This window comes from Pseudomonas sp. GW822-FHT02E03 (assembly GCF_058802325.1).
Genome location: NZ_JBXAOA010000023.1, coordinates 1 through 57,671 on the forward strand (window position 1 = coordinate 1; position 57,671 = coordinate 57,671).

52 protein-coding genes (1 of these 52 running past the window's edge) are annotated in these 57,671 nt (G+C 58.9%); 28 read left to right on the plus strand and 24 right to left on the minus strand.

Annotated elements, in window-relative coordinates; translation table 11 throughout:
• A partial coding sequence (locus AC1RQB_RS17845) for a hypothetical protein (protein WP_493094943.1) occupies positions 1-245 on the plus strand: 245 nt, incomplete at its 5' end.
• Here AC1RQB_RS17845 and tyrS read toward each other — a convergent pair.
• A complete protein-coding gene (tyrS, locus tag AC1RQB_RS17850) occupies positions 232-1,431 on the minus strand; it encodes a tyrosine--tRNA ligase (protein WP_063342380.1) in 1,200 nt (399 codons plus the stop codon). The two genes, AC1RQB_RS17845 and tyrS, sit on opposite strands and share 14 nt — an antisense overlap.
• 210 nt (positions 1,432-1,641) lie before the next feature.
• Here tyrS and AC1RQB_RS17855 point away from each other — a divergent pair, with 210 nt between their 5' ends.
• Together AC1RQB_RS17855 and AC1RQB_RS17860 are read left to right on the plus strand one after the other, a co-directional pair.
• The gene (locus AC1RQB_RS17855) at positions 1,642-3,069 is read left to right on the plus strand and encodes a peptidoglycan DD-metalloendopeptidase family protein (protein ID WP_063342379.1); all 1,428 of its coding nucleotides are present in this window, start codon (positions 1,642-1,644) and stop codon (positions 3,067-3,069) included.
• A gap of 3 nt (positions 3,070-3,072) precedes the next feature.
• Positions 3,073-4,164 (plus strand): anhydro-N-acetylmuramic acid kinase, encoded by a 1,092-nt coding sequence (locus tag AC1RQB_RS17860; RefSeq protein ID WP_063342378.1) that lies wholly within the window; start codon positions 3,073-3,075, stop codon positions 4,162-4,164.
• A gap of 74 nt (positions 4,165-4,238) precedes the next feature.
• Here the strand turns inward: AC1RQB_RS17860 and erpA are convergent, their stop codons facing one another.
• The gene (erpA, locus tag AC1RQB_RS17865; RefSeq protein WP_007906865.1) at positions 4,239-4,589 is read right to left on the minus strand and encodes an iron-sulfur cluster insertion protein ErpA; all 351 of its coding nucleotides are present in this window, start codon (positions 4,587-4,589) and stop codon (positions 4,239-4,241) included.
• 168 nt (positions 4,590-4,757) lie between these two features.
• Entirely contained in the window at positions 4,758-5,792 is a 1,035-nt protein-coding gene (gene argC / locus AC1RQB_RS17870) for an N-acetyl-gamma-glutamyl-phosphate reductase (protein WP_007941665.1), read from the minus strand.
• Between the two features lie 135 nt (positions 5,793-5,927).
• Here argC and hemJ point away from each other — a divergent pair, with 135 nt between their 5' ends.
• The 6 genes from hemJ (at position 5,928) to coq7 (ending at position 10,513) form a co-directional block, all read left to right on the plus strand.
• On the plus strand, positions 5,928-6,359 hold the full coding sequence (hemJ, locus tag AC1RQB_RS17875; RefSeq protein WP_007906869.1) for a protoporphyrinogen oxidase HemJ: 432 nt from the start codon (positions 5,928-5,930) through the stop codon (positions 6,357-6,359).
• Between the two features lie 33 nt (positions 6,360-6,392).
• Positions 6,393-7,361, plus strand: coding sequence for an NAD(P)H-dependent flavin oxidoreductase (locus tag AC1RQB_RS17880; protein WP_008067464.1), 969 nt, complete (start codon positions 6,393-6,395; stop codon positions 7,359-7,361).
• Positions 7,362-7,431: 70 nt separating this feature from the next.
• Positions 7,432-8,409, plus strand: coding sequence for a DUF805 domain-containing protein (locus AC1RQB_RS17885; RefSeq protein WP_063342377.1), 978 nt, complete (start codon positions 7,432-7,434; stop codon positions 8,407-8,409).
• Positions 8,410-8,471: 62 nt separating this feature from the next.
• Entirely contained in the window at positions 8,472-9,260 is a 789-nt protein-coding gene (locus tag AC1RQB_RS17890) for an SDR family NAD(P)-dependent oxidoreductase (protein WP_032830065.1), read from the plus strand.
• An 82-nt stretch (positions 9,261-9,342) separates the two neighbouring features.
• Positions 9,343-9,681: a histidine triad nucleotide-binding protein gene (locus tag AC1RQB_RS17895; RefSeq protein ID WP_007906873.1), complete on the plus strand. Its 339-nt coding sequence runs from the start codon at positions 9,343-9,345 to the stop codon at positions 9,679-9,681.
• A gap of 184 nt (positions 9,682-9,865) precedes the next feature.
• The gene (gene coq7 / locus AC1RQB_RS17900) at positions 9,866-10,513 is read left to right on the plus strand and encodes a 2-polyprenyl-3-methyl-6-methoxy-1,4-benzoquinone monooxygenase (protein WP_008008345.1); all 648 of its coding nucleotides are present in this window, start codon (positions 9,866-9,868) and stop codon (positions 10,511-10,513) included.
• Between the two features lie 173 nt (positions 10,514-10,686).
• On the opposite strand, the gene AC1RQB_RS17905 is transcribed toward coq7, so the two are convergent.
• Positions 10,687-11,109 carry an OsmC family protein gene (locus AC1RQB_RS17905; RefSeq protein ID WP_003176451.1) on the minus strand — a complete coding sequence of 141 codons (423 nt, stop codon included), beginning with the start codon at positions 11,107-11,109 and terminating at the stop codon, positions 10,687-10,689.
• A gap of 249 nt (positions 11,110-11,358) precedes the next feature.
• Here AC1RQB_RS17905 and crp point away from each other — a divergent pair, with 249 nt between their 5' ends.
• Positions 11,359-12,003, plus strand: a complete 645-nt coding sequence (gene crp / locus AC1RQB_RS17910; protein WP_007941656.1) for a cAMP-activated global transcriptional regulator CRP — start codon at positions 11,359-11,361, stop codon at positions 12,001-12,003.
• Positions 12,004-12,027: 24 nt separating this feature from the next.
• Here crp and AC1RQB_RS17915 read toward each other — a convergent pair whose 3' ends face one another.
• The 4 genes from AC1RQB_RS17915 to AC1RQB_RS17930 form a co-directional block, all read right to left on the minus strand.
• Positions 12,028-12,729 carry a lipoate--protein ligase family protein gene (locus AC1RQB_RS17915; protein ID WP_008067460.1) on the minus strand — a complete coding sequence of 234 codons (702 nt, stop codon included), beginning with the start codon at positions 12,727-12,729 and terminating at the stop codon, positions 12,028-12,030.
• A 148-nt stretch (positions 12,730-12,877) separates the two neighbouring features.
• A complete protein-coding gene (gene trpC, locus AC1RQB_RS17920; RefSeq protein ID WP_008067459.1) occupies positions 12,878-13,714 on the minus strand; it encodes an indole-3-glycerol phosphate synthase TrpC in 837 nt (278 codons plus the stop codon).
• On the minus strand, positions 13,711-14,760 hold the full coding sequence (trpD, locus tag AC1RQB_RS17925; protein WP_063342376.1) for an anthranilate phosphoribosyltransferase: 1,050 nt from the start codon (positions 14,758-14,760) through the stop codon (positions 13,711-13,713). Before trpD ends, trpC begins: the two co-directional genes overlap by 4 nt.
• Positions 14,761-14,769: 9 nt before the next feature.
• A complete protein-coding gene (locus AC1RQB_RS17930) occupies positions 14,770-15,363 on the minus strand; it encodes an aminodeoxychorismate/anthranilate synthase component II (RefSeq protein WP_008067458.1) in 594 nt (197 codons plus the stop codon).
• A 409-nt stretch (positions 15,364-15,772) separates the two neighbouring features.
• On the opposite strand from AC1RQB_RS17930, the gene estP reads away from it, so the two are divergent.
• Positions 15,773-17,680, plus strand: a complete 1,908-nt coding sequence (gene estP, locus AC1RQB_RS17935; protein ID WP_063342375.1) for an esterase EstP — start codon at positions 15,773-15,775, stop codon at positions 17,678-17,680.
• A 168-nt stretch (positions 17,681-17,848) separates the two neighbouring features.
• On the opposite strand, the gene trpE is transcribed toward estP, so the two are convergent.
• From trpE to AC1RQB_RS17985, 10 genes are all read right to left on the minus strand, one after another.
• Complete coding sequence (trpE, locus tag AC1RQB_RS17940; protein ID WP_008067450.1) at positions 17,849-19,330, minus strand: anthranilate synthase component I; 1,482 nt, start codon at positions 19,328-19,330, stop codon at positions 17,849-17,851.
• A gap of 70 nt (positions 19,331-19,400) precedes the next feature.
• On the minus strand, positions 19,401-20,219 hold the full coding sequence (locus AC1RQB_RS17945; protein ID WP_063342374.1) for a phosphoglycolate phosphatase: 819 nt from the start codon (positions 20,217-20,219) through the stop codon (positions 19,401-19,403).
• Positions 20,216-20,890 (minus strand): ribulose-phosphate 3-epimerase, encoded by a 675-nt coding sequence (gene rpe / locus AC1RQB_RS17950; protein WP_007906892.1) that lies wholly within the window; start codon positions 20,888-20,890, stop codon positions 20,216-20,218. Before rpe ends, AC1RQB_RS17945 begins: the two co-directional genes overlap by 4 nt.
• A gap of 86 nt (positions 20,891-20,976) precedes the next feature.
• Entirely contained in the window at positions 20,977-22,125 is a 1,149-nt protein-coding gene (locus AC1RQB_RS17955) for an iron-containing alcohol dehydrogenase (RefSeq protein ID WP_063342373.1), read from the minus strand.
• A gap of 216 nt (positions 22,126-22,341) precedes the next feature.
• Positions 22,342-23,166, minus strand: coding sequence for an ABC transporter permease (locus AC1RQB_RS17960; protein WP_008008331.1), 825 nt, complete (start codon positions 23,164-23,166; stop codon positions 22,342-22,344).
• A 12-nt stretch (positions 23,167-23,178) separates the two neighbouring features.
• Positions 23,179-24,426 (minus strand): ABC transporter permease, encoded by a 1,248-nt coding sequence (locus AC1RQB_RS17965; RefSeq protein ID WP_063342372.1) that lies wholly within the window; start codon positions 24,424-24,426, stop codon positions 23,179-23,181.
• 198 nt (positions 24,427-24,624) lie between these two features.
• Positions 24,625-25,668: an ABC transporter substrate-binding protein gene (locus tag AC1RQB_RS17970; RefSeq protein ID WP_008067442.1), complete on the minus strand. Its 1,044-nt coding sequence runs from the start codon at positions 25,666-25,668 to the stop codon at positions 24,625-24,627.
• Between the two features lie 49 nt (positions 25,669-25,717).
• Positions 25,718-26,842, minus strand: coding sequence for an ABC transporter ATP-binding protein (locus AC1RQB_RS17975; protein WP_063342371.1), 1,125 nt, complete (start codon positions 26,840-26,842; stop codon positions 25,718-25,720).
• Positions 26,843-27,169: 327 nt separating this feature from the next.
• Positions 27,170-27,799, minus strand: coding sequence for a response regulator (locus AC1RQB_RS17980; protein ID WP_008067439.1), 630 nt, complete (start codon positions 27,797-27,799; stop codon positions 27,170-27,172).
• Between the two features lie 155 nt (positions 27,800-27,954).
• The gene (locus AC1RQB_RS17985; protein ID WP_063342370.1) at positions 27,955-30,351 is read right to left on the minus strand and encodes a PAS domain-containing sensor histidine kinase; all 2,397 of its coding nucleotides are present in this window, start codon (positions 30,349-30,351) and stop codon (positions 27,955-27,957) included.
• Positions 30,352-30,424: 73 nt separating this feature from the next.
• On the opposite strand from AC1RQB_RS17985, the gene AC1RQB_RS17990 reads away from it, so the two are divergent.
• Positions 30,425-31,417, plus strand: coding sequence for an alpha/beta hydrolase family protein (locus AC1RQB_RS17990; RefSeq protein ID WP_063342369.1), 993 nt, complete (start codon positions 30,425-30,427; stop codon positions 31,415-31,417).
• Between the two features lie 139 nt (positions 31,418-31,556).
• Here AC1RQB_RS17990 and AC1RQB_RS17995 read toward each other — a convergent pair whose 3' ends face one another.
• From AC1RQB_RS17995 to AC1RQB_RS18005, 3 genes are read right to left on the minus strand one after another with little or no spacing between them, the layout of a single operon-like run.
• Positions 31,557-32,324, minus strand: coding sequence for a TerB family tellurite resistance protein (locus AC1RQB_RS17995; RefSeq protein ID WP_063342368.1), 768 nt, complete (start codon positions 32,322-32,324; stop codon positions 31,557-31,559).
• A gap of 1 nt (position 32,325) precedes the next feature.
• Positions 32,326-32,997: an N-acetylmuramate alpha-1-phosphate uridylyltransferase MurU gene (gene murU / locus AC1RQB_RS18000; protein WP_063342367.1), complete on the minus strand. Its 672-nt coding sequence runs from the start codon at positions 32,995-32,997 to the stop codon at positions 32,326-32,328.
• Positions 32,994-34,013: an aminoglycoside phosphotransferase family protein gene (locus tag AC1RQB_RS18005; protein WP_207267416.1), complete on the minus strand. Its 1,020-nt coding sequence runs from the start codon at positions 34,011-34,013 to the stop codon at positions 32,994-32,996. The genes murU and AC1RQB_RS18005 overlap by 4 nt, the downstream gene beginning before the upstream one ends.
• A 130-nt stretch (positions 34,014-34,143) precedes the next feature.
• Between AC1RQB_RS18005 and AC1RQB_RS18010 the strand changes: the two genes are divergently transcribed.
• The 11 genes from AC1RQB_RS18010 to AC1RQB_RS18060 all read left to right on the plus strand — a co-directional run bounded on the left by AC1RQB_RS18010 (position 34,144) and on the right by AC1RQB_RS18060 (position 48,343).
• Positions 34,144-36,957: an LPS-assembly protein LptD gene (locus AC1RQB_RS18010; RefSeq protein WP_063342366.1), complete on the plus strand. Its 2,814-nt coding sequence runs from the start codon at positions 34,144-34,146 to the stop codon at positions 36,955-36,957.
• Positions 36,938-38,254, plus strand: a complete 1,317-nt coding sequence (gene surA / locus AC1RQB_RS18015; protein WP_157893827.1) for a peptidylprolyl isomerase SurA — start codon at positions 36,938-36,940, stop codon at positions 38,252-38,254. The genes AC1RQB_RS18010 and surA overlap by 20 nt, the downstream gene beginning before the upstream one ends.
• Entirely contained in the window at positions 38,251-39,240 is a 990-nt protein-coding gene (gene pdxA / locus AC1RQB_RS18020; RefSeq protein ID WP_063342365.1) for a 4-hydroxythreonine-4-phosphate dehydrogenase PdxA, read from the plus strand. Before surA ends, pdxA begins: the two co-directional genes overlap by 4 nt.
• Positions 39,237-40,055: a 16S rRNA (adenine(1518)-N(6)/adenine(1519)-N(6))-dimethyltransferase RsmA gene (gene rsmA, locus AC1RQB_RS18025; protein WP_063342363.1), complete on the plus strand. Its 819-nt coding sequence runs from the start codon at positions 39,237-39,239 to the stop codon at positions 40,053-40,055. The genes pdxA and rsmA overlap by 4 nt, the downstream gene beginning before the upstream one ends.
• Positions 40,056-40,170: 115 nt before the next feature.
• Positions 40,171-40,551 carry a Co2+/Mg2+ efflux protein ApaG gene (gene apaG / locus AC1RQB_RS18030; RefSeq protein ID WP_063342361.1) on the plus strand — a complete coding sequence of 127 codons (381 nt, stop codon included), beginning with the start codon at positions 40,171-40,173 and terminating at the stop codon, positions 40,549-40,551.
• Complete coding sequence (locus AC1RQB_RS18035) at positions 40,551-41,432, plus strand: symmetrical bis(5'-nucleosyl)-tetraphosphatase (protein WP_063342359.1); 882 nt, start codon at positions 40,551-40,553, stop codon at positions 41,430-41,432. Before apaG ends, AC1RQB_RS18035 begins: the two co-directional genes overlap by 1 nt.
• A 33-nt stretch (positions 41,433-41,465) precedes the next feature.
• Positions 41,466-41,795 (plus strand): thiosulfate sulfurtransferase GlpE, encoded by a 330-nt coding sequence (gene glpE, locus AC1RQB_RS18040; RefSeq protein WP_007904261.1) that lies wholly within the window; start codon positions 41,466-41,468, stop codon positions 41,793-41,795.
• A 297-nt stretch (positions 41,796-42,092) separates the two neighbouring features.
• Positions 42,093-44,015, plus strand: coding sequence for a PrkA family serine protein kinase (locus AC1RQB_RS18045; protein WP_007904259.1), 1,923 nt, complete (start codon positions 42,093-42,095; stop codon positions 44,013-44,015).
• A gap of 202 nt (positions 44,016-44,217) precedes the next feature.
• On the plus strand, positions 44,218-45,489 hold the full coding sequence (locus AC1RQB_RS18050) for a YeaH/YhbH family protein (RefSeq protein ID WP_007904257.1): 1,272 nt from the start codon (positions 44,218-44,220) through the stop codon (positions 45,487-45,489).
• Positions 45,486-47,048, plus strand: coding sequence for a SpoVR family protein (locus AC1RQB_RS18055; protein WP_008067414.1), 1,563 nt, complete (start codon positions 45,486-45,488; stop codon positions 47,046-47,048). The genes AC1RQB_RS18050 and AC1RQB_RS18055 overlap by 4 nt, the downstream gene beginning before the upstream one ends.
• A 65-nt stretch (positions 47,049-47,113) precedes the next feature.
• Positions 47,114-48,343 carry a multifunctional CCA addition/repair protein gene (locus AC1RQB_RS18060; RefSeq protein WP_063342357.1) on the plus strand — a complete coding sequence of 410 codons (1,230 nt, stop codon included), beginning with the start codon at positions 47,114-47,116 and terminating at the stop codon, positions 48,341-48,343.
• 87 nt (positions 48,344-48,430) lie between these two features.
• Here AC1RQB_RS18060 and folK read toward each other — a convergent pair whose 3' ends face one another.
• The gene (gene folK, locus AC1RQB_RS18065) at positions 48,431-48,949 is read right to left on the minus strand and encodes a 2-amino-4-hydroxy-6-hydroxymethyldihydropteridine diphosphokinase (RefSeq protein ID WP_063342356.1); all 519 of its coding nucleotides are present in this window, start codon (positions 48,947-48,949) and stop codon (positions 48,431-48,433) included.
• Positions 48,940-49,296 (minus strand): dihydroneopterin aldolase, encoded by a 357-nt coding sequence (gene folB / locus AC1RQB_RS18070; RefSeq protein WP_007904249.1) that lies wholly within the window; start codon positions 49,294-49,296, stop codon positions 48,940-48,942. The genes folK and folB overlap by 10 nt, the downstream gene beginning before the upstream one ends.
• Before the next feature lie 74 nt (positions 49,297-49,370).
• On the opposite strand from folB, the gene plsY reads away from it, so the two are divergent.
• Entirely contained in the window at positions 49,371-49,940 is a 570-nt protein-coding gene (gene plsY, locus AC1RQB_RS18075) for a glycerol-3-phosphate 1-O-acyltransferase PlsY (protein ID WP_063342355.1), read from the plus strand.
• 23 nt (positions 49,941-49,963) lie between these two features.
• Here the strand turns inward: plsY and tsaD are convergent, their stop codons facing one another.
• Positions 49,964-50,989 (minus strand): tRNA (adenosine(37)-N6)-threonylcarbamoyltransferase complex transferase subunit TsaD, encoded by a 1,026-nt coding sequence (gene tsaD, locus AC1RQB_RS18080; RefSeq protein ID WP_063342354.1) that lies wholly within the window; start codon positions 50,987-50,989, stop codon positions 49,964-49,966.
• Positions 50,990-51,188: 199 nt separating this feature from the next.
• Here tsaD and rpsU point away from each other — a divergent pair, with 199 nt between their 5' ends.
• The 4 genes from rpsU to AC1RQB_RS18100 all read left to right on the plus strand — a co-directional run.
• On the plus strand, positions 51,189-51,404 hold the full coding sequence (rpsU, locus tag AC1RQB_RS18085) for a 30S ribosomal protein S21 (RefSeq protein WP_002551877.1): 216 nt from the start codon (positions 51,189-51,191) through the stop codon (positions 51,402-51,404).
• 481 nt (positions 51,405-51,885) lie between these two features.
• Positions 51,886-53,859 (plus strand): DNA primase, encoded by a 1,974-nt coding sequence (dnaG, locus tag AC1RQB_RS18090; RefSeq protein ID WP_063342353.1) that lies wholly within the window; start codon positions 51,886-51,888, stop codon positions 53,857-53,859.
• Positions 53,860-53,926: 67 nt separating this feature from the next.
• A complete protein-coding gene (gene rpoD, locus AC1RQB_RS18095) occupies positions 53,927-55,774 on the plus strand; it encodes an RNA polymerase sigma factor RpoD (RefSeq protein WP_007904230.1) in 1,848 nt (615 codons plus the stop codon).
• 122 nt (positions 55,775-55,896) lie between these two features.
• Positions 55,897-57,671: the 5' portion of a bifunctional diguanylate cyclase/phosphodiesterase gene (locus tag AC1RQB_RS18100; protein ID WP_063342352.1), read on the plus strand. Its footprint extends 1,972 nt past the window's final position; the window shows 1,775 of its 3,747 coding nt (coding positions 1-1,775); it begins with the start codon at positions 55,897-55,899; its stop codon lies off the right edge, out of view.

Genomic DNA, 57,671 nt, shown 5'->3' on the forward strand with positions numbered 1-57,671 from the left:
TCGCTGCTGTCAACACCTCTTTTTCTCCGCTTTCGACCGAGAGGATCGAACCGTCAATAAGGCGAAAACACACTGCCTTACCAACTCCTTCTGGCTTCGATGAACTGAAGCGTAACCGCTGCCGAAAACTGCTTAACTCTTTGTTTACCAAGGAGTTTTCCGTTTCGACTGCGCCGGAAGTGGGGCGAATTATAGACGCCCAGAATCTGCCGTCAACCCCTGATTGCAGCTTTATTCGGATTTGAGCGTAATACGCGCAAATGCCTTCTTCCCGGCCTGGCAAACATGGGTCGCGCCCAGTACGTATATAAAGGTGCGATCGACAACCTCACCATCTATACGCACACCACCAGAACCCAGAAGGTCGCGCGCCACTGCGGAGTTCTTCACCAACCCTGCTTTATTAAGGACCGCAGCGATCGGCATATCCTCGACGGCAGTCAATTCGATCTCTGGCAGATCATCCGGCAGCTCACCATCTTTCATACGGTTGCCCGCAGCACGATGAGCATTGGCCGCAGCCTCTTCACCATGGAAGCGCGCAACGATCTCTTCAGCCAGCTTGATCTTGATGTCACGCGGATTCGCACCCGCCTCGACGTCAGCCCGCAAAGCATTGATCTCTTCCATGGAGCGGAAGCTGAGCAACTCGAAGTAACGCCACATCAGTACATCCGGAATAGAGACCAGCTTGCCGTACATGACACCCGGCGCTTCCTGGATACCGACATAGTTGCCCAACGACTTGGACATCTTCTTCACGCCATCCAGACCTTCGAGCAGCGGCATGGTCAGAATGCATTGAGCCTCTTGACCATAACCACGCTGCAGCTCACGCCCCATCAGCAGATTGAACTTCTGATCGGTACCACCCAGCTCGACATCCGCGCGCAATGCGACCGAGTCATAACCCTGAACCAGCGGATAGAGGAACTCGTGAATAGCGATTGGCTGATTGGTCGTGTAGCGCTTGTCGAAATCGTCGCGCTCAAGCATGCGAGCCACGGTGTATTGCGAAGTCAGGCGAATGAAGTCGGCTGGCCCCATCTGATCCATCCAGGTGGAGTTGAACGCCACTTCGGTCTTGGCTGGATCAAGAATCTTGAAGACTTGAGTCTTGTAGGTCTCGGCATTCTCGAGAACCTGCTCACGGGTGAGCGGAGGACGTGTCGCACTCTTGCCGCTTGGATCACCGATCATCCCGGTGAAATCACCTATAAGGAAGATCACCTGGTGCCCCAGATCCTGGAACTGGCGCAACTTATTAATAAGCACGGTGTGACCCAGGTGCAAATCCGGCGCGGTCGGATCGAAGCCTGCCTTAATACGCAGCGGCTGGCCACGCTTGAGTTTCTCGATCAGCTCGGACTCGACCAACAGTTCTTCTGCACCACGTTTGATCAGCGCTAGCTGCTCTTCAACCGACTTCATAACAGACCCGCAAGGCTCAGATTCAAAGGGGAACAACCATACAAGATCGCGCACCAAATACAAGTTTTGCCCGGCGCGCGGACGCCAATCCACGGACAGAGCGCTCGCAGACTTGCTTAAGAGATCATTTGGTTATATTTTATACAGTTATTTCGTCTTCATCATGTCATTCATCTTTTCCAATTCATCTTTTCAAAGTCAAAACTACCTATGACCACAGAACCGTCTAAAGCGCCGCCGCTTTACCCGAAGACTCACTTGCTCGCAGCAAGTGGCATCGCCGCCCTTCTCAGCCTGGCGCTTCTGGTATTCCCTTCCAGTGATGTTGAAGCCAAAAAGACGACCCTGAGTCTTGAACTGGAAAGCCCCGCAGAACAACTGACACAAGACCAAGACGCCGCCGACACCGTCCAAGCCACAAATGAGCCGGCAGCCTCCCCCTTCGCGCAGATCGAAAACAGCGCCGAAGAGACTCAGGAAACCGCCCAGGCCGCCCCCACCCCTGCTCCCGCGCCAGTCGTCGAAGAGAAGAAGGCGCCAGGTCATAAGGAGGTGATTGTCAGCAAAGGCGACACTCTCTCGACTTTGTTCGAGAAAGTCGGTCTTCCGGCCACTTCGGTGCATGAAGTACTGGCCAGCGACAAGCAGGCCAAGCAGTTCAGCCAGCTCAAACATGGCCAGAAGCTTGAGTTCGAACTGAGCCCTGATGGCCAGCTGACCAATTTGCACAGCAAAATCAGCGACACGGAAAGCATCAGCCTGACCAAGAACGACAAGGGTTATGCGTTCAATCGCATTACCGCCAAGCCCACCGTTCGCTCCGCCTACGTTCATGGCGTGATCAACAGCTCGCTGTCGCAATCTGCCGCCCGGGCAGGCTTATCCCACAGCCTGACCATGGATATGGCCAGTGTGTTTGGCTATGACGTCGACTTCGCCCAGGATATTCGCCAGGGTGACGAGTTTGATGTGATTTACGAGCAGAAGGTCGTCAATGGCAAAGCTGTCGGCAACGGCCCGATCCTCTCCGCACGCTTCACCAACCGCGGCAAGACTTATACCGCGGTGCGCTACACCAACAAACAAGGCAACAGCAGCTACTACACGGCTGACGGCAACAGCATGCGCAAGGCGTTTATCCGTACTCCGGTAGACTTCGCCCGCATCAGCTCGAAATTCTCCATGGGCCGCAAGCACCCGATCCTGAACAAGATCCGCGCCCACAAAGGTGTCGATTACGCGGCACCACGCGGTACGCCGATCAAGGCTGCCGGTGACGGCAAAGTATTGTTGGCAGGTCGTCGCGGCGGTTACGGCAACACCGTGATCATCCAGCACGGCAATACCTACCGCACGCTATACGGCCATATGCAGGGCTTTGCCAAAGGCATCAAGACTGGCGGCAGCGTCAAGCAAGGTCAGGTGATCGGCTACATCGGCACCACCGGCCTCTCCACCGGCCCGCATTTGCACTACGAGTTCCAGGTCAATGGCGTGCACGTCGATCCGCTGGGTCAGAAGGTGGCGATGGCCGATCCGATCTCCAAAGCTGAACGCTCACGCTTCCTCGCGCAAAGCCAACCGCTGATGGCGCGCATGGATCAAGAGAAAACCACTCAGCTGGCTTCGAAACGCTAAGCCATGGCGCTCTATATAGGTGTGATGTCCGGGACCAGCCTTGATGGCCTGGACATTGCGTTGATCGAGCAAACCCCGACGATCAAGCTGAAAGCCACCCATTACATCCCTATGCCTGATTCCCTGCGCGCCGAGCTGCTTGGCTTGTGCGCCAGCGGCCCGGACGAGATTGCCCGCTCCGCCATTGCCCAGCAGAACTGGGTGAAACTGGCAGCACAGGGCATTCACACCCTCCTCGACCAACAAAACCTGAAGCCCGACGACATTCGCGCGATTGGCAGCCATGGCCAGACCATTCGCCACGAGCCGGCGCGCGGGTTCACGGTGCAAATCGGTAACCCTGCCTTACTCACCGAGCTGACCGGCATCACCGTGGTCAGCGATTTCCGCAGCCGCGATGTAGCCGCTGGCGGACAAGGTGCGCCACTGGTTCCAGCCTTTCACGAAGCCCTGTTTGAAGAACGGCCTGGCAACCGCGCGGTACTGAACGTCGGTGGGTTCAGCAACCTCAGCCTGATCGAACCCGGCAAGCCTGTTGCCGGGTTTGACTGCGGCCCGGGCAACGTTCTGCTGGATGCCTGGATTCACCAGCAACGCGGCGACAACTTTGATCGTGACGGCCAATGGGCCGCCAGCGGCAAGGTTCAACCGGTTCTGTTGAGCGAGCTGCTCAGTGATCCGTTCTTTGTGACTCAAGGCCCGAAGAGCACCGGCCGCGAAGTGTTCAATCTGCCGTGGCTGATGCAGCATCTGTCGCAGCTACCGACCTTCGCTGCCGAAGACGTACAGGCCACGCTGCTTGAGCTGACTGCGCTGACCATTATCGAGTCATTGCAAAGCGCCCAATCGGATACCCGGGAGCTGCTGGTTTGTGGTGGCGGCGCGCACAACGCCACGCTGATGAAGCGCTTGGCCAGTCTGTTGCCGAATGCGAAAGTCAGCAGCACTGCTGCGTATGGTGTAGACCCGGACTGGGTCGAAGCCATGGCCTTCGCCTGGCTGGCCCATTGCTGCCTGGAAGGTATCGCGGCCAACCGTCCGAGTGTCACCGGTGCCCGTGGCCTGCGCGTACTCGGCGCCATCTACCCCGCCTGAGCCTGAACCCCTGACAGCAAAACGCCGCAGGGTCCTGAGACCTTGCGGCGCTTGGTAATACGGTGAGGGTGCGATCAGATCGAGAACGAAGAGCCGCAGCCACACGTGGTGGTAGCGTTCGGGTTCTTGATCACGAAACGCGAACCTTCCAGACCTTCCTGGTAATCCACTTCGGCACCTGCCAGGTACTGGAAGCTCATCGGATCGACCACCAGGCTGACGCCTTCGCGCTCGACGATGGTGTCGTCATCGGCCACTTCTTCATCGAAGGTGAAGCCGTATTGAAACCCTGAACAACCGCCGCCCGTAACGAATACGCGCAGCTTCAAGCGATCATTCCCCTCTTCATCGACCAGGCTCTTCACCTTGTGCGCGGCACCGTGGGTGAATTGCAAAGCCGTGGGGGTGAAGGATTCGACGCTCATGCTGACTATCTCCCGGCGTTACGCCGCCATAATGCGTGATGACGCGCATTATCCGCTTCTCCCAGAAAATCGGTCAACTATTGTTACGGTATATCAATCAACCCAATTGTCAGACCAAAATGCAAAAAGGCCCGTTCGACGGGCCTTTTTGCTGAGCGGGGTAAAGCCTTACGGCAGCATGCCCGCATGGGACAGACCCAAGCGCTCATCCAGGCCGAACAGGATATTCAGGTTCTGCACCGCCTGACCCGACGCGCCTTTGACCAGATTGTCGATCACCGACAATACCACCACCAGATCACCATCCTGCGGGCGATGCACGGCGATACGGCAAACGTTGGCACCGCGCACGCTGCGGGTTTCCGGATGGCTGCCGGCAGGCATCACATCGACGAACGGTTCATTGGCATAGCGCTTTTCGAACAACGCTTGCAGATCCACCGAGCGATCCACAACAGTTGCGTAGAGCGTCGAGTGGATGCCGCGAATCATTGGCGTCAGGTGCGGAACGAAGGTCAGCCCCACGTCCTTGCCCGCTGCACGACGCAGGCCCTGGCGGATTTCCGGCAAGTGACGGTGCCCTTTGACGGCGTAAGCCTTCATGCTTTCCGACGTCTCGGAGTACAGCGAACCTACAGAAGCGCCACGACCGGCACCGCTGACGCCGGATTTGCAGTCTGCAATCAAACGAGTGGTATCGGCCAGACCGGCTTCAAGCAATGGCAGGAATCCCAATTGCGTGGCCGTCGGGTAGCAACCCGGCACAGCAATCAGGCGTGCTTGTTTGATTTGCTCGCGATTGACTTCCGGCAAGCCGTAAACCGCCTCCTCCAACAGTTCCGGCGCACCGTGCGGCTGGCCATACCATTTGGCCCACTCATCGGCGTCTTGCAGACGGAAGTCTGCCGACAGATCGATGACCTTGGTCCCGGCAGCCAGCAACTCACCCGCCAAGGCATGGGCGACACCGTGCGGCGTGGCGAAGAACACCACGTCGCAAGCCCCGAGGGTCTTGATGTCCGGAACGCTGAAAGCCAGGCCGTCGTAATGGCCTCGCAGGTTCGGGTACATGTCGGCCACGGCCAGGCCGGCCTCGGATCGGGAAGTGATCACTACCACTTCAGCTTGCGGATGCTGTGCCAACAGACGCAGCAGTTCGACACCGGTGTAACCCGTGCCGCCGACGATACCGACCTTGACCATAAACCTGCCCTCAACGAACCCACTGGAAAGCCGTCGATAATAGGGGCCGCGCGGCCCTGCGACAACCGTCAAGGTGACGTGCGGACGCTCTACCCCCTACTATCTTCGCTACCGTGAACCTGGGAATAACTAAAAATGCTTTATCTGTGGCTCAAAGCGCTTCATATCGTCAGCATGGTCTGCTGGTTTGCCGGCCTGTTTTATCTGCCGCGCCTGTTTGTCTATCACGCCCAAAGCGAAGACACCGTCAGCAAGGAACGCTTCAGTATCATGGAGCGCAAGCTGTACCGGGGCATCATGGGCCCGGCGATGATCGCCACCCTGGTGTTCGGCATCTGGCTGATCAGTCTCAACCCAAGCGCCTACTTCACCCAAGGTGCATGGATGCATGCCAAATTGACCCTGGTGGTGATCCTGATCGGCTACCACCACATGTGCGGCGCACAGGTAAAACGTTTTGCCCGTGGCGAAAACACCCGCAGCCATGTCTTTTATCGCTGGTTCAATGAAGTGCCGGTTCTGATATTGCTGGCTATCGTAATTCTGGTCGTCGTTCGGCCGTTTTAATCCAACAAGCATCATTCACCCGGGGTACTTCCAATGTCGCTGCCCGCTTTGCTCGAACAACGTTTGCGTCTGCCCGTTGTAGCAGCGCCGATGTTTCTTATTTCAAATCCTGAGCTGGTGCTCGCCTGCTGCCGCAATGGCGTAGTCGGCAGCTTTCCTGCGCTGAACCAGCGTGAGAGCAGCGGTTTCAAGACTTGGCTGGAAGAAATCGAAGCAGGACTGGCGAAACTGGAAAACCCCGCGCCTTATGCGGTGAACCTGATCGTCCACAACAGCAACCCGCGATTGCAGGCGGATCTGGCAATCTGCATCGAGCACAAAGTACCGATCGTGATCACCAGCCTCGGCGCCGTGAAGGAATTGGTCGACTCCGTACACAGCTATGGCGGCCTGGTGTTTCACGATGTGACGACGCGCCGCCACGCGGAAAAAGCTGCCGAAGCCGGTGTGGACGGCTTGATCGCCGTGGCTGCGGGCGCCGGTGGTCACGCCGGAACCTGGAGCCCGTTTTCACTGATCGCCGAGATTCGACAGTTTTTCGACAAGACCTTGTTGCTGGCCGGCTGCCTGAACCATGGCCATGAAATTCTTGCCGCGCAGTTGCTCGGTGCGGATTTGGCCTACTTCGGTACGCGATTTATCGGCACCACGGAAAGTCATGCGCCTGACGCGTATAAGGAGATGCTCCTGACTTCCAGAGCCGCAGACATCGTCCATACTCCAGCGGTGTCGGGAGTACCGGCGAGTTTCATGCGACGGAGCCTTGAGGCCGCCGGTTTCGACATGGCAGCCCTGCAAGGCAAGGGCGAGGTGGACTTCGGCTCCAAGCTCAAGCCATTGAACGATGAAGCCAAAGCCTGGAAAACCGTGTGGTCTGCAGGCCAGGGCGTCGGGGAAATCGAGGACCTGCCGAGTGTCGATCAACTGGTCGCACGTCTCGATGCCGAATACCGCAAGGCGCTGGAACTGGCGGCGGCGTTGCCCAAGCGCTGGCCGCGGTGACAGGCGGGCCTTACACTCCTTGGTTGTAACACCGACTATTACAAACTCTCGCGACAAGGATGCCTCGGCCATGAGCGAAAACCGTTTCAAGATCGTCTTCGATGGCGCTCTGCTGCCAGGTGTGGACGTCACCACCGCGAAGCTCAACCTCGCCGAGCTGTTCAAGAGCGACGTCGCGGCCATCGAACGCCTGTTCAGTGGCCGGCAGGTTGCGCTCAAACGCGACCTGTCCCACGCCGATGCGCAGACTTACCTTCAGGCGCTGACGAAAACCGGCATCGATGCCCGAATAGAAACAGAACCCTCGATCGAGCTGAACCTGTCCGACGTTCACGAACACGCTCCTGCCAGCAGCCAACCTGTCACGGCAGATCCCGATTCTCCCTATGCACCGCCCCGCGCCTCTGTCGGCGAAGCACTGCCGGAGTTTTCTGCACTCAAGGCCTTCAGTTTCGTTGGCCGCATCGGTCGCTTGCGCTTTCTGGCCTGGACGATGGCTCTTACGCTGGTGACGCTTGGCGTTGGCTCCGTGTTGGCTATTTTCGGCTTCGCGCTCATTAGCACAGACTCGACTGCCGGCTTGATTCTCGCTGGCCTGCTGGCCTTTATCCTGGTCGTGGTGCTCGCCTTCATCAGCATCCAGTTCAGTGTGCAGCGCCTGCACGATATCGGCTGGTCCGGCTGGCTTTGGCTGCTGAACCTCGTGCCGGTCGTGGGCAGCGTTTTTCCGTTTGTAATAATGATCGTGCCGGGTAACAACACGGCCAACCGATATGGCGCACCACCACCGCCCAATAGCAACGCGGTCAGGGTGCTGGCTTCGCTGTGGCTGGTGTTTATCGCAATCATGTTTGTGGGCGGGCTGACTGGAGGCCTCACCGCGATCCAGGATGAGTACGAAAGCGCCACCGAGAGCACCTATCAAAGCAGCTCGATGATCACCGATGAAGTTGAAGTCGAGCCGGCCGATGACGCCGAACCAGCGCCAAATTCATCCGATGATGCAGCCGAAGCAGCCGAGCCCCCTGTAGACTCTGCGAAAGAATGAACAGCGCTCCCCGCCCGTGACACCTGCGTCGCCGGCGCGGAGCTGTTGCGATGGAGAACTGCATGACCCGTTACGCTCTGATCACTGGCGCTTCCAGCGGCATCGGCCTGGCGATGGCCGAAGCGCTGGCCCGGCGCGGCCGCAACCTGATTCTGGTGGCCCGACAGCGTGATCAGCTGGAAAGCATTGCGATTGAACTGACTCAACGTTTTGGTGTGGAGGTGCTGTTTCGTGCCTGTGATCTGGGCGAGCCGCTGAGGCTGTCCGGTTTTTTGCTGGAGCTGGAGGAAGGCGACCGGCAAATCGATTTGCTGGTCAACTGTGCCGGCATCGGTACCTGCGGCCCATTCCTGGCCCAGGACTGGATGACCGAACAAGACTTGATCGAAGTGAACATCCTGGCCCTCACTCGCTTGTGCCATGCCATCGGCAACAGCATGGCCTTGCAGGGCGGTGGACAGATTCTGAACGTCGCCTCGGTCGCAGCGTTCCATCCCGGCCCCTGGATGAGCACTTACTACGCCAGCAAGGCTTACGTGCTGCATTTTTCCGAGGGTTTGCGCGTTGAACTGAAAAAGTGCGCGGTCAAGGTATCGGTGCTGTGCCCCGGCCCGACCCGCACGGCGTTTTTCCGCACCGCGCAACTGGACACCGACAAACTGGTCGCGAGCAATTTGCTGATGAGCCCAGAAGAAGTCGCGCTCTATACCGTGCGCGCGCTGGCGAAAAATCGCGCCATTATTATCCCCGGTCGCCTGAATCGCTGGTTCGCGTTCCTGCCGCGGCTCGGCTCACGCTGGCTGACCCGGACAATCGCGGGCATGGTCAACAAAGCCTATTGTCCGCGCTGATCAAATCCTCAAGGCAAAAGACTGGGCTCTGACATAACCCATGGTTACACTCAGGCCAGCCCAAACAACGGAGAAAACAGCTGTGGATACTCTGTTCACCAAGATTATCAACCGGGAAATCCCGGCGAAGATCATTTATGAGGACGACCAGGTACTGGCCTTCCACGACATCGCGCCACAGGCCCCCGTACACTTTCTGGTAGTCCCGAAGAAACCGGTGCGCACCCTTAACGACCTCACCGAGGACGATAAGGCTTTGGCCGGGCATATTCTGTTCACGGCCCAGCGTCTGGCTCTGGAATTGGGCTGTGAGGAAGGTTTCCGGGTGGTCATGAACTGCAATGAATTGGGCGGACAGACCGTCTATCACATTCATATGCACGTGCTGGGTCAGCGCCAGATGCACTGGCCGCCGGGCTGATTCATCAACCGCCCCTGTAGGAGCGAGGTTTGCCCGCGAAGCTTTTAGCGCACTTGAGGACGCCTTCGCGGGCAAGCCTCGCTCCTACAGGATTGGTGGTGACACCAACGGAAATGACCCAGCGCAAACCCTCCCTCGGCCGATTGAGTTAAACTGGCCGCCGAGATTCTTCCCGGAGGTCAGCATGACTACCCAACGTCACTACTCGCCAATTGACCGTCTTCTGCTGCAAGCCGATGCCGCGATGCGTACTTTGCTGCCCTTCAGTGGTCAGCCCTACCGTCCGTCGCCTGCCATCGTGCAGCCGGATGCGCAAATGAGCGACGAGGACACCCGACACGTCGCCGGCTTGATGCGCATCAACCATACCGGCGAAGTCTGTGCCCAGGCGCTGTATCAAGGCCAGGCCCTGACCGCCAAGCTGCCGAAAGTGCGCGCCGCCATGGAGCACGCCGCCGAAGAAGAAATCGACCATCTGGTGTGGTGCGAACAGCGCATTCATCAGTTGGGCAGCCACACCAGCATCCTCAATCCGCTGTTCTACGGCATGTCGTTCGGGATTGGCGCGGTCGCCGGATTGATCAGCGACAAAGTCAGCCTGGGGTTCGTTGCTGCCACCGAGCATCAGGTCTGCAAACACCTGAATGAACACCTTGAGCAACTGCCGGCCGAGGACGAAAAATCCCGGGCGATCCTGGAGCAGATGCGTATCGATGAAGAGCATCATGCTGAAAGTGCGCTGGATGCGGGTGGATTTCGTTTTCCGGCACCGGTGAAGTTCGGGATGAGTCTGTTGGCCAAGGTAATGACCAAGAGTACGTATCGGATCTAAGCATTGCAGCGCCCGCGACGTCCCCATCGCGGGCAAGCCCGCTCCCACAGGGACCGCGTTTCGGTAATAAAAAAGGCGACTACCCAATGTAGTCGCCTTTTTTGTACTCGGAACTCTTAGTTCAGCATGTTGCGCGCGTAGAAAATTTGCATCACCTGAGTCTGCACGTCGATTCAACCGAGCTCGATGATTTCGTAGTCGTGGGTAATCGCCACGCCGGCCGCGCCGAGCATGATCGAGGCCGAGCAATACTTCTCGGCCGACAGCTCGATGGCGCGCTTGACCTGGGCTTCTTTCAGCCCGCGGCCCTTGACCACGAAGTGCATGTGGATCTTGGTGAAAACCTTCGGATCTTCGGTCGCACGCTCGGCTTCGAGGAACGCTTCGCAGCTTTCGACGGCCTGACGGGACTTCTTGAGGATGCTGACCACATCAAAATTGCTGCAGCCGCCAACACCCAGCAGGAGCATTTCCATCGGCCGGACACCCAGGTTACGACCGCCGGCTTCGGGCGGTCCGTCCATGACCACGACATGACCGCTGCCGGATTCGCCGAGGAACATGGCTTCGCCAGCCCATTGGATGCGTGCCTTCATCGCCAAGACTCCACTGTCTAAAAAAGGGTCGCCAGCTTAGCACAGGGCCCTTGGTTGGCAGCGCTTCGCCTTCCTAGGACATAACCATCTGCGTCGTAGGCAAATTCTCGAATCCTGAAGGAATGCGTCTGTTAAGCTGACGCCAAATCAATGGCGTATCGCCAGCTTTGCAGCGAATAAAAGGACCGCAGGCTTCGCCAGCGCCTACAAAAAAACAAACATACCGTGCAGTCTTTTCGGGATACAACCATGGTTGCTATTACCCCCACACCCAAAATCAAGAACCTCGACAAACTGTTGATGCACTGCCAACGCCGTCGCTATGCCGCCAAGAGCAACATCATTTGTGCCGGTGACCGCTCGGACACGCTGTTTTTCATCATCAAAGGTTCGGTGACCATCCTGATTGAGGATGACGACGGCCGTGAAATGATCATTGCCTACCTCAACTCCGGGGACTTTTTCGGCGAGCTGGGTCTGTTTGAGCAAGCGGGGCTGGAACAGGAGCGCAGCGCCTGGGTGCGCGCCAAAGTCGAATGCGAAGTCGCGGAAATCAGCTACGCGAAATTCCGCGAGCTGTCCCAACAAGATCCAGACATTCTTTACGTACTCAGCGGACAAATCGCACAGCGCCTGCGCAATACCACGCGCAAGGTCGGCGACCTGGCGTTCTTCGACGTGACTGGTCGCGTTGCGCGCTGCCTGCTGGAGCTGTGTAAGCAACCAGACGCCATGACTCACCCGGACGGCATGCAGATCAAAGTGACCCGTCAGGAAATCGGCCGGATTGTCGGTTGTTCCCGCGAAATGGTCGGCCGCGTGCTCAAGGATCTGGAGGAGCGCAATCTGGTCGACGTCAAGGGCAAGACCATGGTGGTCTTCGGTACGCGCTAAGCTCGAAAACCAGGACCCGAGAATTTAAGCTCCGAGCATGTCTGCCAGCAACTGTCGGTACAGCGTATCGAGCCGTTCCAGTGCATCAGGAGCGGCAAACTTTTCATGCAGGGCGATGTGGCTTTCAGCGCGAACCCGCTGCTCCAGGCCACAGGCTTCGTTAAAACGATTGACCGCCGCCACCATCGACTCTCGCTCGTCATCGATCAACATCGCCCCATGCACCAGGCCGACCGGACGCTGACCGCCCTTGCTCTGGCGCCACCGCTGGGCGGTGCCGACCATCTTTCGACCATCAAGGTTGACGTTGAAACGGCCGTCGCAGAACGCGCCCTCAATTTCGCCCAACGACGAAGTGCCGCCCAGCTCATCGAGTAACTGACAGATCGGATCGCACAGACGCCGGTAGCCGGTTTCAATGCGGTTCAGATCGCTTTCACTGCGTGGCGGGGCATAAACCAGTGCAATGTTGATGGTCGAGGCCGATTGCGGCACTGGTTCACCGCCGGTTTCGCGCAGCAATACCGGCCAGCCGGCGGCAGCGGAGACTTCGCAGGCATCCTCGAACTGTGGCAGACGATTCAAGCGACGAGGCATGACCAATGCGCGGTCAGTGGGTTGCCAGAACAGCAGACCGAATTCCGACTCACCGGTGCACACATGGGCCAGCAGGTCCTGCTCGGCGAGCAGGCCGGCTTCGATGGTCAGGGGGATTGGTGAGGTCATAAGGTCTTCCATAGGACGGTCAGTCTGTGGTGCATCTTATGCCGCCTTCGCGAGCAAGCCCGCTCCCACAGTGGATTCGCGTTGTCTGGATGAACGCGGACTAATGTGGGAGCGGGCTTGCTCGCGAAGGGAGCGCCCCGATTTTCAATCAGTCGAGCGTAGAACCGCTCACTGGAATGCCACGCTCGGGAAAGAACAGGCGCTGCAGTTCGGTACCCGGGCTTTCGGCGCGCATGAACGCTTCGCCGACCAGGAACGCATACACGTCGCTGATTTCCATCAGCTCGACATCGGCCCGGTTAAGAATGCCACTCTCGGTAATTACCAGACGATCACGCGGGATACGCGGCAACAGGTCGAGGGTGGTTTCCAGATTGACTTCGAAAGTGTGCAGGTTGCGGTTGTTCACGCCCACCAGCGGCGTGTCGAGTGTCTTCAAAGCCCGCTCCAGCTCATCACCGTCGTGGACTTCCACCAGCACATCGAGACCGACGCTTTTGGCTACAGCCGCCAGCTCGGCCATTTTCACGTCATCCAGTGCGGAAACGATCAACAGCACGCAGTCAGCACCCAGCGCACGGGACTCGACGATCTGATACGGATCGATCATGAAATCCTTGCGGATCACCGGCAGCTTGCATGCCGCCCGAGCCTGTTGCAGATACGCATCGGCGCCCTGGAAGTAATCGATGTCGGTGAGCACCGACAGGCAAGTCGCCCCGCCCTTTTCGTAACTTTTGGCGATGTCGGCGGGAACGAAGTTCTCGCGAATCACGCCTTTGCTTGGCGAAGCCTTCTTGATTTCAGCAATGACCGCCGGCTGTTTCGTCTTGGCCTGATCGATCAATGCCTTGGCGAAACCACGGGGTGCATCGGCCGCCTTGGCCAGATTTTCCAGCTCCGCCAGGCTCACACGGGCGCTACGCTCGGCGACTTCCTGAACTTTGCGGGCCAGAATATTTTCTAGAACCGTCGGCACACTCATCCCTCATTCTCCACTTTGAATACCGCGGTAAATGCACCCAATTCCTCAAGTTTTTCCCGAGCGAGGCCTGTGTGCAGCGCATCGTGCGCCAGGGCAACGCCTTCTTTCAAACTGCTGGCAACATCAGCGGCGTACAGCGCGGCACCGGCATTAAGCACGATCATCTCGGCGGCTTTCTGACCGTTTTCGGTCTTGCGCTTGCCCAAGGCATCGCGGATCAGCTCAAGGGAGGCCGCCGGACTTTCCACTGCCAGACCGTGCAGGCTCTGGCTCTTCATCCCCAAGTCTTCGGGTTCGACCCAAAACTCGGTGATCTGGTCATTCTTCAATTCAGCCACAAAGGTCGGAGCCGCCAGACTGAACTCGTCCAGGCCATCCTTCGAATGCACCACCAGCACGTGTTTGCTACCCAGACGCTGCAAAACTTCCGCCAATGGCCGGCACAACGCCTGACTGAACACACCCACCACCTGATGTTTCACTCCGGCCGGATTCGTAAGCGGGCCGAGCATGTTGAACAAGGTGCGCAAGCCCAGCTCACGGCGCGGGCCGGCGGCGTGTTTCATGGCGCTATGGTGAGTCTGGGCAAACATGAAACCGATGCCGACGTTGTCGATGCAACGCGCCACCTGAACCGGCGTCAGGTTCAGGTAGATACCTGCGGCTTCCAGCAGGTCGGCGCTGCCGCTTTTGCCCGACACCGCACGGTTACCGTGCTTGGCCACGGTGCAACCGGCCGCGGCAACGACAAACGAAGAAGCGGTGGAAACGTTGAAAATGTTCGCACCGTCGCCGCCGGTGCCGACCACATCGACCACGCCGTCGAGGGTGTTGAGTTCAACCTTGTCCGCCAACTCGCGCATCGCCGTCACGGCGCCGACGATCTCATCGATACTTTCGCTCTTCATGCGCATGGCCATCATGAACGCACCGATCTGCGCATCCGTGCATTGCCCGGTCATGATTTCGCGCATGACATCGCGCATCTCATCGGTAGTGAGGTCGAGGTGGCCGACGATACGGCTCAGGGCTGTCTTGATATCCATGAAAAGTCCTTAGCGCGTGCCGCCGGTTTGTTTGAGGAAGTTGGCGAACAATTCGTGTCCCTGTTCGGTGAGGATAGACTCAGGGTGGAACTGCACACCTTCGATGTTCAGCGTTTTGTGGCGCAGGCCCATGATCTCGTCGACCGAGCCGTCTTCGAGCTGGGTCCAGGCGGTCAGCTCCAGGCAATCGGGCAGGGTTTCGCGCTTGACGATCAGCGAGTGGTAGCGGGTGACCGTCAGCGGGCGATTCAGGCCTTCGAACACGCCCTTGTCCTCGTGGAATACCGGGCTAGTCTTACCATGCATGACTTGACGGGCACGGACCACATCACCACCAAAGGCTTGCCCGATGGATTGGTGCCCCAGGCAAACACCGAGAATCGGCAACTTGCCGGCGAAGTGCTTGATCGCTTCGATGGAAATACCGGCTTCGGTCGGAGTGCAAGGACCGGGCGACACGACGATGCGCTCAGGGTTGAGAGCTTCGATTTCGGCAATGGTGAGTTCATCGTTGCGCACGACCTTGACCTCGGAGCCCAGCTCGCCAAGGTATTGCACAACGTTGTAAGTAAAAGAGTCGTAGTTATCGATCATCAGCAACATGGCGTTAAGAACCTCTTGAATTCACTGACTTTTAAGACGGCCTTCGAATGATTTACCCGCAGTGCGCTGCGCTTTGTCAGGTGCTGGAGTGGCGCCAGCAAAGCGGCATTTCATACAGGTAAAGAAGGCAAAGCGGTACAGGTCCGGCCAGGCCGGCAGAAAAGATTCAGGCGCGCCAACGCCAACGGGCGTGTGCCTTGATGACTTGATCCAGGAGTTTGCTGACGATCAACACGGGGAAGGTCTCATTCATACGTCTCGGCACAGTAACTTAGCTGGGCAGAGCGTGCAATATGGCCGGGGCGACAGCTCGCGAAACAATCAAAGGGTTCGCGACAGATGGCAAAGGGCCGGAAGTTTTTGGTACTGTCGTTTCGTTTACAACAACAATAAATAAACGGACTTGCTCATGATCAAACAGACGTTGTTTGTACCGCTCGCCGGATGCCTGCTCGCTGCTGCCTGTTCCCAGGCGATCGCCGCGCCCAACCCGTATTCGAATTTCGTCGTCTTTGGCGACAGCCTCAACGATGCCGGGCAGTTTACCGACACGGGCGGCCCTGCCGGTGCGACCCAGCGTTTTACCAACCGGACCGGGCCGGTCTACCTGGATGGCAGTGGTGAATTTCGCTCGCTGAATTCCACGCAATTGTTGGGCGGACGTCTCGGTTTCTCAGCAGATCAGACCGCCGCCTCGACGTCGGCTGTACGCGCCAATGAAGGGCTGGTGGATGGCAACAACTGGGCCGTGGGCGGTTACCGCACCGACGAGATTCTGGATTCGATCACTACCGAATCCGCCACGGGCGAACGCACCCGACCAGGCTATCTGCCGACGAACAATTTCCGCGCCGATCCGAATGCGCTGTATTACATCTCCGGGGGCGGCAACGACTTCCTCCAAGGCCGCGTACTCAATACCGCCCAGGCCAATACCGCGGCGAATCAACTGGCCGACAGCGTGCAGACCCTGCAAACCGCCGGCGCCAAATACATCGTGGTCTGGCTGCTGCCCGACCTTGGATTGACGCCCGCCGTCAATGGCACTCCATTACAAGCCTCGATCTCACAGCTGAGTACCGACTTTAATCAACAGTTGGTCACACGCCTGGCGGGGATCAATGCCGAAATTATCCCGCTGAACATTCCACTGCTGCTGCAGGAAACCTTCGCCGACCCGGCGCGTTTCGGTCTCGCCACCGGCCAGAACCTGACGGCCACCTGTTTTAGCGGCAGCGGTTGTACGGAGAACGCCGTGTATGGCATCAACAGTGCCACCCCGGACCCGAGCAAGCTGATTTATAACGACTCGGTTCACCCCACCGAAGCCGGACAAAAGCTGATAGCCGACTACGCCTATTCCTTGCTGTCGGCGCCTTGGGAACTGACGCTGCTGCCGGAAATGGCCCACGCCACCTTACGCGCCCATCAGGATGAACTGCGTAGCCAGTGGCAATCCGACTGGGAGAACTGGCAGGCCGTCGGCCAGTGGCGCGCGATTGTCGCCGGCGGTGGCCAGCATCTGGATGTCGATAGCCAAAGCAGCGGCGCCAGCGCCGATGGCAGCGGCTACAACCTGAATATCGGCGGCAGCTATCGCCTCAATGAAGCCTGGCGCGTGGGTGTGGCAGCAGGCTTCTATCGTCAGAACCTGGACGCCGGTAGTAACGATTCGGACTACAAACTCAATAGCTATCTGGCGACCGCCTTCGCCCAGTTTCAGCAGAATCGCTGGTGGGCCGATGCCGCATTGACCGGTGGCAAACTGGATTACGACAACCTCGAACGCAAATTCGACCTGGGCGTCAGCGAAGGTGGGGAAAAGGGTGATACCGATGGCCACCTCTGGGCCTTCAGCACTCGCCTAGGCTATGACATTGCGCAACCGGGCAGCGAATGGCATCTGTCACCGTTCATCAGCGCCGATTACGCCAAAGTGGAAGTCGACGGCTACTCGGAAAACAGCAACCGCTCCACGGCGCTGACCTTTGATGATCAGACCCGAGACTCGAAACGCCTGGGTGTCGGTTTGCAAGGAAAGTACAACTTCACCCGTCAGACCCAGGTATTTGGCGAATATGCCTACGAACGCGAATACGAAGATGACGTTCAGAAGGTAAACATCGCCCTCAACAGCCTGCCGGCGAACGACTTTACGCTGGAAGGTTATACGCCGCAGAGTCACTTGAACCGCGTGAGCCTGGGGGTCAGCCACAAGTTGACCGCCGACCTGGCGCTGCGTGGTGGTTACACGTTCCGCAAGGATGATGACTTTACCCAACAGGGCATCAGCGTTGGGGTGGCGCTGGATTTCTAAACCGCAGGCAATAAAAAACGCGGAGCCCTCACAGGCGCCGCGTTTTTTATGGTGGTGAGATCCATGTGGGAGCGAGCCTGCTCGCGACAGCGATGAACCAGGCAACATCAATGTCAGCAGTGCAGGCCCCATCGCGAGCAGGCTCGCTCCCACAGGTATTGCATGAACTCAGGTGTCCGGCGTCTGCTCGGCCAGGGCTACCGCACGGAACATGGCGCGGCGCTTGTTCAGGGTTTCTTCCCATTCCAGTGCCGGCACAGAGTCGGCGACGATGCCGCCACCGGCCTGCACGTGCAGTTCGCCGTTCTTGATCACTGCGGTACGGATCGCAATCGCGGTGTCCATGTTGCCGTTCCAGGCGAAGTAACCGACCGCGCCGCCATAGACGCCACGCTTGACCGGTTCCAGCTCGTCGATGATTTCCATCGCGCGAATCTTCGGCGCGCCAGACAAGGTGCCAGCAGGCAGGATCGCCCGCAGTGCGTCCATCGCCGTCAGCCCGGCCTTTAATTGGCCGGTAACGTTGGACACGATGTGCATCACGTTGGAATAACGCTCGATCACCATCTTCTCGGTGAGTTTCACCGAACCGATTTCCGAAACCCGACCAGTGTCGTTGCGGCCCAGATCGATCAGCATCAAGTGCTCGGCGATTTCCTTGTCGTCCGACAGCAGGTCTTTTTCCAGCGCCACGTCAGCCTCTTCGTTGGCACCTCGCGGACGAGTGCCGGCAATCGGGCGCACGGTGATCAGGTTGTCTTCGACCCGCACCAATACTTCCGGCGAACTGCCGACGACGTGGAAGTCGCCGAAGTTGAAGAAGTACATGTAAGGCGTCGGGTTGAAGCAGCGCAGCGCCCGATACAGATCGATAGGCGCAGCCTTGAAGTCGATCGACATACGCTGGGACGGCACGACCTGCATGCAGTCACCGGCCAGGATGTATTCCTTGATGGTGTCGACGGCTTTTTCGTAATCGTTCTGGGTGAAGCTCGAGCGGAACACCGGATCAGCAGACTGTTGCTTGCTGAAATCCAGGCCACGGCGCGGGGTAATCGGCTGACGGAGTTGTTCGAGCAGCGCTTGCAGACGCGCCTGACCTTGTTCGAAGGCGTCTTCCTGCGATGGATCGGCCAGGACAATCGCGTGCATTTTGCCGGCGAGGTTGTCGAACACCACCACCGCATCGGACACCATCAGCAGAATGTCCGGTACGCCCAGTGGGTCCGGGTTCGGGCATTTGCCCAGACGCTTCTCCACATAGCGCACGCAGTCATAACCGAAGTAGCCCACCAGACCACCATTGAAGCGCGGCAGACCGGCGATGGTCGGCACGTTGTAACGCGCCTTGAAGGCTTCGACGAAGGCCAATGGGTCTTCAACGTCGTGGCTTTCGATCTCGACGCCGTCGTGGGTCACGCTGACGTGGTGATCGTGAACCCGCAGCACGGTGCGGCACGGCAGGCCAATGATCGAATAACGGCCCCATTTCTCGCCGCCCTGCACCGACTCCAGCAGGTAGGAATTGGGCTCGTCGGCCAGTTTCAGGTAGATCGACAACGGCGTGTCGAAGTCGGCCAGGGTTTCGCAGGCAAGCGGGATGCGGTTGTAGCCGGCAGCGGCCAAACGCAGGAATTCTTCGCGGATCATGAGGTGCCTCGTGGCTTGAGGGTCTAACGGTCAGGTGTGCAAACGCGCCGGTACGCCGGCCAGGATCAAGTCAGGCGCGCCAACGCCAGCGGGCCAGGGCCTTGATGACTTTCATCCAGAGTTTGCGAGTGACCACCACGATGGCGTTTCCAGGAGGGGATTGAACAGCGTCGGGCAACGTTATCTCAGCGGCCGGATCCAGGCAACCGGGAATTAGTTTGCGCAGATCATCGATCACCAGCGCCGGCGATTCTTCGGCGATTGGCCGACCGTGGTTATAGCCGTAACTGAGGGCCACGCATTTGACCCCCGCCGCTTTCGCCGCCAGCACGTCGCTGCGCGAGTCGCCGACGAACAACGATTGGGACGCTGGAATGTTGGCCATTTTCATCACGAAAAACAGCGCGGCCGGGTCGGGTTTCTTATTCGGTAGAGTGTCGCCACCGATGATCCATTTGAAGTAACGGCCGATCTTCATCTGATCCAGCAGCGGCGCGACGAAGCGTTCCGGCTTATTGGTGATCAGCGCCATTTCGACGCCTTGTTTGTTCAGCCACTTGAGGGTGTCACGCACGCCGGGGTAAACCACCGTCAGTTCGTGACCGTCCTCATAAAAGCCGTTGAACAATTCCAGGGCATGCTCAGCCTCGACCTCATCGACACCCTCGGCGTCGATGTGGTTGGCCAAGGCCCGGCGCACCAGCACGTGCACGCCGTTGCCGACCCACTCCCGTACCGCTTCGATACCGGCAGGTTGGCGCCCGAGTTTGAGCAGCATGTTATCCACGGCCGCCGCGAGGTCGGGGACTGAATCGACCAGCGTGCCATCCAGATCGAACATCACCAGCCGCGGCAGACGCCCGGGGAACAGCTGCTCAAAACCGCTCATGGGCGAGCCAGCGCCAGTTCGGAGCGCATTTTTTCAATCACTTCCTGATAGTTCGGCGCATTAAAGATCGCCGAGCCGGCCACGAAGGTGTCGGCGCCCGCCGCAGCGATTTCGCGAATGTTGTTCACATTCACGCCACCGTCGATTTCCAGGCGGATATCACGACCGGAGGCATCGATCAGTGCCCGCGCTTCACGCAGCTTGTCGAGCGTGCCGGGAATGAACTTCTGCCCGCCGAAGCCCGGGTTGACACTCATCAGGAGGATCATGTCGACCTTGTCCATCACGTACTTGAGCACGTCCAGCGGGGTCGCCGGGTTGAACACCAGGCCCGCCTTGCAGCCGCCCTCGCGGATCAGTTGCAGGGAACGGTCGACGTGCTGCGTGGCTTCCGGGTGGAAAGTAATGTAGGTCGCACCGGCTTCGATGAAGTCTCCGACGATGCGGTCCACCGGGCTGACCATCAAGTGCGCATCGATCGGCGCGGTCACGCCGTACTTGCGCAGCGCGGCACACACCATCGGGCCGATGGTCAGGTTTGGCACGTAGTGGTTGTCCATGACATCGAAGTGCACGAAGTCGGCGCCGGCGGCCAGGACGTTGTCCACTTCCTCGCCCAGGCGGGCGAAGTCGGCGGAGAGAATCGACGGAGCAATGACGAAGGGCTGCATGACGCACCTTTTTTGAGCAGAATCACGATGGCGCGCATTGTATACCTCATGCTTTGACGCGCGCACCGTGCTGCGATGATTGGGTACTAATAGGCCGCTCGGTAGATCTTCTCGATATCGACGGTACTCAACTTGCGCGGATTGTTACGCATCAGGCGCTCAATCCCAGCGGCTTCCACGGCCATGGCCGGGATCGCATCCTCGGGCACTCCGAAACTGCGCAGGCCCAGCGGGATTTCTACCGCTGCACACAGCTCGGTCATCGCCTCCACGGCTTTGTCCGCCGCTTCGTTGGCGCTCAGATGAGCGGTCTTCACCCCCATGGCCTCGGCAATATCCTGCATGCGCTCCACGCAAGCCATCTTGTTCCAGGTCATGACATACGGCAGCAGCAAGGCATTGCTGACGCCATGGGCAATGTTGAAACGCCCGCCCAGTGGATACGCCAACGCATGCACCGCGCCGACCCCGGCATTGCCGAACGCCATGCCGGCCATCAGGCTGGCGGTGGCCATGTCTTCGCGGGCTTGCAGATGGGATGGATTGGCGTAGGCCTTGGGCAGTGCTTTGGTAATCAGTTTGATCGCGCCAATGGCCAGGGCATCGGTGATTGGCGAGGCATTGAGCGACAGGTAGGACTCGATGGCGTGCACCAGCGCATCGACGCCACTGGCAGCGGTGACACTGCGCGGGCAGGTCAGGGTCATTTGCGGGCTGATCAGTGCCACGTCCGGCAACAGGTAATCGCTGACAATACCTTTCTTCAGTTGCGCGATCTTGTCGGAGAGGATGGCCACGTTGGTCACTTCTGAACCGGTACCGGCAGTGGTCGGGATAGCAATCAGCGGCGGGCCTTTGCGCGGCACCTGATCGATGCCGAACAAGTCTTCCAGGGCGCCGTGGTAACCGGCATAGGCTGCAACACTCTTGGCGATGTCGATGGCACTGCCGCCACCGAGGCCGATCAGTCCGTCATGCCCGCCTTCACGGTAAACCCGCATGCAATCTTCGACGATGGCGATTTCCGGATCCGGCAGCACCCGGTCGAAAATCTCGTAACTGCGCTCGCCCAGCTGCGCCAGCGCCAGCTCTACCGTGCCGGACTTGACCAGTGCAGCATCGGTGACGATCAGCGGGTTATCGATGTCCAGACGTGTGAGCTCAGCCGCCAGTTGCTCGATGGCACCTGCGCCAGTGATCAGTTTGTGAGCGATTTTGAAAGAGGAAAGACTCATGTGCGCAGCCTCTTATAGATAGGGGAGCTGGGCACAATAGTAGCTGGGGATTGGGGTTTGTCTGCTATTCAGGTCATGAATAACCATGCCCGCAACCTACCGATCGTTCCCACGCTCCGCGTGGGAATGCCTCAACGGACGCTCCGCGTTCTCGATGGGACGCGGAGCGTCCCGGGCTGCATTCCCACGCGGAGCGTGGGAACGATCATCTGGCCGTCAGACCTGCGCGGTACGCAGTTTTTCGCTACGCCCACGCAGCCATTCCAGTGTCAGCAACAGGACCACCGAGAACGCAATCAGCAGCGTCGCGGCAGCGGCAATCGTCGGGCTGAGGTTTTCACGGATGCCGCTGAACATCTGCCGAGGCAAGGTCGCTTGTTCGGGACCTGCGAGGAACAGCGTCACCACCACTTCATCGAATGAGGTGGCGAAGGCAAACAGCGCACCGGAAATCACGCCCGGCGCAATCAACGGCAAGGTCACCCGCCGGAATGCGGTCAACGGCGAAGCCCCCAGGCTTGCAGCGGCCCGTACCAGGTTCTGGTTAAACCCCTGCAACGTCGCCGATACCGTGATGATCACAAACGGCACACCCAAGACGGCGTGCACGACGATCAGCGAGGTATAGCTGTTGCCAAACCCCAGTGGGGCAAAGGTCAGGTAACTGGCCACACCAATGATCACAACCGGCACCACCATCGGCGAAATCACCAGCGCCATCACCAGCGGTTTGCCCGGGAAATCGCCCCGGGTCAGGCCGATCGCTGCCAGCGTACCGAAGATCATCGCCAGCACGGTCGCCGCCGGAGCCACGATCATGCTGTTCTTCAAAGAACGCATCCATTCCGCCGAAGCAAAGAAGTCCTGGTACCAGTGCAGCGAGAAGCCTTGCAGCGGATAGACCAGAAAACTCCCCGAGTTGAACGACAGCGGAATGATCACCAGCACCGGCAGGATCAGGAACAACAAAATCAAGCCGCAGAGAATCCGCAAGCTGTAGAACCACACCCGTTCGATGGGCGACATGTAAGGACTCAGCATTTCATTCTCCCCTTAGCTCAGGCGCAGGCGACTGGCGCCCACCAGCCAGCTGTAAATCAGATAAAGCACCACCGTCGCCAGCAGCAACAGCCCACCGAGCGCGGTCGCCATGCCCCAGTTGATGCTGGTGTTGGTGTAGAAGGCGACGAAATAGCTGACCATCTGATCGTTCGGGCTGCCCAGCAACGCCGGGGTGATGTAGTAGCCGATGGCGAGGATGAACACCAACAGGCAACCGGCGCCGACACCGGCATAGGTCTGTGGGAAATACACCCGCCAGAAACTGGCGAACGGGTGGCAACCGAGGGAAATCGCCGCGCGCATGTAAGTCGGCGAGATGCCTTTCATTACGCTGTAGATCGGCAGAATCATGAATGGCAGCAGGATGTGCACCATCGAGATGTAAACCCCGGTGCGGTTGAACACCAGCTCCAGCGGCTTATCGATAATGCCCATGGCCATCAGCCCGCTGTTGATCAAACCGCCCGATTGCAGCAACACGATCCACGCGGCGACCCGCACCAGAATCGAGGTCCAGAACGGCAACAGCACCAGAATCATCAACAGGTTGCTTTGCCGCGACGGCAGGTTCGCCAGCAGGTAGGCCAGTGGATAGGCCAGCACCAGGCAGATCACGGTGATGATCAGGCCCATCCAGAAGGTCCGGGCAAAGATATCGAGGTAGATCGCCTGATCGGGGGTGGCCGGGGCCAGCTCACCGAGGTCGTCGATACGGTGATCGACAGCGGCCAGCAGGTAATAAGGCGTCACATTACTGGTATTGCGGCGCACGACCTGCCAATAGGCCGGATCGCCCCAACGCTCGTCCAGCGCTTCGAGCGCTTCCTTATAGGAAGTCGGCTCGGTGGCGAACGGCAAGGCGCGTGCGGTTTTGGTCAGCAGGCTGCGGTAGCCGGCCAACTCCATGTTCAAGCGCTTGGACAAGTCACCCAAGGTCTGATTCTTGCGGGCTTCGGCGAGGTCTTCGCTGGCGGCCTTATACACAGGCTCTGCCGGCAGGCCTCGGCCATCCCAGCTGGCGATGGCTGCCACGGTACGCGGCATGGCGCCAACCACTTCGGGGTTACCGACGCTTTTGTAGAGCAGCGCCACGATCGGTACCAGGAACACCAGCAACAGAAACAGCACCAACGGCGCGATCAAGGCTTGAGCTTTCCAGCGGTTGATCCGCTCGGCGTGCTTGAGCCGCTGCTTCAAGGTGGGGTCAGTGCCCGCGTTCACGGGAACGGCGATAGCCATGGCGTACTCCGGAAATCTTTGATCGTTACAGAGGCGAAAAACGCCGCCTCGAACTTTTGGTACTGATCGTTCCCACGCTCTGCGTGGGAACGCATCCAGTGACGCTCTGCGTCACAGGGACGCGGAGCGTCCCGGGCGGCATTCCCACGCAGAGCGTGGGAACGATCATCCGGTGAACCGTCGTCCCGTATAGCGTGGTTACTTCGCAGCCCAGGAATTGAAACGCTGCTCCAGTTGCTCGCCGTTGTCAGCCCAGAAGCTGACGTCGATCTGCACCTGGTTGGCGATGTTTTCCGGGGTGGTCGGCATGTCTTTCAGGACATCCTTGGACAGCAACGGCACGGCTTGGGTGTTGGCCGGGCCGTAGGCGATGTTTTCCGAGTAGGTCTTCTGCTGCTGCGGAGCTACCGAGAACGCGATGAATTTCTTCGCTGCTTCAGCACGGGTCTTGTCCAGACCTTTTGGAATCGCCCATGCGTCAAAGTCGTAGATACCGCCGTTCCACACCACTTTCAGGTTGCTTTCTTTCTGTACCGCCGCGATCCGGCCGTTGTAGGCCGAGCTCATGACCACGTCACCGGAGGCGAGGTATTGCGGCGGTTGAGCGCCGGCTTCCCACCACTGAATGCTTGGTTTGAGCTCATCGAGTTTCTTGAACGCACGATCCTGACCATCCTTGCCGGCCAGTACTTTGTAGACGTCTTTCGGCGCAACGCCGTCAGCCATCAGTGCGAATTCCAGGGTGTACTTGGCGCCTTTACGCAAGCCACGTTTGCCCGGGAATTTCTTGGTGTCCCAGAAATCCACCCAACTGGTCGGTGCGGAAGCCAGTTTGTCGGCGTTGTAGGCCAGCACGGTCGACCACACGAAGAAGCCCACGCCGCATGGCTGGATGGCGCCTTTGACGTAGTCTTCGGTCTTGCCGAACAACTTCGGATCAAGCTGCTCGAACATGTCCTCGTCGCAACCACGGGACAGTTCTGGCGATTCAACTTCTACCAGGTCCCAGGACACGCTCTTGGTGTCGACCATGGCTTTGACCTTGGCCATCTCGCCGTTGTACTCGCCCGCCACGATCTTGCCGTTGCCCGCCGCTTCCCACGGTGCGTAGAAGGCTTTGACCTGCGCCGCCTTGTTCGCCCCGCCAAAGGACACCACAGTCAGGTCCGGGCCCGCCGCCATTGCTTGTGCCGCACCGATCATGCCCATGACCAAAGCGGTGAATTTCAGGGATCTCAACATTTATTGTTCTCTCCACGTGCAGGGTTGGTGTTGGTGAAGCAGGGGGCGATCAATGCGCCTCTAAAAGTGGGTCGAGCGCGCGAACGTGTTCGACCTGCCAGCCAAGCGGTACCACGTCGCCGACAGCGAGCGCGGGATCGAGCTCGGCAATCGGTTGTTTCACGAAGAAGTCGGTCTTGCCGCAGACTTCCAGACGAACCCGGACGTGGTCGCCCAGATAGATGAATTCCGCCACCCGCCCCGAGAAGCGGTTGACGCAGGATTCGCTCGAACCATTGAGACTCACGCGCTCCGGGCGAATCGACAGCGTGACGGGTTCGCCGGTCTTGCCAACATTGACCGCCAGCGCTTCAACCTTTTCACCGCGACCGAGCTCGACTACGCAGCGGTCTCCGGTGTGGCTGTGCAAGCGACCATTGAGACGGTTGTTCTCGCCGATGAAGTTGGCGACGAAGGTGTTTTTCGGTTCTTCATAGAGGGAGCGCGGTGGTGCGATCTGCTGGATCTCGCCCTGGTGGAACACCGCCACACGGTCAGACATGGTCAGGGCTTCGCCCTGGTCGTGGGTCACGTAGACCACGGTCACACCGAGGCGCTGGTGCAGGTGTTTGATTTCCATCTGCATGTGTTCGCGCAGTTGTTTGTCCAGTGCGCCGAGAGGTTCATCCATCAGCACCAGTTGCGGTTCGAACACCAACGCACGGGCCAAGGCCACACGCTGTTGCTGGCCGCCGGACAGTTGCGCTGGATAACGCTGGGCGAAGGTGTCGAGCTGAACCATGCTCAAAACACGTTTGACCCGGTCACTGACATCATTCTTGTTCAAGCCGCGCACGGTCAGCGGGAACGCCAGGTTCTCGGCGACCGTCATGTGCGGGAACAACGCGTAGTTTTGGAACACCATACCGATGTCGCGTTTATGCGGCGGCACGTTGTTGATGGAACGCCCGGCCAGCTGAATTTCCCCGGCGGTCGGCGTTTCGAAACCGGCGAGCATCATCAGACTGGTGGTCTTGCCGGAGCCGGACGGCCCGAGCAAGGTGAGGAATTCGCCTTTGCGAATATCCAGGTTGAGGTCTTTGACGATCAGGTTCTCGCCGTCGTAGCTCTTTTGCACTCCACGAAAGCTGACCAGAATATCGCTGGCCCCTGCGCTTGAATCAACCTGGCTCATACCCACACCTTTGTTATTGATGACTGCTGTGGACTAAGCCTAGTGGACGCTGGGAGGGGCGCAAATCGGGGCGCAGGAGAGAATCGCCTCAGCCGGATGGAAGATTGGGGGTAGGGATTGCCCTACAAGGATGGCGGGGATGGATAGGAGCAGCGGCAAGCTTGAAGCTGCAAGCCGCAAGAACGGGTAAAAGCGGCTTTGTGAGCATGTCGCAAATGGACATGCCACAACAATCCCGTAGGAGCGAGGCTTGCCCGCGAAGGCGCCCTCACTGACGCTGAAAGCTTCGCGGGCAAGCCTCGCTCCTACGGGAGATCGTGTTCAGAATCAGAGGAGCTTGTGCTCCATTGCGTACTTCACCAGTTCGGCCAGGGAGGTGATGTTGAGTTTTTGCATCAGTCGCGCCTTGTGGGTGCTGATGGTTTTGCTGCTCAGGGCCAGTTGCTGGGCGATGTCGTTGACGTTGGCGCCTTGGGCCAGGCGTTCGAACACCGAGAACTCACGCTCCGACAGCAACGAGTGCAACGGCCGCGAATCCGTCAGGCCGACTTCGAAGACCATGCGGTCGGCCAGGTCCGGGTCGATGTATCGCCCGCCCGACGCGACTTTGCGGATTGCCGTCAGCAACAATGCCGGATCGCTGTCCTTGGTCGCATAGCCTGCGGCGCCAACCTTCAACGCCCGAGCGGCCATTTGCGCTTCGTCATGCATCGACAACACCAGAATCGCCGGGGGATTGTTCAAGGCGCGAATCCGCGGAATCGCTTCCAGGCCGTTGACCCCTGGCATGGAGATATCCAGCAACACCACTTCGCAGGGAACATGGCGCAAGGTCTCGAGCAACTGCTCGCCATTGCTCGCCTCCCCTACCACCAGCAAGTCCTTGGCCAGGCCGATCAATTGCTTGATGCCTTCGCGAACGATGGTGTGGTCTTCGGCTACCAGTACACGGATCACGTTCTTCTCCATTCTTCTTATGTCAGAGCCAGGATCTATCGCGGGCAAGCCCGCTCCCACAGTGATTTGGGGGTGTCAAAGATCTGTGCACTTACACAAACCCCTGTGGGAGCGGGCTTGCCCGCGAAGGCGCCAGCTCAAACAACACAAAACCATCAGGCTTCATCCAGCGGCACTCTTACCGTCAGGGTCGTACCCTCCCCCGGCTCACTCTCAAGTGATAACTGCCCGCCCATGATCAACACCCGCTCACGCATGCCGACCACTCCAAAGGATGTCGGCCTGCCAGTGACGGCGACAAATCCTACGCCATCATCGCTAACAGTCAGGCAAAGTTCATCGCCCTCAAGGGCCAGCGTCAGTTCAACAGTATGCGCCTGGGCGTGGCGCATGACATTGGTCAGCGCTTCCTGAAGGATCCGGAACAGCCCGATGGCCTTGGCATCGCTGAGCACCGGCAAGTTATCCGGCACCTGCACCAGACACGGGATCTGCGTGCGCGCCTCGAACCGCCGGGCCTGCCATTCAATGGCCGAGGCAATCCCGGCATCGAGAATCGGCGGCCGTAGCGCTGTGGCCACATCGCGCACCAGTTGAAACAGCTGCGCGATCAACCGCTTCATGCTGTTCAAGCGCTCATGCAGGCCCGGATCGAGCTGGGCGTAGGCCAATTCGCACATGGACGTTTCCAGCTTCAACACGGTCAGCATCTGACCCAATTCGTCGTGAACTTCCCGGGCGATGCGGGCCTTTTCCTCTTCCCGAACGCTCTCCAGGTGGGCGGACAACTCGCGCAATTGCTCACGGGAACTGGCCAGTTCCAGTTCGATGCGCTTGCTCTCGGTGATGTCCCAGACGATCCCGTCCCAGACATAGGCGCCGTCTTCGAGGCGGCGAGTGATGGCCTTGATCTCGGCCCAGCGCTGCTCGCCCTGACGGGTCAGAATCCGCCCCTGCCACGACCAGTCACTGTCGGTGTCCAGTGCATGGTCCTGAGTCTGGTGATAACTGGCTTTGTCATCCGGATGCACCAGGCTGCGCAAGCCTTTGTCGCGATGGGCCAGCGTGGCCGGCGAGTAGCCCACCAGGCTCTCGCTGCCTTCACTGATGTAGGCAAAGTCGATCTGCCCGGTCACCGGCGCGCGCTCCAGACGAAAGACCAGGCCGGGGACGTTGGCGGCGATCCCTTGCAGGCGCGCTTCGCTTTCCTGCAACGCGGCCAGGGCGCGACGACGCTCGGTGACGTCATTGAGGTAAACCACCAGGTATTCACCATCGCGAAAACGCAAGAAGCTCAACGAAACATCCGCCGGCAGAATACTGCCATCGGCTCGCACGCAATTGGTCTCGAAGCTTTGCGGCGCTTCGTCACTGGCCCGGGCGCGTTTCCACAGGCTCAGCCAGCGGTCCATGTGCAAGCCGGGTTCGAAGTCGATCAATGGCCGATCAATGATCCCGCCCACCGGGTAGCCGAGCATGGTTTCAGCCGCCCGGTTGGCATAGCGCACATGGCTGTCCCAGTTGACCCAAAGGATGCCGACGGTGCTCTGATCGATGGAAAACTGCGTGAGGCGCAAGGCCTCTTCGCTGGCCTCGCGCAGGGCAATGTCTTCGCGTGCCGCCAGCAATCGCTGCTCCAGACTGTGTTGCTGGCGACGTTGCCAGAACACAATGGCCATGCTGCTCAGCAGCAACACCACCAAGAGCAGGCAGAGGTTTTGCCAGAAACCCGGCGACTCGGACAGCCGCGGATACTTGGGTTGCACCCATTGATTGTGCAGTTGCTCCAGATCCTTGGCCGGGATCGCCCGCAGCGCGCTTTCGACGATGCCGGCCAACTCCGGCCAATCCCGGCGCGTGGCCACTCGCAGCAGTTGCGGGAAACCGATATCGCCCACCACCGCCAGCCCGGAGAACTCGGGCTCGGCAGACAGACGCCCGAACTGCGCTTCATCGACCACGGCGTAACCGGCCTGCTGACTCAACAACAGTTGTAGCGCCTGGCGCTCCAGAGGCACGCCCTGCAAGTTCAGATGGGGATAATTGCTGCGCAGATAATCGGCGGTGACGCTGGGCATGCGCACGGCAACGCGGGTCTGGCTGTCGAGTTTTTCCAGTTCTACCGCCCCGGTGCTTTTCTGGTCGCTGACCACCAGTTGCGACACCCGCATGTAAGGGTCGGAAAATTGCCAGAGCCGCAAACCCACGGGGGTTTGCGTCAGACCTGGCGCGATATCGATGTCGCCTTCACGGGCCGCGGCTTCCAGTTGCGCAAGATCGGGATAATTACGCCAGCTCAGTTCGATCTTGAGCGCCTTGGCCAGCCACTTCATCAGCTCGATATTAACCCCGGACAGGCGCTGCAAACGGCGATCGTATTGGGCATAAGGCGTTTGCAACACCACGCCGACCCGCAACTCGCCATGCTGCGCCAGCCATTGCTGTTGCGCTGGCAACAGCTGCACGACGTGCGCCGGTGGCGCGGGCGCCGCCCAGCCCATCAAGGGAAACCATAAACAGCCGATAACCCACAGGCAGCGAAAATGCATCATCGAAGTCTCACACACTGACAAATACTGACCAACCCATTAGGCTGCCGGAATAACTTCTGGCCTGGAATATCCGATGCCCCCTGTCTACCGCCTGGCACTGCCAGCATTGTGCCTGTCGTTGATCCTGCCTTGCGCGTTTTCCGTCGAAGCGGCCGACCCGGCACCTGCCGCTGCGGAAAAACCCGCAGAAGAAAAACCGGTTGAACGCCAGCGGCTGCTTGAGCGTAGTCAGGAAGAAGCGGCAGCACTTGAGCGAAAAATCCCTGCGCAGGAACAGCAACAACTGCAAGCCGGCACCGACAGCTTTCTCGCCTTGTGGAAACCGGCCAATACCGCCGAACCCAAAGGCGCGGTGATTATCATCCCGGGCGCCGGAGAAACCGTTGACTGGCCGCAAGCGATCAGCCCATTGCGCCACAAATTGCCGGACGCCGAGTGGAGCAGCTTGAGTATCACCTTGCCGGACCTGCAAAGCGACGCCATTGCGCCACGTATCGTCGAAGTGGCGCCAGCGCCCAAAGCGCCTGATGCCGGCAGCAAAGACGCGACGACTGCGGCGCCCATCGAACAGGCGGCCGGCGGCGAAGCGGAGGTGACTGACAAGGCCATCGTCGAAACCAACGAAGAACAAGCCAAAGCCGACGCCGAGCGAATCTTCGCCCGTATCGATGCAGCCATCGCCTACGCCGAACAGCAAAGTGCTCGCAGTATTGTCGTGCTGGGCCATGGCACCGGCGCTTACTGGGCCGCGCGCTATCTGAGCGAGAAGCAGCCATCGCAAGTCGAGAAGTTGGTGATGGTCGCAGCCCAGACGCCTGTTACAGCAAAACCGGGACTGGCTGAGCTCACCCCCACCTTGAAGCTGCCTACCGCAGACATTTTCTATATGGATAAGCCGGTGGATCGTAACGCGGCGCTGGAACGTTTGCAGGCCAGCAAACGCTTGAAAACTTCGGGGTTCAGTCAGGTGTCGCTCAAGGCTTTGCCGGGGAATGCCAAGGCCGAGCAAGAGCAGTTGGTGCGTCGGGTGCGCGGGTGGTTGAATCCGCAGAATGCGGCGGACTGATAGACCGAGTCGTCCTCATCGCGGGCAAGCCTCGCTCCCACAGGTTTTATGTCGATAGCAAAAAATTGCGTACGACTCAAATCCTGTGGGAGCGAGGCTTGCCCGCGATGGCGGCATCACTGGTGACACAAACCTTTGGCTAACGAAAATCCCGCCGCTCACGAATCAACGTATAAGCGGTATGCAATTCACGGGTCCTGTCCGTTGCCTCACGAACCTGCAACGCCGTCGCACCGCTGCCGGCAATCTTGTCCGGATGATGGCGACTGAGCAGGCGTCGATAGGCGTGCTTGATCTGTGCCGGCTCACTTGTGGCAGACACGCCCAACAGTCGCAAGGCATCCTGATACGTGATCGCGCTGGTGACCAACGGTCGCTTCTGCGGCTCGTAATCGCTGGCCAGCGCCTGCACCTGATGCGACGTCCAGCCGAGCCATTTGCCCCACTGGGCTATCAGCTCGCGCTCATTGCTACCGGCGCGACCATCAGCCCAGACCATCCGCCAACAGGCACGCAACACACCTTCCGCCGCAAAGGGCTGAGTACTCAGGCGTCGCAGATAACCACGCAACTGGTCATGTCCCGACTTGCCACGGTTGAACGCCGCAATCGCTCGACGTTGCGCCGGTTCGCTCATCTCCAGCGAACGCATTTCCTGCCGCGCCTGCTGGATGTGCCCATCCACTACCCGCCCATCGCTCTTGGCCAATCGGCCTAGCAACACGAACAGCAGCTCATCGTTGCGCAGCACCGAGCGCCCACCGAATTTTTCCCATAAATGCGCCCAGCTTTGCAGGTGCAAACGCCGGTCCAGCGCCTGCCCCAATAAAGCACCGAGCATGGCCCCCGGAATGCTGGCTATTGCAAAGCCCGCTCCGGCTCCAATCAGAGTCCCTGGCCACAACATGTCAGCGTCTCGCTTCTATCAGAGTGTCTACTTCAGCCAGGCGCTCGTGGGTGCCGACATCCACCCAATGCCCATTCAGGCGTTCGCCGGTCACTTGCCCGTCAGCCATGGCTTTGCGCAGCAGCGGCGCAAGTTTGAAGGCACCGGCCGGGCACCCGTCAAACAGCTGCGGGTGCAGCACAGCGATGCCGCTGTAGGTCAAGGTTGATGTACCCGGCTGACCGTCCTGCACATGGCCATCGACCAAAGTGAAATCCCCACTCGGGTGATGCGCCGGGTTGTTTGCCAATACCAGATGAGCGAGCCCGGCGATGGGCTGATGCAACACGCTGAAGTCGTAGTCGGTCCAGATGTCACCGTTGACCACCACAAAGGCCTCGTCACCCAACAACGGCAACGCACGGAAAATACCGCCACCGGTCTCCAGCGGCTCACCTTCCGCCGAATACTGGATGCTCACGCCGTACCGCGAACCATCGCCCAGATAATCTTCGATCTGCTGACCGAGCCAGGCATGGTTGATCACGATCTCGCTAAACCCTGCAGCCGCCAGGGCGTGCAGGTGATATTCGATCAGGGGCACTCCGCCGGCGCGAACCAGCGGTTTTGGCGTGGTCAGGGTCAACGGACGCATGCGCTCGCCTTTACCCGCGGCCAGAATCATTGCCTTCATGCCGTCGCTCCAGCACGCAGACTGGCCAGCAACTCACCCAACTCCGCCAGTTCAGGGCGACGGGCGATGACCGCGTCTATATAAGCAAAGAAGCGCGGCACGTCGCCGAGGTAGCGCGGCTTGCCGTCGCGATGGCAGATACGGGCAAAGATGCCGATGACTTTCAGGTGGCGTTGCACGCCCATCAGGTCGCTGGCGCGCAGGAAATCTTCAAAGTCTGGCTGCACCGGGATGTCGAGTGCGCCGGCTTGCTGCCAGTAACCCTCCAGCCAGCCACGCACGCGCTCTTCAGGCCAGCTGAGGAAGGCGTCCTTGAACAGGCAAGTCACGTCGTAGGTCACAGGACCGTAAACCGCGTCCTGAAAATCCAGCACGCCGGGATTCGGTTCGCTGAGCATCAGGTTGCGCGGCATGTAGTCGCGATGCACCAGGACTTTGGGCTGGGCCAGAGCGCTGTCGATCAGCAGGTCGCTGACCTGCTGCCAAAGTGTTTGCTGCGCCGAGTCGAACTCGATGCCCAGCTCACGTTTCACATACCACTCGGGGAACAGTTCCAGCTCGCGACGCAGCAGCGCCACGTCATAACTCGGCAGCGGCGCCACCATCGGCAACTGCTGGAAAGCCAGCAGTGCTTGCAGGGCATCCTTGAACAAATCGTCGGCGTTTTCGCTGTCGATCACGTCCAGGTAAGTCTTGTTGCCCAGGTCATTGAGCAAAAGAAAACCACGTTCAAGGTCTTCGGCATAAATTTTCGGCACGTTTATTCCGGATTTCGCCAACAGAAAAGCGATATCCACGAAGGGTTTGCAGTTTTCCTGGGGCGGCGGCGCGTCCATCACGACGAAACTTCGGCCTGCGCCTTCCCAGCGAAAATAGCGCCGAAAACTCGCGTCGCTACTGGCCGCAGTCAACGTGGCCGGGGGCACGGTGCCCCAACCTTGTTCTGCAAAGAGGATAGCCAACTGTTCATCGAGCCAAACTTTCAGGTGTTGCAAACGTACATCTTGGTCAGGCATTGCAAGGGTCTCCGACGGCGCTAGCCGTCAAGCGGGTCATGCTTTATTATCCAGCATCTTTTTCAGACCATCGAGAGGCGTGCGGCCCACACCGCGGGCAGATGGCACGCAGGAAGCCCGGACTAATAAGATGGCATTGAAATCCCCCGCGTTTCGTAAAAAATTTCCGTTGTTGGTTACCGGCAGTCTGCTGGCCCTGCAACCTCTAGCCACTTCGTTCGTGGTCGCCGCGGAACAGTATGACTGCTCAGTCTCTGCTTCGGGTGCCTGGGACTGTGCGCCAAAGGCACCGGCTGCTGCATTGCCGCCACGCCCCGTCCATGACGGCAGCGCAGTTTCCGCCACTGGCGAAGCTGCGACAGACACCGGCTCCAGCGCAGACACCGGCGCCAAGCCTGTCCTGGTTACCGAGTCCAAGGGCCGTGGCCTGAAGTCGCGTAGTGAAGACTACAGTCACCTCGACTGGGTTCCGCGCGAGAAGCTCACCGCAGCGCAATTGGCCGAAACCGGTCCTTACTGCTCTGGTTCCTATATCGAACCGATTCGTCCTGGCATGAATGACAAGACGGATAAAAGTGACGCTCCAACCTTTATCGGCGCCAAGGCCTCCCGCTATAAGCAGGAAGAGCAGATCGCTACCCTGGCCGGTGACGTGGTCATGCGTCAGGGCAGCATGCAGGCCGAAGCCGACGAAGCGAACCTGTACCAGGCCGAAAGCCGTGGCGAACTGAGTGGCAACGTGCGCATTCGCGACAACGGCGCACTGATCGTGGGCGACCACGCCGACGTGCAGCTCGACACCGGTGAAGCCAAGGTCGACAACGCTGAATACGTGATGCACAAATCGCGTATCCGCGGTAACGCGCTGTACGCCAAGCGTGCAGAGAACGCAATCATCCGTCTCAAGGATGGTACGTACACCACGTGCGAACCGGACAGCAACGCCTGGCAGCTCAAGGGCAACAACATCACCTTGAACCCGGCGACCGGTTTCGGTACTGCGACCAACGTGACGCTGCGGGTCAAGGACATTCCGGTTCTGTACACGCCGTACATCTACTTCCCGATCGACGACCGTCGCCAGTCCGGCTTCCTGCCGCCGACTGTGGGCACCGGCAGCGATACCGGCTTCCTGCTCGTTACCCCGTATTACTTCAACCTGGCCCCGAACTACGATGCCACGTTGTACCCACGCTACATGAGTAAGCGTGGCCTGTTGATGGAAGGCGAGTTCCGCTACCTGACCGAATCCAGCGAAGGTCAGTTCGGCGCCGCGTATCTCAACGACGAGAACGACGATCGCAAGCTGCAGAGTGACTACGAAAAAACCCGCTACATGTACAACTGGCAGCACAAGGGTGGTCTGGACTCACGCGTAATGACTCAGGTCGATTACACCAAGATCAGCGATCCGTATTACTTCCAGGATCTGCAGACTGATCAGATTGGTGTGAAAAGTGCCGATTTCGTGAATCAGCAAGGTTCTGTCACCTATCGTGGCGACAGCTACACCGCTCGTTTGAATGCCCAGGCTTATCAGCTGGCGACTGTTTCGAACATCACGCCTTATGATCGTTTGCCGCAAATCACCTTCAATGGCCAGCTGCCGTATCATCCGGAAGGTCTGGATTTCGATTACGAGACTGAAATCGTCCGATTCGACCGTGACTTGGAAAGTGGCAACTTCGTAAATGAAGATGGCACCGTCGAACCGCGACTTGATAACAACGTGACCGGCCTGGCTCGCGCTAACGGCGACCGTTTGAATCTCAAGCCGGGTGTCAGCCTGCCCTTGAACTGGACCTATGGTTTCCTGAAGCCATCGCTCAAGTATCAGTACACCCAGTACCAACTGGATCTGGACGGCACCGGCAAAAATCAAATCGTTGCTCAACAAAACGCAGCAGCGGCCGCTGGTACCGATTACATCGGTGGTGAATTCGGCAGCAACCAAAATCGCGGTGTACCGATCGCGAGCATAGACAGCGGCCTGTACTTCGATCGCAATACCCAATGGTTCGGCAAAAATTATCGCCAAACCCTGGAACCTCGCCTGTTCTACCTCTATGTACCTGAGGAAGACCAGGAAGACATTCCGGTATTCGATACAGGCGAATACACCTTCAACTACGCCTCGCTGTTCCGCGACAACCGCTTCTCCGGCTCCGACCGTGTCGGCGACGAGAACAAGCTGTCGCTGGGCGTGACCAACCGCTGGATTGAAGATAACGGCTTCGAACGTCAACGCATCAGCGTCGGCCAGGCCTTGTACTTCAAGGACCGCGAAGTACAGTTGCCAGGTATCGATGCGAAAACCCGCGATGATGCAAAATCCAGTGTTTCGCCTTATGCGCTGGAATACGAATACCGCTGGAACCGCGATTGGCGCACCACCGCCGATTACAACTGGGACCCGGACAGCCGCAGCCCTCGCTCGGGCAGCGCGATGTTCCACTACCAGCCTGAAGACAACCCGAACAAGGTCATCAACGCCGGTTATCGCTATCGCAATGACCAGGTCCGTTATGACCAGAACACCGGTAAATGGTCGGTAGGCGGCGGTGACTACGGTACTCCGGGCACTCCTGGCTATGTGAAGGACTACTACAAGATCAAGCAGCACGACTTCTCGGTGATCTGGCCGATCGTGCCGCAGTGGAACGCCATCAGCCGCTGGCAGTATGACTACAACCGCAACCGTACTCTGGAAGCCTTTGGTGGTTTCGAATACGACAACTGCTGCTGGAAATTGCGCCTGATCAACCGTTACTGGGTCAGCTATGACGAGTTCAGTCAGAACGCCCCGGAAAACGAAAAAGGCGACCACGGCGTCTTCCTCCAAATTGTTCTGAAGGGACTCGGCGGCCTCACTGGCGCCAAGGTAGAGAGCTTCCTCGACAAAGGCATCCAAGGTTATCGTGAACGTGAAGACCAAGCTTTCTGATTGTCTGCGCCCGCTGATGCTGGGCGCGCTGTTCCTGGGTACCGCGGCCAACGCCGCGGTACAGTCCATCGATAAAGTGGTGGCCATCGTCGACAACGACGTGGTCATGCAGAGCCAACTGGACCAGCGCGTTCACGAAGTTCAGCAAACCATCGCCAAACGCGGTGCTGCCGTACCGCCTGCCGGCGTGCTGGATCAGCAGGTGCTCGAACGTCTGATCGTCGAAAACCTGCAACTGCAGATCGGCGAGCGTTCCGGTATCCGCATTACCGATGAAGAACTGAACCAGGCCGTCGGCACCATTGCCCAGCGCAACAACATGTCGATTGAGCAATTCCGCTCCGCTTTGTCTCGCGACGGCCTGTCTTATGACGACGCTCGTGACCAGATTCGCCGCGAAATGATCATCAGCCGTGTACGTCAGCGCCGTGTGGCTGAACGCATCCAGGTGTCCGAGCAGGAAGTGAAGAACTTCCTGGCGTCCGACCTGGGCAAGATGCAGCTGTCCGAAGAGTTCCGTCTGGCCAACATCCTGATTCCTACGCCGGAAAGCGCCAACTCCGACGCGATTCAGAATGCAGCCAAACAAGCCGACGCGGTTTACCAGCAACTCAAGCAAGGCGCTGACTTCGGTCAGTTGGCAATCGCCAAATCCGCCAGCGAAACCGCACTGGAAGGCGGCGACATGGGCTGGCGTAAAGCCGCTCAACTGCCACCTCCGTTCGATCGCCTGCTGGGCTCCATGGCTGTTGGCGACATTACCCAGCCTATGCGTACCCCGGGCGGCTTCATCATTTTGAAGATCCTCGACAAGCGTGGCGGCGAAGCCCAGGTGCGTGACGAAGTGCATGTGCGTCACATCCTGGTCAAACCAAGCCCGATCCGCGACGAAGCAAAAACCAAGGCTCTGGCTGATTCGCTCTATTCCCGCATCGAAGCGGGCGAAGATTTCGGCGAGCTGGCGAAAAGCTTCTCGGAAGATCCGGGCTCCGCCCTCAACGGTGGCGACCTGAACTGGATCGACCCGAATGCACTGGTGCCTGAGTTCCGCGAAGTGATGGCCAAGACCCCACAAGGTCAGCTGTCCAAGCCGTTCCAGACTCAATATGGCTGGCACGTTCTCGAAGTCCTTGGCCGCCGCGCCACCGACAGCACCAGCCAGGCCCGCGAACAGCAAGCGATGACCGTACTGCGTAACCGCAAATACGATGAAGAGCTGCAAACCTGGCTGCGTCAGATCCGTGACGAAGCGTACGTAGAAATCAAGCTCCCTGGTGCAGACCAGGCAACGCAGTGAAACCCAAGCGTTTCGCGTTGACCCCCGGCGAACCGGCCGGCATAGGTCCCGACCTGTGCCTGCTGCTCGCCTCGCAAGCTCAGCCATACCCCCTGATTGCCATTACCAGCCGCGACCTGCTCATCGAGCGGGCCGCGCAGTTGGGCGTGGTTGTCGATCTGCTGCCGGTAACACCGGACAGCTGGCCGGACGTTCCTGCACCCGCCAACAGCCTGTATGTGTGGGATACACCGCTTAACGCCAAGGTCATCGCCGGGCAACTGGACAAGGCCAATGCTGCTTTCGTTCTGGAAACCCTGACGCGTGCTGGCCAAGGCTGCCTGGACGGGGATTTCGCCGGCATGATTACCGCGCCTGTACACAAGGGCGTGATCAATGAATCCGGAATCGCCTTTTCCGGGCACACGGAATTTCTCGCGGACCTGACTCATACCACGCAAGTGGTGATGATGCTCGCCACCCGCGGCTTGCGCGTAGCGCTGGTTACTACTCACCTGCCCCTTCGCGAGATTGCCGATGCAATCACACCGGAGCGTCTGGAACGGGTCACGCGGATCCTGTACGCCGACCTGCAAGAAAAATTCGGCATCGCCCAGCCACGCATCCTGGTTTGCGGGCTTAACCCGCACGCCGGTGAAGGCGGTCATCTGGGCCATGAAGAAATCGACATCATCGAACCTACATTAGAGCGCCTGCGCGGCGAGGGCATGGACCTTCGCGGTCCCCTGCCCGCCGACACTCTGTTTACCCCCAAATATCTGGAGCACTGCGACGCGGTGCTGGCGATGTACCACGACCAGGGCCTGCCCGTGCTGAAATACAAAGGCTTCGGCGCGGCAGTCAACGTGACCCTTGGCTTGCCGATCATCCGTACTTCGGTCGACCATGGCACCGCCCTGGATCTGGCCGGCAGCGGCAAAATTGATACCGGCAGCCTGCAAGTCGCCCTGGAAACCGCCTACCAGATGGCCGAGACCCGTTTATGACCGAGCATTACCAACACCGGGCGCGCAAGCGCTTCGGCCAGAACTTCCTGCACGATGCCGGTGTTATCGACCGCATCCTGCGTTCCATTCACGCCAAACCCGAAGACCGCCTGCTGGAAATCGGCCCGGGCCAGGGCGCATTGACCGAAGGCCTGCTCAACAGCGGCGCCCAGCTGGACGTAGTAGAGCTGGACAAGGACCTGATCCCGATCCTCAATCAGCAGTTCGCCAGCAAGAGCAATTTCCACCTGCATCAGGGTGACGCGCTGAAGTTCGACTTCAACAGCCTGAACGCCGCGCCGAACAGCCTGCGAGTGGTCGGCAACCTGCCGTACAACATCTCTACGCCGCTGATTTTTCATCTGCTGCACAACGCAAGCCTGATTCGTGACATGCACTTCATGCTGCAAAAAGAAGTGGTCGAGCGTCTGGCGGCGGGGCCTGGTGGCGGTGACTGGGGTCGCCTGTCGATCATGGTTCAGTACCATTGCCGGGTCGAACATCTATTCAACGTCGGCCCGGGCGCATTCAATCCGCCGCCGAAAGTCGACTCGGCCATCGTGCGCCTGGTGCCTCACGCGGTACTGCCGCATCCAGCCAAAGATCACAAACTGCTGGAGCGCGTCGTGCGCGAAGCCTTCAACCAGCGCCGTAAAACCCTGCGCAACACGCTGAAATTGTTGCTGAGCAACACTGAAATCGAAGCCGCCGGCGTCGATGGCAGCCTACGCCCCGAGCAGCTCGATCTGGCGGCCTTCGTTCGTCTGGCCGACAAGCTCAGCGAACAAGTCCTACACAAGCCTGCCACCGACTGAAAGGCGATGAGCGCTATCGGGTAGGACGCCACTCTGGTTTACTACCCGATACTTGGCCTAGACTGAGTTCTATCAGCTATGCCCCGCGTCCCGCTTCGTTTCTAAGGCCTTTTGCATGTCCGATCCTCGTTATCAGGTCGACGTCAGCGTCGTCACCCGCTATCTGGCAGAACAATCGCAACCCGAGCAAAATCGCTTTGCCTTCGCCTACACCATCACCGTGCAGAACAATGGCCTGGTGCCCGCCAAACTGCTTTCACGGCACTGGGTGATTACCGACGGTGACGGGCATGTCGAGGAGGTTCGTGGTGCAGGCGTCGTCGGCCAGCAGCCGTTGATCGACGTGGGCAAGAGCCACACTTACAGCAGCGGCACCGTCATGACCTCCAAGGTCGGCACGATGCAGGGCACTTATGAGATGGTCGCCGAGGACGGTAAACACTTCGACGCCGTCATCGCTCCGTTTCGCCTGGCCGTACCCGGAGCCCTGCACTGATGGCGACGTATGCCGTCGGCGATTTGCAAGGTTGCCTTGAGCCGCTGCAATGCCTGCTCAAGCAAGTCGCTTTCGACCCGGCAAAGGATCGCTTGTGGCTGGTGGGTGACCTCATCAACCGTGGCCCACAGTCGCTGGACACCTTGCGCTTCCTTTATAGCATCCGCGAATCGCTGGTGTGCGTACTCGGCAACCACGACCTGCACTTGCTGGCCGTCGGGCAAAACATCGAACGTCTGAAGAAGGCCGACACGCTTCGCGAGATTCTTGAAGCACCCGATTGCGCGGAGCTGCTGGAGTGGGTTCGGCAACAAAAGCTCATGCATTACGACGAGCAGCGCGATATCGCCCTGGTCCATGCCGGCATTCCGCCGCAATGGTCGCTGCGCAAAGCCTTGAAGTGCGCCGCCGAAGTCGAAGAAGCCCTGCACGACGACAACCGCTTCGCGCCTTACCTCGACGGTATGTACGGCAACGAGCCGGTGAAATGGGACAACGACCTCAAAGGCGCCGCGCGCTTGCGAGTCATCACCAACTATTTCACCCGGATGCGCTTTTGCACCAGCGACGGCAAACTCGATCTCAAGGGCAAGGAAGGCGTCGACACCGCACCGCCGGGCTATGCGCCGTGGTTCACCCACAAGGAGCGCAAGACCAAAGGCCTGAAGATCATCTTCGGCCATTGGGCGGCGCTCGAAGGCCAGTGCAACGAGCCAGGTCTGTTTGCGCTCGACACCGGTTGCGTCTGGGGTGGCGCCATGACCCTGATGAACGTCGACACCGGTGAGCGCCTGCAATGTAAATGCGACACCCATGGCCACACTCGGCCGGCTGTCGCCGCCCCTATTCCCGAACAAACGTCAGCCAGCGCCCCGCGCTAGACTGCGCTTTCAGCCGAGCCACAGGAGCCCGCCATGAGCGAATTCAAACGTATCCCCCCAGAACAGGCCCAGGCCCTGCGCGAACAAGGCGCGGTGGTGGTCGATGTCCGCGATCCGGCAACGTTTGCCGCGCTGCACATTGCCGGCTCCAAGCATCTGGACAACCATTCTCTGCATGCTTTCATTCAGGGCGCTGACCTGGACGCGCCGACGGTAGTGGTCTGCTATCACGGAAATTCCAGCCAAGGCGCGGCTGCCTATCTAGTCAGCCAAGGCTTCTCCGACGTCTATAGCATGGATGGCGGTTTCGAGTTGTGGCGTACGACCTATCCTTCGGAAACGGCGCAAGGCACTTCCGAATAATTTTTTTCATTACGCGCAAGCCCCGGTCCCCGCGGGCTAGCGCGGTGACAGACGAACGGTCTGCCACAACTTATTACGCATCTTGCATTTACCTTCCGAATTCCCAACTATCCTTAAGCGCAGGCCATCCAAAACAGGGGAGAGCCGGTACACCGGCGCGCGGGTCATCGGGAGTAGCTTTCGGAGTCGTCAGCTCCGGGAGAGTTCTGGGGGGTAAACAGCAACTGCCTGTTCGGTTGCTGCCAGCATCGACTGAGTGATCCGGCGTCGGCTCCACGTATCGAGCGAGGTGACGTCATGAGTATCTTTAGCCACTTCCAACAACGCTTCGAGTCCACGCGCCAGGAAGAACTCTCTCTGCAGGAGTACCTGGAGCTGTGCAAAAAGGACCGCAGCGCCTACGTTTCCGCCGCCGAGCGTCTCTTGCTGGCCATCGGAGAACCGGAGCTGCTCGACACCTCGACCAACTCGAGGCTGTCGCGAATCTTTTCCAACAAGGTGATCCGCCGCTATCCGGCCTTTGAAGACTTCCATGGGATGGAAGAATGCATCGACCAGATCGTGTCGTATTTCCGCCATGCGGCCCAGGGTCTGGAAGAGAAGAAACAGATCCTCTACCTGCTCGGCCCTGTCGGTGGCGGTAAGTCGTCCCTGGCCGAAAAGCTCAAACAACTGATCGAGAAAGTGCCCTTCTACGCAATCAAGGGCTCGCCGGTTTTCGAGTCGCCCCTGGGTCTGTTCAACGCCACCGAAGATGGCGCGATCCTCGAGGAAGACTTCGGCATTCCCCGGCGCTATCTCAATACCATCATGTCGCCATGGGCCACCAAGCGCCTGGCCGAATTCGGCGGCGACATCAGCCAGTTCCGCGTGGTGAAACTCTATCCATCGATCCTCAACCAGATTGCGGTCGCGAAAACCGAGCCGGGAGATGAAAACAACCAGGACATCTCGGCACTGGTGGGTAAGGTCGATATTCGCAAACTGGAAGAGTTCCCGCAGAACGACGCCGATGCCTATAGCTACTCGGGGGCGCTGTGCCGCGCCAACCAGGGCTTGATGGAGTTCGTCGAAATGTTCAAGGCACCGATCAAGGTGCTGCACCCATTGCTGACGGCCACCCAGGAAGGCAACTACAACAGCACCGAAGGTTTGGGGGCGATTCCGTTTACCGGGATCCTGCTGGCCCACTCCAACGAATCGGAATGGCACACCTTCCGCAACAACAAGAACAACGAAGCATTCATCGACCGGATCTATATCGTCAAAGTGCCGTACTGCCTGCGCGTCAGCGACGAGGTGAAGATCTACGACAAGCTTCTGTTCAACAGCTCGCTGGCCAAGGCCCATTGCGCGCCCGACACTCTGAAAATGCTCGCGCAGTTCACCGTACTCTCGCGCCTCAAGGAGCCGGAAAACTCCAACATCTATTCCAAGATGCGCGTATATGACGGCGAAAACCTCAAGGACACCGATCCGAAGGCCAAGTCGATCCAGGAATACCGCGACGCAGCGGGTGTCGACGAAGGCATGAACGGTCTGTCGACCCGCTTCGCCTTCAAGATTCTTTCGAAGGTCTTCAACTTCGATCCGCACGAAATCGCCGCCAACCCGGTACATCTGCTCTACGTACTGGAACAGCAGATCGAACAGGAACAGTTCCAGGCCGAGACCCGGGAACGCTATCTGCGCTTCCTGAAAGAGTACCTGGCGCCGCGTTATATCGAATTCATCGGCAAGGAGATCCAGACTGCCTACCTTGAGTCTTACAGCGAATACGGTCAGAACATCTTCGATCGCTACGTGCTGTACGCCGACTTCTGGATTCAGGATCAGGAATACCGCGACCCGGAAACCGGCGAGATCCTCAACCGCGTAGCCCTGAACGAGGAACTGGAGAAAATCGAAAAACCGGCCGGCATCAGCAATCCGAAGGATTTCCGCAACGAAATCGTCAACTTCGTACTGCGCGCCCGAGCCAACAACAACGGCAAGAACCCAACCTGGCTCAGCTACGAAAAACTGCGGGTGGTCATCGAGAAGAAAATGTTCTCCAACACCGAGGATTTGCTGCCGGTCATCAGCTTCAACGCCAAGGCCAGCAAAGAGGACCAGCAGAAGCACAACGACTTCGTCACACGGATGGTCGAGCGGGGCTACACCGACAAACAGGTACGACTGCTGTCCGAGTGGTACCTGCGGGTCAGAAAATCACAGTAACCCGCTGCCGGTCAGACCGGTTGTCGTTAGCCCGAGGCCTGTTTACGCTTTTTCTGTTACACAGGCCTCTGGAGGTGTCCGAAATGCGGTAGCGAGGTTCAGGCAGCATCAAAGCGCTTGGGGGAAGCGTGTACACCCTCCGGCACTGGCCTTATGCTGCGTTAACGCTCGCCCATTTCAGGACAGCTTCTAAGGAGCAGTCATGAGCTATGTGATCGACCGACGTCTCAATGGCAAGAACAAGAGCACGGTAAACCGCCAGCGGTTTCTGCGGCGCTACCGTGATCACATCAAAAAGGCTGTCGAAGAGGCGGTCAGCCGGCGCTCCATTACCGATATGGAACACGGCGAGCAGATCAGCATTCCCGGCCGCGACATCGACGAGCCGGTGCTTCACCATGGTCGTGGCGGCAAGCAAACCATCGTGCACCCCGGAAACAAGGAATTCACCAGCGGCGAGCACATTGCCCGCCCGCCAGGAGGTGGCGGCGGCAGAGGCCCCGGCAAGGCCGGTAACACGGGTGAAGGGATGGACGAGTTCGTCTTCCAGATTACCCAGGAGGAGTTCCTCGAATTCATGTTCGAGGACCTTGAACTGCCTAACCTGGTAAAACGCCACCTGACCGGCACCGACACCTTCAAGACCGTACGCGCCGGTATCAGCAACGAGGGCAACCCGTCACGGATCAACATTATCCGCACGCTGCGTTCGGCCCATGCCCGACGCATTGCCTTGTCCGGCAGCAGCCGGGCGAAATTGCGCGAAGTCAAAGAGGAACTGCTGCGACTTAAACGGGAAGAACCGGACAACTTCGGCGATATCCAGGAGCTCGAAGCAGAAATCGAGAAGCTCAGCGCGCGCATTCACCGAGTGCCGTTTCTCGACACCTTCGACCTCAAGTACAACCTGCTGATCAAGCAGCCGAACCCCAGCTCCAAAGCCGTAATGTTCTGCTTGATGGACGTGTCCGGCTCCATGACCCAGGCGACCAAGGACATCGCCAAACGCTTCTTCATCCTGCTGTACCTGTTTCTCAAGCGCAACTACGACAAAATCGACGTCGTGTTCATTCGCCACCACACCAGCGCCCGTGAAGTGGATGAGGAGGAGTTTTTCTATTCCCGGGAAACCGGCGGCACGATCGTCTCCAGCGCCCTGAAATTGATGCAAGAGATCATGGCCGAGCGTTATCCGAGCAACGAATGGAATATCTATGCCGCTCAGGCGTCCGACGGCGACAACTGGAACGACGATTCGCCGATCTGCCGCGACATCCTGATCAATCAGATCATGCCGTTCGTGCAGTACTACACTTATGTTGAGATTACCCCGCGCGAACACCAGGCCTTGTGGTTCGAGTACGAACGCATCGCCGAAGCCTTCTCTGACACTTTTGCCCAGCAGCAACTGGTCTCGGCCGGGGATATCTATCCGGTCTTTCGTGAACTCTTCCAGCGCAGGTTAGTGACATGACCGCCAAAGAGCAGAAGCGCCAACCCATTTCCACCGGCTCCGAATGGACATTCGAGCTGATCCAGGCCTACGACCGCGAAATCAGTCGTCTCGCGGCCCGCTACGCACTGGATACGTATCCCAACCAGATCGAAGTGATCACCGCCGAGCAGATGATGGACGCTTATGCCTCTGTCGGCATGCCCTTGGGTTATCACCATTGGTCCTATGGCAAACACTTCCTCAGCACCGAAAAATCCTACAGTCGCGGCCAGATGGGGCTGGCCTACGAGATTGTGATCAACTCGGACCCCTGCATCGCCTATCTGATGGAAGAAAACACCATCTGCATGCAGGCGCTGGTGGTGGCTCACGCCTGCTATGGCCATAACAGTTTCTTCAAAGGCAACTACCTGTTCCGCACCTGGACCGACGCCAGCTCGATCATCGATTACCTGGTGTTTGCCAAGCAGTACATCATGCAGTGCGAAGAACGCCACGGCATCGACGCGGTAGAGGACTTGCTCGACTCCTGCCATGCGCTGATGAATTACGGGGTCGACCGGTATAAACGCCCGTATCCGATTTCCGCCGAAGAAGAACGCCGTCGGCAGAAGGATCGGGAAGAGCATCTGCAGAAGCAGATCAACGATTTGTGGCGGACCATTCCAAAAGGCGCGGACAAGTACAGCGACAAGGACAACGCACGCTTCCCCGCCGAACCTCAGGAAAACATCCTGTATTTCATCGAAAAACATGCGCCGTTGCTGGAGCCCTGGCAGCGCGAAATCGTGCGGATCGTACGCAAGATCGCCCAGTATTTTTATCCACAGCGCCAGACCCAGGTGATGAACGAAGGCTGGGCCACGTTCTGGCACTACACCTTGATGAACGACTTGTATGACGAAGGCCTCGTCACCGATGGCTTCATGATGGAGTTTCTGACCTCCCATACCAGCGTGGTCTTCCAGCCCGGTTTCGACAGCCCCTATTACAGTGGAATCAACCCCTACACCCTGGGTTTTGCCATGTATCGCGATATCCGCCGGATATGCGAACACCCCACCGAAGAGGACTATCGCTGGTTTCCGGAAATCGCCGGCACCGACTGGCTGTCCAGCATCAAATTCGCCATGAGCAGCTTCAAGGACGAGAGTTTCATCCTGCAGTACCTGTCACCCAAAGTGATCCGCGACCTCAAGCTGTTCAGCATCCTCGATGACGATCAGAAGGACGATCTGCTGGTTCCGGCGATACACGACGAAGACGGCTATCGAACCATTCGTGAAACCCTTGCGGCGCAATACAACCTGGGCAATCGCGAACCCAACATACAGATCTACAGCATCGACCGACGTGGCGACCGCTCCCTGACCTTGCGCCACCAACAACACGACCGCAAACCGCTGGGCGACTCCACCGACGAAGTGCTCAAACACCTGCACCGCCTCTGGGGCTTCGACATTCACCTGGAAACCCTGCAAGGGGATCAGGTGATGAAAACCCACCATGTTCCGCCCAGAAGTGAACACGGCGATGGGGATTATGGCCGGCTGGACCTGGCAGTCATTCATCTTTGATCCTGTTTTTCTGCCTCCGGAAGTTCGACGCAAAGGTTATTCTGTCGGGCTAACGGAGGTTTTTTATGCAGATTTATAAAGTCGGCGGTGCGGTCCGCGATCGCCTGCTAGGCAAACCCGTCACCGATATCGACTGGGTCGTTGTAGGCGCCACCACCGAAGAAATGCTCGCCAAGGGCTTTCGTCCGGTGGGCGCGGACTTCCCGGTGTTTCTTCACCCCAAAAGCGGTGAGGAATACGCCCTCGCCCGCACCGAGCGCAAAAACGGGCGCGGGTACGGCGGCTTCATCTTTCACGCCAGCCCTGATGTCACCCTCGAAGAAGATCTGATTCGCCGCGACCTGACGATCAACGCCATGGCCGAGGACGATCAACAGAACCTGACCGACCCTTACCACGGTCAACGGGACCTCGAGGCTCGCTTGCTGCGTCACGTTTCCCCCGCGTTCGCCGAAGATCCGCTCCGTGTGTTGCGCGTTGCCCGCTTTGCCGCGCGTTATGCGGAACTGGGTTTCACCGTCGCCCCCGAGACATTGGAGCTGATGCGTCAACTCAGCGAATCAGGTGAATTGGAGGCGTTGACGCCCGAACGCAGTTGGAAAGAAATCGCCCGCGCGCTGATGGAAGACCAACCCCAAGTATTCATCGAGGTTCTGCGCGAATGCGGTGCTCTCAAGGTACTGATGCCGGAAGTCGACGCGCTGTTCGGTGTACCGCAACCCGCAGCCCATCACCCGGAAATCGACACGGGCGTGCATACCCTGAGCGTGCTGGAGCAAGCGGCGCAGCACAAACAACCGCTGACCGTACGCTGGGCCTGCTTGCTGCATGACTTGGGCAAAGGTTTGACGCCCGAGGAAGAATGGCCCCGCCACATAGCCCACGAGCACAAAGGCCTGAAGCTGATCAAAGCGGTCAACGAGCGCTTCAGGGCACCGAAAGACTGTCAGGAGCTGGCGCTGCTAGTGGGCAAGTATCACACCCATGGCCATCGTGCTCTGGAGCTGAAACCGTCGACCTTGCTGGAGTTGCTGCAGAGTTTCGACGTCTATCGCCGACCTCAGCGCTTCGAGGAATTTATCGCGGCGTGCGAGATGGACGCTCGAGGACGTAAAGGCCTGGAGCAGAGAAGTTATCCACAGGCGGATTATTTACGGGGCGCGGCAACTGCTGCGCGAAGTGTTGCCGTTCAGCCGTTGCTGGAGAAGGGATTCAAGGGACCGGAATTGGGCGAGGCGATCAAGGGCGAGCGCCTCAAGGCGTTGAAGGCTTACAAAGAGGCGGCGCCTGCTTGAAAAGCATCGCGGGCAAGTCTCGCTCCTACAGGTGATGAGCGACGTCACCTGTAGGAGCGAGGCTTGCCCGCGAAGGCGTCTTGCGCCTCACAACAGATTCAAAGGAGTCAACTGCTCGCCGCGCCACTCAAAAGCCACCGGCGCCAACACCTGATCGATCTGCGCCTCATCCCACAGGGTTGCAAAGCTCTTGCCTACGCCCGGATGCACTCTATCCGGCGCAATCAGCGACAACGGCCACAGCACGAAGGCATTTTTCAGAATTTCTGCCCGCGGCAAGATCAAACCATCGAAGTTGCCCACCAGGTCGCCGAACAGCAGCACGTCGATATCCAGCGGCAAGCCCTTGCGGTCCGGCGCATAACGGCCGTTATCCGCCTCGATGAATTTCAGCCGTCGATCCAGCTCCATCAGCGGCAGATCGGTGAAGGCCGAGACCACAAAGTTGAAAAACGGCCCGCTCTTGATCCCCACCGGCTGGCTTTCGAATACCGCCGAGCAGCGCATATCCACCAGGAAACCCGCCAGGGCGTCCAGGCCTGCCTGCAAATGGGCTTCGCGCTCGATGTTGCTACCGAGCCCGAGATACACCTGAGTCAGCGACATCCGCGCTCGATCTCCACGCCAACACCACCCGTGGCAGCCGGAATGGCACCCGGCTTGGTCAGCTTGAGGCGCATCCAGGTGATCTTGAATTCGCTCATCAGCACTTGCGCCAGACGCTCGGCAAAGGTCTCTACCAGCTGAAACTGCGCCTGCTCGGCAAACGCCTGAATGCGCGACGAAACGCTCGCGTAGTCGAGCGCCAGGGTCAGATCATCACCGGCGGCGGCCGGACGATTGTCCCAGGCGAAGCTCAGATCAAGTCGAAGACACTGTCGGATGCCTCGTTCCCAGTCGTAGGCACCGATCACGGTGTCGACTTCCAGGCCCTCGATAAACACTCTGTCCAAGCACTTCTCTCCACTGCACGACAAGGGCGCAATGCGCCGTTAGAATCAGGGCGTCCTCGCCCGGAATAGTTAGCATGTTTTGGTTACTGGCGACTCTCGCCTACCTGCTCGGCTCTCTGTCCTTCGCCATTTTGCTCAGCCGCCTGACCGGTAACCCCGATCCGCGAATGAGTGGCTCGGGCAATGCCGGCGCCACCAACATGTTGCGCCTGGCTGGCAAGAAACTCGCCATCCTGACCTTGCTCGGCGACCTGAACAAAGGCCTGCTGCCCGTATTGATCGCAGGTGCAATAGGCCTTTCACTACAAGAACAGGCCTGGATCGGCGTCTGCGCCGTTATCGGTCATCTGTTTCCGCTGTACTTCCGCTTTCGCGGTGGCAAGGGTGTCGCCACCGCGGCTGGCATGCTGCTGGGGCTCTACCTGCCCGCCGCGTTGCTGGCGGTCTGCGCCTGGCTGCTGACGTTCTACCTGACCCGCACCAGCTCACTCGCAGCCCTGATTGCCACACCATTGACCTTGCCACTGCTTGCCTGGCAAGAACCAGCGGCATTACTGCCCATGAGCGCGCTCACGGGCCTGATCGTCTGGCGTCATCGCGGCAATCTACGCGACCTGTTTGCCGGGCGCGAACGGCATTTTTAAATACCGCACGTGAGCGCCGCTCATCACAGCGCCGACAATTGCTCCATCGGCCAGCGCGCCTGCACGCTGATCGCCAGGCTTTCATGCTGGCCGGCCTGCAAGCGCTGGCAACCGGCAAACGCAATCATCGCGCCATTATCGGTGCAGAACTCCGGACGGGCATAAAACACATCGCCCTTCATGTCACCGAGCATTTTTTCCAGTGAAACCCGCAGTGCTTTGTTGGCGCTGACGCCCCCTGCGATCACCAGACGCTTGAGACCCGCCTGTTTCAGGGCACGCTTGCACTTGATGGTCAAAGTCTCCACCACGGCCTGCTGGAACGCCAGCGAGATGTCGCAACGGGCTTGCTCGCTGTCGTCCCCGGCGCTGACGCTCTGCTGCCAGGTGTTCAGGGCGAAGGTTTTCAGGCCGCTGAAGCTGAAAGCCAAGCCTGGACGATCACACATCGGACGCGGAAAAGTGAAACGTCCTGCAACGCCCTGCTCCGCCAGACGCGCGATCTCCGGGCCGCCCGGATAATTCAGGCCCATCATCTTCGCGGTCTTGTCGAACGCTTCGCCGGCAGCATCGTCGAGGGTCTCGCCCAAGAGCGTGTATTGGCCGATCCCATCGACCTGAACCAGCTGCGTATGACCACCCGACACCAACAAAGCGACGAACGGGAACTCCGGTGGTTGCGGCTCCAGCATCGGCGCCAGCAAGTGACCTTCCATGTGGTGCACGCCCAAGGCCGGAATGCCCCAGGCAAAGGCCAGCGCCTGGGCGCAGGAAGCCCCCACCAGCAAGGCTCCGACCAGGCCAGGACCCGCGGTATAAGCGATGGCGTCGATCTCGGTCGGCACACAGCCGGCCTCGGCCAGAACCTGACGAATCAAGGGCAGCATGCGTTTGACGTGATCACGCGACGCCAACTCCGGCACCACGCCACCATAGGCACGATGCAAATCGATCTGACTGAACAGCGCGTCGGCCAACAACCCGCGTTCACTGTCGTAAAGTGCGACACCGGTTTCGTCGCAAGAGGTTTCTAATCCCAGTACTAGCATGGGTTTGCGCCTTGTAGAGGCTGAATTCGAAGGCGCGCATAATAGTCGTCGCGTGATGCCCCGACCAGCGGTTTTCGATCAGAGGCTTTGCATTCCGAGCGATGAGGGGTTAACATCCGCAACCCTTAAAAACCGACGTCTTCAAGTGCTCTTTTGCCGCGAGGATGTTGACCCCGGTAATGAATGAAGGTAGCTCTGGATGCCAGCCGTCAAAGTAAAAGAGAACGAACCCTTCGACGTAGCTCTGCGTCGTTTCAAGCGCTCCTGCGAAAAAGCCGGTGTACTGGCTGAAGTTCGTAGCCGCGAATTTTACGAGAAGCCAACTTCTGAGCGTAAGCGTAAAGCAGCAGCCGCTGTTAAGCGTCACGCCAAGAAAGTTCAGCGCGAACAGCGCCGCGCCGTTCGTCTGTACTAATACACAGACGATCGTAGCAAGCTTCTGCCAAGCCCGGCCCCAAGCCGGGCTAATGGCATTTGCGGACAACGCTTGATGCTTCACCGTCAAAGCCGCAGACGCGACCGAGACAAATCTGCTTCACAGCGTCAGACCTGGCTCTTTTGCCAGCGGTGCACGTCTTTTCTGACGAGCCTTCCAAGGCTACTGACGAGCACACCCACTGATTCCTCTCACGACGATCAGCCCAAGGCACCTTCTTGCGTGCCCGCTTATGAGCTATCCGAGGCCAATGACTGGCCGTCGCCGGATTCAGCGAAACACTTTCAAATAGTCGAATACTGATTGGTATTAACGTCAGTGGATTTTCGGCAGATACACTTCCCGACAGCGATACGCAGACGACACAGGTCGAGCCGCACACCCTGCGTGCCTCGAACAACGACCCGCGTTTGGCCGCCCTTCGTTTTGGGTCCATTTCAGCGCAGATGACGAGAACGCCATGGCCGGGCTAATTCCCCAGAGCTTCATTGACGACCTTCTGAACCGCACCGACATCGTCGACGTGGTCAGCTCGCGCCTGCAAATGAAAAAAGCCGGCAAGAACTACACTGCCTGCTGCCCGTTCCACAAAGAGAAAACCCCCTCCTTCAGCGTCAGCCCCGACAAACAGTTCTATTACTGCTTCGGCTGCGGCGCTGGCGGTAACGCCCTCGGCTTCATGATGGACCACGACAATCTGGATTTCGTCCAGGCTGTCGAAGAACTGGCCAAAGCCGCCGGCATGGAAATTCCCCGCGAAGAAAGCGGTCGGGCGCACAAACCGCGCCAGCCTACTGATTCGCCGCTGTATCCGCTACTCACCGCCGCCGCCGACTTTTATCGTCAAGCCCTGAAAAGCCATCCGTCGCGCAAAGCCGCCGTGGATTATTTGAAGGGTCGTGGACTGACGGGTGAAATCGCCCGGGACTTCGGACTCGGTTTTGCCCCACCCGGCTGGGACAATCTGTACAAGCACTTGAGCAGCGATACCCTGCAGCAAAAAGCCATGATCGATGCCGGCCTGTTGATCGAGAACGCCGAAACCGGCAAGCGCTATGACCGCTTCCGCGATCGCGTGATGTTCCCGATCCGCGACAGTCGTGGGCGAATCATTGCCTTTGGCGGCCGGGTACTGGGCGACGACAAGCCGAAATACCTGAATTCACCTGAAACTCCGGTTTTCCATAAGGGCCAGGAACTCTACGGCCTTTATGAAGCACGCAAGAACAATCGCAACCTCGACGAAATCATCGTCGTCGAAGGCTACATGGACGTCATCGCCCTCGCCCAGCAAGGCCTGCGCAATGCCGTCGCAACACTGGGCACTGCCACCAGCGAAGAACACATGAAGCGCCTGTTTCGCGTCGTGCCCAGCGTGCTGTTCTGCTTTGATGGCGACCAGGCGGGCCGAAATGCCGCCTGGCGGGCACTGGAGGCAACCCTGCCATGCCTGCAAGACGGACGTCGGGCGCGCTTTCTGTTCCTGCCTGAAGGCGAAGATCCGGATACCCTGGTCCGCTCCGAGGGCACTGACGCCTTCCGCGCACGGATCAATCAGCACGCCCAGCCGTTGGCCGATTACTTTTTTCAACAGCTGACCGAGGAATCGGACCCGCGCTCCCTCGAAGGCAAGGCCCATATGGCCACCCTCGCCGCGCCGCTGATCGACAAAGTCCCGGGCGCCAACCTGCGCATCTTGATGCGCCAGCGCCTGAGCGAAATTACCGGGCTTAGTGGTGAAGCCGTGAGCCAACTGGTGCAAAGCACGCCTCAACCTCAGGAAGCGCCACCCGCTTACGATCCAGGCATCGATTACGACGCCATGCCGGATTACAGCGACTACCATCAGCCGCAGACACAAGAGATGTACGCGCCGCAGCAGGAGTGGACGCCGAAGAAGCCTGGCGCAGGCGGCAAGAAATGGGACAAGAAGCCGTGGGACAAGAATGGCAAACGTGGCGGCGATCGTGATCAACCGCGCGCACCACGGATTCCGGCCGCTGTAGAGCCGCCTACCCTGGCCGCCTTGCGCACGTTGCTGCATCACCCGCAACTGGCTGAGAAAGTCGAGGATGCCGGGCACTTCGCTGCCGAGGACCATACCAACACACAACTGTTGGTCGCCCTGCTCGAAGCCGTACAGAAGAATCCCAAGCTAAACTCATTTCAACTGATTGCGCGTTGGCACGGCACCGAACAAGGCCGACTGCTCAAAGCGCTGGCAGAAAAGGAATGGCTGATTGATGGAGATAACCTTGAACAACAGTTTTTCGACACCATTACTAGCTTGTCAGCCCGCCAACGCGAGCGAAACCTGGAACAACTTCTTCGAAAAGCACGTCAAAGTGAATTGAGCGCCGAAGAGAAAAATCAACTGCGCGACCTTTTAAGTCGCAATGTTTCCGTATCAAGCCCGACCTCAACTGGCGCGTGAGGTCATAGCTCAGGTATAATCCTCGGCTTGTTTTTTGCCCGCCAAGACCTTCAGTGGATAGGGTGTTATGTCCGGAAAAGCGCAACAGCAGTCTCGTATCAAAGAGTTGATCACACTTGGTCGTGAGCAGGGCTACCTGACTTACGCGGAGGTCAACGACCACCTGCCGGAGGATATTTCAGATCCGGAACAGGTGGAAGACATCATCCGCATGATTAATGACATGGGGATCAACGTATTCGAGGTTGCGCCAGATAAGGATTCCCTTATGCTGGCCGACGCCGATACCGACGAAGCCGCGGCCGAAGAGGCAGCAGCAGCGTTGGCAGCGGTCGAGACCGACATTGGTCGCACCACCGACCCAGTGCGCATGTACATGCGTGAAATGGGTACGGTAGAGCTCCTCACACGTGAAGGCGAAATCGAAATCGCCAAGCGTATTGAAGAGGGCATCCGCGAAGTGATGGGCGCAATCGCGCACTTCCCTGGCACGGTTGACCATATTCTCTCCGAGTACACTCGCGTCACCACCGAAGGTGGCCGCCTGTCCGACGTCCTGAGCGGTTATATCGACCCGGACGACGGCATTGCGCCGCCTGCTGCCGAAGTGCCACCACCTGTCGACCCGAAAGCCGTGAAAGCGGATGACGACACCGACGATGATGACGCCGAAGCGAGCGATGACGAAGAAGAAGCCGAAAGCGGTCCGGATCCGGTCATCGCCGCACAGCGCTTTGGCGCTGTCGCCGACCAGATGGAAATCACCCGCAAGGCCCTGAAAAAGCACGGTCGTGGCAACAAGCTGGCAATCGCCGAGCTGATCGCCCTGGCTGAGCTGTTCATGCCGATCAAACTGGTGCCGAAGCAATTCGAAGGCCTGGTCGAGCGTGTTCGCAGTGCCCTGGATCGTCTGCGTCAGCAAGAGCGCGCGATCATGCAACTCTGCGTTCGTGATGCCCGTATGCCGCGTGCCGACTTCCTGCGCCAGTTCCCGGGCAATGAAGTCGACGAAAGCTGGACCGATGCACTGGCCAAAGGCAAAAGCAAATACGCAGAAGCCATTGGTCGCCTGCAACCGGACATCATTCGTTGCCAGCAGAAGCTGACCGCGCTGGAAACCGAAACCGGTTTAACGATCGCCGAGATCAAGGACATCAACCGTCGCATGTCGATCGGTGAGGCCAAGGCCCGCCGCGCGAAGAAAGAGATGGTCGAAGCGAACTTGCGTCTGGTGATCTCCATCGCCAAGAAGTACACCAACCGTGGCCTGCAATTCCTCGATCTGATCCAGGAAGGCAACATCGGTCTGATGAAAGCGGTAGACAAGTTCGAATACCGCCGCGGCTACAAATTCTCGACTTATGCCACCTGGTGGATCCGTCAGGCGATCACTCGCTCGATCGCCGACCAGGCCCGCACCATCCGTATTCCGGTGCACATGATCGAGACGATCAACAAGCTCAACCGTATTTCCCGGCAGATGCTGCAGGAAATGGGTCGCGAACCGACCCCGGAAGAGCTGGGCGAACGCATGGAAATGCCTGAGGACAAGATCCGCAAGGTATTGAAGATCGCTAAAGAGCCGATCTCCATGGAAACCCCGATCGGTGATGACGAAGATTCTCATCTGGGTGACTTCATCGAAGACTCGACCATGCAGTCGCCAATCGATGTCGCCACTGTTGAGAGCCTTAAAGAAGCGACTCGCGAAGTCCTGTCCGGCCTCACTGCCCGTGAAGCCAAGGTTCTGCGCATGCGCTTCGGTATCGACATGAATACCGACCACACCCTTGAGGAGGTTGGTAAGCAGTTCGACGTGACCCGTGAACGGATTCGTCAGATCGAAGCCAAGGCGCTGCGCAAGCTGCGCCACCCGACGAGAAGCGAGCATTTGCGCTCCTTCCTCGACGAGTGATCACAGAACCCCCGGCCCAGGCCGGGGGTTTTGCTTTATGCAGATTAAATGCCCCGTACATCCCCCCCGCCGCATAGCCCGTCTACACTCGAAGCATTCCCCCAAGCCGTAACGAGACCGTTATGCCCAGATGGCCGACCGTGTTTTATTTGCTGTCGCTGATGACCTGGACCGCAACGGCTGGCGCGTTGACTCTGACCGACGAAGAACGTAGCTGGCTAACGGCTCACCCGGAATTGCGCCTGGGCGTGGACGCGTCCTGGCCGCCGTTTGAGTTTCGCGACGAGCACGGGCGTTATCAGGGCCTGGCAGCGGACTACATCAACGTCATCCGTCAACGGCTGGCCATCAAACTCACGCCCATCGAGCCGGTCAGCTGGACTGAAGTCTTGCAGCAGGCCAAACAAGGCAAGCTAGACATCTTGCCGGGCATTATGTCGACTCCCGAGCGTCAGACGTATCTGTCGTTCACCCGCCCCTATCTCGACTTTCCGATTGTCATTCTGGCTCACGTCGGAGGCCCCCAACCGCGCAAACTCGAAGACCTGTACGGGCTGAAGATCGCCGTGGTGGAAAACTACGCCCCCCATGAACTATTGCGCACCCGCCATCCCGACCTGAATCTGGTGGCGATGCCCAACGTCAGCTCGGCGCTGCAAGCGCTCGCCACCGACGCCGTGGACGCCGTAGTAGGCGATCTCGCCTCCAGTGTCTGGAGCCTGCGCCAGCTCAAGCTCGACGGACTTTACGTCAGCGGTGAAACGCCCTATCGCTACCAATTGGCGATGGCTGTGCCACCGAACAACAAACTGTTGGTCAGCATCCTGGACAAAGTCCTGGCAGACATGACCCCAAGTGAAATCAGTGCTATCCAGGAACATTGGGTCGGTAACGTCCTGGACCATCGAACCATCTGGCTCGACGTGCTGATTTACGGCCTGCCTGGATTACTGTTTCTGATGATCGTGCTGGCAGTGGTTATCCGGATCAACCGCCGACTCAGTTCGGAAATTGCCCGACGGGTCGCTCTGGAACAGGAGCTGCGCAGCAGCGAATACCATTATCGCGGGCTGGTAGAGAGTCTTTCGGCCATCGCCTGGGAAGCCCGGATCAGCGATTACACCTACAGCTACGTGTCACCTCATGCTGAGGAGCTCCTTGGTTACCCATTGCCCCACTGGCTGATTCCAGGCTTCTGGCGCAACATCATCCACCCGGCGGATCTGACCCGGGCCCAAACCTTCTGCGACCGTGAAGTGGCAGCCGGGCGCGATCACAGCGTCGATTACCGGGTCATCACCGCCGACGGCCGCTGCCTGTGGGTCCGCGATATCGTCAGCCTGATCGAGCACGCCCATGAACCGGTACTGCGCGGGCTGATGATCGACATCAGCGAAGCCAAGCGCACCGAAGAGGCGTTGCGCCTGTCGGAACAGAAGTTCGCGTCGGTGTTCCAGCAATGCCCGGATATTCTGGTGATCGCGCGGCTTTCCGACGGTTGTCTGCTGGAAGTCAATGAAGCGTTCGAAGATCAGATCGGCCTCAAGGCCGAAGACGTCATAGGCCAGACCGCCACCGACCTGAACATCTGGGGCGTACCCGGCGTGGGGCCGGGTTTGTTGCAGCGATTGCAGGCCGGCAGCATCCGCAACCTGGAGATGCCCTTTCGCCGCAGCAATGGCCAGGTGTTTACCGGCCTGATTTCCGCCGAGCCTTTCGATCTCGATACGACCCCGGCCCTGGTGGTCGTCGTGCGGGACATCAGTCAGCTCAAAGAAACCCAGCAACAACTGCAAACCTCCGAAGAAAAATTCGCCAAGGCCTTTCATGCGTCTCCCGACGGCTTGCTCTTGTCCCGGCAGAGCGACGGTTTGCTGTTGGAAGTCAACGAAGGCTT

What these genes read in the sequence shown, in the direction of transcription:
- hemJ (WP_007906869.1), top strand. Translation starts at nt 5,928, where the DNA reads ATGCTTTATCTGTGGCTCAAAGCGCTTCATATCGTCAGCATGGTCTGC.
- glpE (WP_007904261.1), top strand. Translation starts at nt 41,466, where the DNA reads ATGAGCGAATTCAAACGTATCCCCCCAGAACAGGCCCAGGCCCTGCGC.
- dnaG (WP_063342353.1), top strand. Translation starts at nt 51,886, where the DNA reads ATGGCCGGGCTAATTCCCCAGAGCTTCATTGACGACCTTCTGAACCGC.
- AC1RQB_RS17960 (WP_008008331.1), bottom strand. Translation starts at nt 23,166, where the DNA reads ATGCTGAGTCCTTACATGTCGCCCATCGAACGGGTGTGGTTCTACAGC.
- AC1RQB_RS17905 (WP_003176451.1), bottom strand. Translation starts at nt 11,109, where the DNA reads ATGAAGGCACGCATCCAATGGGCTGGCGAAGCCATGTTCCTCGGCGAA.
- AC1RQB_RS18055 (WP_008067414.1), top strand. Translation starts at nt 45,486, where the DNA reads ATGACCGCCAAAGAGCAGAAGCGCCAACCCATTTCCACCGGCTCCGAA.
- trpE (WP_008067450.1), bottom strand. Translation starts at nt 19,330, where the DNA reads ATGATCCGCGAAGAATTCCTGCGTTTGGCCGCTGCCGGCTACAACCGC.
- coq7 (WP_008008345.1), top strand. Translation starts at nt 9,866, where the DNA reads ATGACTACCCAACGTCACTACTCGCCAATTGACCGTCTTCTGCTGCAA.
- AC1RQB_RS17855 (WP_063342379.1), top strand. Translation starts at nt 1,642, where the DNA reads ATGACCACAGAACCGTCTAAAGCGCCGCCGCTTTACCCGAAGACTCAC.
- AC1RQB_RS18045 (WP_007904259.1), top strand. Translation starts at nt 42,093, where the DNA reads ATGAGTATCTTTAGCCACTTCCAACAACGCTTCGAGTCCACGCGCCAG.
- folK (WP_063342356.1), bottom strand. Translation starts at nt 48,949, where the DNA reads ATGTCGCTGACTCAGGTGTATCTCGGGCTCGGTAGCAACATCGAGCGC.
- trpC (WP_008067459.1), bottom strand. Translation starts at nt 13,714, where the DNA reads ATGAGTGTGCCGACGGTTCTAGAAAATATTCTGGCCCGCAAAGTTCAG.
- AC1RQB_RS17985 (WP_063342370.1), bottom strand. Translation starts at nt 30,351, where the DNA reads ATGATGCATTTTCGCTGCCTGTGGGTTATCGGCTGTTTATGGTTTCCC.
- AC1RQB_RS17945 (WP_063342374.1), bottom strand. Translation starts at nt 20,219, where the DNA reads ATGAGCGGTTTTGAGCAGCTGTTCCCCGGGCGTCTGCCGCGGCTGGTG.
- rpe (WP_007906892.1), bottom strand. Translation starts at nt 20,890, where the DNA reads ATGCAGCCCTTCGTCATTGCTCCGTCGATTCTCTCCGCCGACTTCGCC.
- AC1RQB_RS18005 (WP_207267416.1), bottom strand. Translation starts at nt 34,013, where the DNA reads ATGCCTGACCAAGATGTACGTTTGCAACACCTGAAAGTTTGGCTCGAT.
- rsmA (WP_063342363.1), top strand. Translation starts at nt 39,237, where the DNA reads ATGACCGAGCATTACCAACACCGGGCGCGCAAGCGCTTCGGCCAGAAC.
- AC1RQB_RS17965 (WP_063342372.1), bottom strand. Translation starts at nt 24,426, where the DNA reads ATGGCTATCGCCGTTCCCGTGAACGCGGGCACTGACCCCACCTTGAAG.
- AC1RQB_RS17995 (WP_063342368.1), bottom strand. Translation starts at nt 32,324, where the DNA reads ATGTTGTGGCCAGGGACTCTGATTGGAGCCGGAGCGGGCTTTGCAATA.
- trpD (WP_063342376.1), bottom strand. Translation starts at nt 14,760, where the DNA reads ATGGATATCAAGACAGCCCTGAGCCGTATCGTCGGCCACCTCGACCTC.
- apaG (WP_063342361.1), top strand. Translation starts at nt 40,171, where the DNA reads ATGTCCGATCCTCGTTATCAGGTCGACGTCAGCGTCGTCACCCGCTAT.
- erpA (WP_007906865.1), bottom strand. Translation starts at nt 4,589, where the DNA reads ATGAGCGTCGAATCCTTCACCCCCACGGCTTTGCAATTCACCCACGGT.
- rpsU (WP_002551877.1), top strand. Translation starts at nt 51,189, where the DNA reads ATGCCAGCCGTCAAAGTAAAAGAGAACGAACCCTTCGACGTAGCTCTG.
- AC1RQB_RS17970 (WP_008067442.1), bottom strand. Translation starts at nt 25,668, where the DNA reads ATGTTGAGATCCCTGAAATTCACCGCTTTGGTCATGGGCATGATCGGT.
- AC1RQB_RS18010 (WP_063342366.1), top strand. Translation starts at nt 34,144, where the DNA reads ATGGCATTGAAATCCCCCGCGTTTCGTAAAAAATTTCCGTTGTTGGTT.
- murU (WP_063342367.1), bottom strand. Translation starts at nt 32,997, where the DNA reads ATGAAGGCAATGATTCTGGCCGCGGGTAAAGGCGAGCGCATGCGTCCG.
- AC1RQB_RS17915 (WP_008067460.1), bottom strand. Translation starts at nt 12,729, where the DNA reads ATGACCTCACCAATCCCCCTGACCATCGAAGCCGGCCTGCTCGCCGAG.
- AC1RQB_RS17955 (WP_063342373.1), bottom strand. Translation starts at nt 22,125, where the DNA reads ATGAGTCTTTCCTCTTTCAAAATCGCTCACAAACTGATCACTGGCGCA.
- AC1RQB_RS17975 (WP_063342371.1), bottom strand. Translation starts at nt 26,842, where the DNA reads ATGAGCCAGGTTGATTCAAGCGCAGGGGCCAGCGATATTCTGGTCAGC.
- tsaD (WP_063342354.1), bottom strand. Translation starts at nt 50,989, where the DNA reads ATGCTAGTACTGGGATTAGAAACCTCTTGCGACGAAACCGGTGTCGCA.
- AC1RQB_RS18050 (WP_007904257.1), top strand. Translation starts at nt 44,218, where the DNA reads ATGAGCTATGTGATCGACCGACGTCTCAATGGCAAGAACAAGAGCACG.
- plsY (WP_063342355.1), top strand. Translation starts at nt 49,371, where the DNA reads ATGTTTTGGTTACTGGCGACTCTCGCCTACCTGCTCGGCTCTCTGTCC.
- AC1RQB_RS17860 (WP_063342378.1), top strand. Translation starts at nt 3,073, where the DNA reads ATGGCGCTCTATATAGGTGTGATGTCCGGGACCAGCCTTGATGGCCTG.
- AC1RQB_RS18035 (WP_063342359.1), top strand. Translation starts at nt 40,551, where the DNA reads ATGGCGACGTATGCCGTCGGCGATTTGCAAGGTTGCCTTGAGCCGCTG.
- AC1RQB_RS18060 (WP_063342357.1), top strand. Translation starts at nt 47,114, where the DNA reads ATGCAGATTTATAAAGTCGGCGGTGCGGTCCGCGATCGCCTGCTAGGC.
- AC1RQB_RS17890 (WP_032830065.1), top strand. Translation starts at nt 8,472, where the DNA reads ATGACCCGTTACGCTCTGATCACTGGCGCTTCCAGCGGCATCGGCCTG.
- argC (WP_007941665.1), bottom strand. Translation starts at nt 5,792, where the DNA reads ATGGTCAAGGTCGGTATCGTCGGCGGCACGGGTTACACCGGTGTCGAA.
- crp (WP_007941656.1), top strand. Translation starts at nt 11,359, where the DNA reads ATGGTTGCTATTACCCCCACACCCAAAATCAAGAACCTCGACAAACTG.
- AC1RQB_RS17930 (WP_008067458.1), bottom strand. Translation starts at nt 15,363, where the DNA reads ATGTTGCTGATGATCGATAACTACGACTCTTTTACTTACAACGTTGTG.
- estP (WP_063342375.1), top strand. Translation starts at nt 15,773, where the DNA reads ATGATCAAACAGACGTTGTTTGTACCGCTCGCCGGATGCCTGCTCGCT.
- AC1RQB_RS17990 (WP_063342369.1), top strand. Translation starts at nt 30,425, where the DNA reads ATGCCCCCTGTCTACCGCCTGGCACTGCCAGCATTGTGCCTGTCGTTG.
- rpoD (WP_007904230.1), top strand. Translation starts at nt 53,927, where the DNA reads ATGTCCGGAAAAGCGCAACAGCAGTCTCGTATCAAAGAGTTGATCACA.
- tyrS (WP_063342380.1), bottom strand. Translation starts at nt 1,431, where the DNA reads ATGAAGTCGGTTGAAGAGCAGCTAGCGCTGATCAAACGTGGTGCAGAA.
- AC1RQB_RS17885 (WP_063342377.1), top strand. Translation starts at nt 7,432, where the DNA reads ATGAGCGAAAACCGTTTCAAGATCGTCTTCGATGGCGCTCTGCTGCCA.
- AC1RQB_RS17880 (WP_008067464.1), top strand. Translation starts at nt 6,393, where the DNA reads ATGTCGCTGCCCGCTTTGCTCGAACAACGTTTGCGTCTGCCCGTTGTA.